This is a genomic window from Pseudodesulfovibrio nedwellii (genome assembly GCF_027923765.1).
Lineage (GTDB): Bacteria > Desulfobacterota > Desulfovibrionia > Desulfovibrionales > Desulfovibrionaceae > Pseudodesulfovibrio > Pseudodesulfovibrio nedwellii.
Window position 1 is genome coordinate 2,439,975 of the sequence record NZ_AP026709.1, and the last position, 57,671, is coordinate 2,497,645.

53 protein-coding genes (2 of these 53 cut by a window edge) are annotated in these 57,671 nt (G+C 50.0%); 25 read left to right on the plus strand and 28 right to left on the minus strand.

Annotated features, from left to right (window positions below):
* Window positions 1-1,023, plus strand: partial view of a class II fumarate hydratase gene (locus tag SYK_RS11460; RefSeq protein WP_281760402.1) — the 3' portion only. Its footprint begins 372 nt before the window's first position; only the last 1,023 of its 1,395 coding nucleotides appear in the window; its start codon lies beyond the left edge, outside the window; the stop codon is at window positions 1,021-1,023.
* On the opposite strand, the gene SYK_RS11465 is transcribed toward SYK_RS11460, so the two are convergent.
* Window positions 1,020-1,622 (minus strand): LysE family translocator, encoded by a 603-nt coding sequence (locus SYK_RS11465; protein ID WP_281760403.1) that lies wholly within the window; start codon window positions 1,620-1,622, stop codon window positions 1,020-1,022. The genes SYK_RS11460 and SYK_RS11465 overlap by 4 nt on opposite strands.
* A gap of 103 nt (window positions 1,623-1,725) precedes the next feature.
* Here SYK_RS11465 and SYK_RS11470 point away from each other — a divergent pair, with 103 nt between their 5' ends.
* Window positions 1,726-3,090: an aminotransferase-like domain-containing protein gene (locus tag SYK_RS11470; protein WP_281760404.1), complete on the plus strand. Its 1,365-nt coding sequence runs from the start codon at window positions 1,726-1,728 to the stop codon at window positions 3,088-3,090.
* Window positions 3,091-3,147: 57 nt separating this feature from the next.
* Here SYK_RS11470 and SYK_RS11475 read toward each other — a convergent pair whose 3' ends face one another.
* Window positions 3,148-3,825 carry a DUF2959 domain-containing protein gene (locus tag SYK_RS11475; protein ID WP_353618227.1) on the minus strand — a complete coding sequence of 226 codons (678 nt, stop codon included), beginning with the start codon at window positions 3,823-3,825 and terminating at the stop codon, window positions 3,148-3,150.
* Window positions 3,826-3,860: 35 nt separating this feature from the next.
* Complete coding sequence (locus tag SYK_RS11480; RefSeq protein WP_281760405.1) at window positions 3,861-4,754, minus strand: LysR family transcriptional regulator ArgP; 894 nt, start codon at window positions 4,752-4,754, stop codon at window positions 3,861-3,863.
* Between the two features lie 175 nt (window positions 4,755-4,929).
* On the opposite strand from SYK_RS11480, the gene SYK_RS11485 reads away from it, so the two are divergent.
* Entirely contained in the window at window positions 4,930-5,541 is a 612-nt protein-coding gene (locus SYK_RS11485; RefSeq protein ID WP_281760406.1) for a LysE/ArgO family amino acid transporter, read from the plus strand.
* Window positions 5,542-5,623: 82 nt separating this feature from the next.
* On the opposite strand, the gene SYK_RS11490 is transcribed toward SYK_RS11485, so the two are convergent.
* On the minus strand, window positions 5,624-5,914 hold the full coding sequence (locus SYK_RS11490) for a hypothetical protein (RefSeq protein ID WP_281760407.1): 291 nt from the start codon (window positions 5,912-5,914) through the stop codon (window positions 5,624-5,626).
* Window positions 5,915-6,005: 91 nt separating this feature from the next.
* Between SYK_RS11490 and SYK_RS11495 the strand changes: the two genes are divergently transcribed.
* Window positions 6,006-6,443, plus strand: a complete 438-nt coding sequence (locus SYK_RS11495) for a cereblon family protein (RefSeq protein WP_281760408.1) — start codon at window positions 6,006-6,008, stop codon at window positions 6,441-6,443.
* A 7-nt stretch (window positions 6,444-6,450) separates the two neighbouring features.
* Here SYK_RS11495 and SYK_RS11500 read toward each other — a convergent pair whose 3' ends face one another.
* Entirely contained in the window at window positions 6,451-7,650 is a 1,200-nt protein-coding gene (locus SYK_RS11500; RefSeq protein WP_281760409.1) for a hypothetical protein, read from the minus strand.
* Window positions 7,651-7,752: 102 nt separating this feature from the next.
* Between SYK_RS11500 and SYK_RS11505 the strand changes: the two genes are divergently transcribed.
* From SYK_RS11505 to SYK_RS11530, 6 genes are all read left to right on the plus strand, one after another.
* The gene (locus tag SYK_RS11505; protein WP_281760410.1) at window positions 7,753-8,556 is read left to right on the plus strand and encodes an HD domain-containing protein; all 804 of its coding nucleotides are present in this window, start codon (window positions 7,753-7,755) and stop codon (window positions 8,554-8,556) included.
* Between the two features lie 32 nt (window positions 8,557-8,588).
* Window positions 8,589-9,200 (plus strand): YigZ family protein, encoded by a 612-nt coding sequence (locus SYK_RS11510; RefSeq protein ID WP_281760411.1) that lies wholly within the window; start codon window positions 8,589-8,591, stop codon window positions 9,198-9,200.
* A 95-nt stretch (window positions 9,201-9,295) separates the two neighbouring features.
* Window positions 9,296-9,742 (plus strand): hypothetical protein, encoded by a 447-nt coding sequence (locus SYK_RS11515; protein ID WP_281760412.1) that lies wholly within the window; start codon window positions 9,296-9,298, stop codon window positions 9,740-9,742.
* An 89-nt stretch (window positions 9,743-9,831) separates the two neighbouring features.
* Window positions 9,832-10,431 carry a LemA family protein gene (locus SYK_RS11520; RefSeq protein ID WP_281760413.1) on the plus strand — a complete coding sequence of 200 codons (600 nt, stop codon included), beginning with the start codon at window positions 9,832-9,834 and terminating at the stop codon, window positions 10,429-10,431.
* Window positions 10,432-10,443: 12 nt separating this feature from the next.
* Window positions 10,444-11,244, plus strand: coding sequence for a TPM domain-containing protein (locus tag SYK_RS11525; RefSeq protein WP_281760414.1), 801 nt, complete (start codon window positions 10,444-10,446; stop codon window positions 11,242-11,244).
* Window positions 11,245-11,263: 19 nt separating this feature from the next.
* Window positions 11,264-11,908 (plus strand): TPM domain-containing protein, encoded by a 645-nt coding sequence (locus tag SYK_RS11530; protein ID WP_281760415.1) that lies wholly within the window; start codon window positions 11,264-11,266, stop codon window positions 11,906-11,908.
* Window positions 11,909-12,197: 289 nt separating this feature from the next.
* Here the strand turns inward: SYK_RS11530 and SYK_RS11535 are convergent, their stop codons facing one another.
* From SYK_RS11535 to ilvN, 5 genes are all read right to left on the minus strand, one after another.
* Window positions 12,198-13,418 (minus strand): HDOD domain-containing protein, encoded by a 1,221-nt coding sequence (locus tag SYK_RS11535; protein ID WP_281760416.1) that lies wholly within the window; start codon window positions 13,416-13,418, stop codon window positions 12,198-12,200.
* A 30-nt stretch (window positions 13,419-13,448) separates the two neighbouring features.
* Window positions 13,449-14,321: a CheR family methyltransferase gene (locus SYK_RS11540; RefSeq protein ID WP_281760417.1), complete on the minus strand. Its 873-nt coding sequence runs from the start codon at window positions 14,319-14,321 to the stop codon at window positions 13,449-13,451.
* A 113-nt stretch (window positions 14,322-14,434) separates the two neighbouring features.
* A complete protein-coding gene (gene buk, locus SYK_RS11545) occupies window positions 14,435-15,529 on the minus strand; it encodes a butyrate kinase (RefSeq protein WP_281760418.1) in 1,095 nt (364 codons plus the stop codon).
* Window positions 15,526-16,470 carry a phosphate acyltransferase gene (locus tag SYK_RS11550; protein WP_281760419.1) on the minus strand — a complete coding sequence of 315 codons (945 nt, stop codon included), beginning with the start codon at window positions 16,468-16,470 and terminating at the stop codon, window positions 15,526-15,528. Before SYK_RS11550 ends, buk begins: the two co-directional genes overlap by 4 nt.
* Window positions 16,471-16,950 (minus strand): acetolactate synthase small subunit, encoded by a 480-nt coding sequence (gene ilvN / locus SYK_RS11555; protein WP_281760420.1) that lies wholly within the window; start codon window positions 16,948-16,950, stop codon window positions 16,471-16,473.
* Between the two features lie 73 nt (window positions 16,951-17,023).
* Here ilvN and SYK_RS11560 point away from each other — a divergent pair, with 73 nt between their 5' ends.
* Both SYK_RS11560 and SYK_RS11565 read left to right on the plus strand, forming a co-directional pair.
* The gene (locus tag SYK_RS11560) at window positions 17,024-18,508 is read left to right on the plus strand and encodes an SLC13 family permease (protein WP_281760421.1); all 1,485 of its coding nucleotides are present in this window, start codon (window positions 17,024-17,026) and stop codon (window positions 18,506-18,508) included.
* Between the two features lie 10 nt (window positions 18,509-18,518).
* Window positions 18,519-19,454 carry a universal stress protein gene (locus tag SYK_RS11565; RefSeq protein ID WP_281760422.1) on the plus strand — a complete coding sequence of 312 codons (936 nt, stop codon included), beginning with the start codon at window positions 18,519-18,521 and terminating at the stop codon, window positions 19,452-19,454.
* Window positions 19,455-19,763: 309 nt separating this feature from the next.
* Here SYK_RS11565 and murI read toward each other — a convergent pair whose 3' ends face one another.
* From murI to hcp, 5 genes are all read right to left on the minus strand, one after another.
* Window positions 19,764-20,603 (minus strand): glutamate racemase, encoded by an 840-nt coding sequence (murI, locus tag SYK_RS11570; protein ID WP_281760423.1) that lies wholly within the window; start codon window positions 20,601-20,603, stop codon window positions 19,764-19,766.
* Between the two features lie 104 nt (window positions 20,604-20,707).
* Window positions 20,708-21,970: an EAL and HDOD domain-containing protein gene (locus SYK_RS11575; RefSeq protein ID WP_281760424.1), complete on the minus strand. Its 1,263-nt coding sequence runs from the start codon at window positions 21,968-21,970 to the stop codon at window positions 20,708-20,710.
* A gap of 73 nt (window positions 21,971-22,043) precedes the next feature.
* Window positions 22,044-22,955 (minus strand): HD domain-containing protein, encoded by a 912-nt coding sequence (locus tag SYK_RS11580; protein WP_281760425.1) that lies wholly within the window; start codon window positions 22,953-22,955, stop codon window positions 22,044-22,046.
* Window positions 22,956-22,958: 3 nt separating this feature from the next.
* Window positions 22,959-24,197, minus strand: a complete 1,239-nt coding sequence (locus SYK_RS11585) for an HD domain-containing phosphohydrolase (protein WP_281760426.1) — start codon at window positions 24,195-24,197, stop codon at window positions 22,959-22,961.
* 193 nt (window positions 24,198-24,390) lie between these two features.
* Window positions 24,391-25,998, minus strand: coding sequence for a hydroxylamine reductase (gene hcp / locus SYK_RS11590; protein WP_281760427.1), 1,608 nt, complete (start codon window positions 25,996-25,998; stop codon window positions 24,391-24,393).
* 197 nt (window positions 25,999-26,195) lie between these two features.
* On the opposite strand from hcp, the gene SYK_RS11595 reads away from it, so the two are divergent.
* From SYK_RS11595 to SYK_RS11610, 4 genes are all read left to right on the plus strand, one after another.
* Complete coding sequence (locus tag SYK_RS11595) at window positions 26,196-26,582, plus strand: hypothetical protein (RefSeq protein ID WP_281760428.1); 387 nt, start codon at window positions 26,196-26,198, stop codon at window positions 26,580-26,582.
* 142 nt (window positions 26,583-26,724) lie between these two features.
* Window positions 26,725-30,240: an ATP-binding protein gene (locus SYK_RS11600; protein WP_281760429.1), complete on the plus strand. Its 3,516-nt coding sequence runs from the start codon at window positions 26,725-26,727 to the stop codon at window positions 30,238-30,240.
* 110 nt (window positions 30,241-30,350) lie between these two features.
* On the plus strand, window positions 30,351-31,520 hold the full coding sequence (ercA, locus tag SYK_RS11605; protein WP_281760430.1) for an alcohol dehydrogenase-like regulatory protein ErcA: 1,170 nt from the start codon (window positions 30,351-30,353) through the stop codon (window positions 31,518-31,520).
* On the plus strand, window positions 31,486-32,793 hold the full coding sequence (locus tag SYK_RS11610) for a PAS domain-containing sensor histidine kinase (protein WP_281760431.1): 1,308 nt from the start codon (window positions 31,486-31,488) through the stop codon (window positions 32,791-32,793). Before ercA ends, SYK_RS11610 begins: the two co-directional genes overlap by 35 nt.
* 44 nt (window positions 32,794-32,837) lie before the next feature.
* On the opposite strand, the gene SYK_RS11615 is transcribed toward SYK_RS11610, so the two are convergent.
* On the minus strand, window positions 32,838-33,605 hold the full coding sequence (locus tag SYK_RS11615; protein WP_281760432.1) for a substrate-binding periplasmic protein: 768 nt from the start codon (window positions 33,603-33,605) through the stop codon (window positions 32,838-32,840).
* Window positions 33,606-33,738: 133 nt separating this feature from the next.
* On the opposite strand from SYK_RS11615, the gene SYK_RS11620 reads away from it, so the two are divergent.
* The 4 genes from SYK_RS11620 to SYK_RS11635 all read left to right on the plus strand — a co-directional run bounded on the left by SYK_RS11620 (window position 33,739) and on the right by SYK_RS11635 (window position 39,901).
* Window positions 33,739-36,987 carry a PAS domain S-box protein gene (locus SYK_RS11620; protein WP_281760433.1) on the plus strand — a complete coding sequence of 1,083 codons (3,249 nt, stop codon included), beginning with the start codon at window positions 33,739-33,741 and terminating at the stop codon, window positions 36,985-36,987.
* Window positions 36,988-37,226: 239 nt separating this feature from the next.
* Window positions 37,227-38,090 (plus strand): HD-GYP domain-containing protein, encoded by an 864-nt coding sequence (locus SYK_RS11625; RefSeq protein WP_281760434.1) that lies wholly within the window; start codon window positions 37,227-37,229, stop codon window positions 38,088-38,090.
* A gap of 118 nt (window positions 38,091-38,208) precedes the next feature.
* The gene (locus SYK_RS11630; RefSeq protein ID WP_281760435.1) at window positions 38,209-39,255 is read left to right on the plus strand and encodes a tRNA dihydrouridine synthase; all 1,047 of its coding nucleotides are present in this window, start codon (window positions 38,209-38,211) and stop codon (window positions 39,253-39,255) included.
* Window positions 39,256-39,265: 10 nt separating this feature from the next.
* Complete coding sequence (locus SYK_RS11635) at window positions 39,266-39,901, plus strand: cyclase family protein (protein WP_281760436.1); 636 nt, start codon at window positions 39,266-39,268, stop codon at window positions 39,899-39,901.
* Window positions 39,902-39,976: 75 nt separating this feature from the next.
* Here the strand turns inward: SYK_RS11635 and mobA are convergent, their stop codons facing one another.
* Window positions 39,977-40,582: a molybdenum cofactor guanylyltransferase gene (mobA, locus tag SYK_RS11640; protein ID WP_281760437.1), complete on the minus strand. Its 606-nt coding sequence runs from the start codon at window positions 40,580-40,582 to the stop codon at window positions 39,977-39,979.
* Between the two features lie 28 nt (window positions 40,583-40,610).
* On the opposite strand from mobA, the gene SYK_RS11645 reads away from it, so the two are divergent.
* The 5 genes from SYK_RS11645 to SYK_RS11665 all read left to right on the plus strand — a co-directional run bounded on the left by SYK_RS11645 (window position 40,611) and on the right by SYK_RS11665 (window position 45,179).
* Complete coding sequence (locus SYK_RS11645) at window positions 40,611-41,498, plus strand: alpha/beta hydrolase (RefSeq protein WP_281760438.1); 888 nt, start codon at window positions 40,611-40,613, stop codon at window positions 41,496-41,498.
* A complete protein-coding gene (locus tag SYK_RS11650) occupies window positions 41,495-41,932 on the plus strand; it encodes a DUF2784 domain-containing protein (protein WP_281760439.1) in 438 nt (145 codons plus the stop codon). Before SYK_RS11645 ends, SYK_RS11650 begins: the two co-directional genes overlap by 4 nt.
* Window positions 41,933-42,007: 75 nt before the next feature.
* Window positions 42,008-42,274: a hypothetical protein gene (locus SYK_RS11655; protein WP_281760440.1), complete on the plus strand. Its 267-nt coding sequence runs from the start codon at window positions 42,008-42,010 to the stop codon at window positions 42,272-42,274.
* Window positions 42,275-42,966: 692 nt separating this feature from the next.
* Window positions 42,967-44,022, plus strand: coding sequence for a GGDEF domain-containing protein (locus tag SYK_RS11660; RefSeq protein WP_281760441.1), 1,056 nt, complete (start codon window positions 42,967-42,969; stop codon window positions 44,020-44,022).
* Between the two features lie 71 nt (window positions 44,023-44,093).
* Complete coding sequence (locus SYK_RS11665; RefSeq protein WP_281760442.1) at window positions 44,094-45,179, plus strand: type 1 periplasmic-binding domain-containing protein; 1,086 nt, start codon at window positions 44,094-44,096, stop codon at window positions 45,177-45,179.
* Here SYK_RS11665 and SYK_RS11670 read toward each other — a convergent pair.
* The 11 genes from SYK_RS11670 to SYK_RS11720 form a co-directional block, all read right to left on the minus strand.
* Window positions 45,167-45,331, minus strand: a complete 165-nt coding sequence (locus SYK_RS11670; protein ID WP_281760443.1) for a hypothetical protein — start codon at window positions 45,329-45,331, stop codon at window positions 45,167-45,169. The genes SYK_RS11665 and SYK_RS11670 overlap by 13 nt on opposite strands.
* Window positions 45,332-45,424: 93 nt before the next feature.
* Window positions 45,425-48,010, minus strand: a complete 2,586-nt coding sequence (locus SYK_RS11675) for a methyl-accepting chemotaxis protein (protein ID WP_281760444.1) — start codon at window positions 48,008-48,010, stop codon at window positions 45,425-45,427.
* A 166-nt stretch (window positions 48,011-48,176) separates the two neighbouring features.
* A complete protein-coding gene (locus SYK_RS11680; protein ID WP_281760445.1) occupies window positions 48,177-48,407 on the minus strand; it encodes a competence protein ComEC in 231 nt (76 codons plus the stop codon).
* Between the two features lie 4 nt (window positions 48,408-48,411).
* Entirely contained in the window at window positions 48,412-49,836 is a 1,425-nt protein-coding gene (locus SYK_RS11685) for a diadenylate cyclase (protein ID WP_281760446.1), read from the minus strand.
* Between the two features lie 113 nt (window positions 49,837-49,949).
* Window positions 49,950-50,741: an HAD hydrolase family protein gene (locus tag SYK_RS11690; RefSeq protein ID WP_281760447.1), complete on the minus strand. Its 792-nt coding sequence runs from the start codon at window positions 50,739-50,741 to the stop codon at window positions 49,950-49,952.
* A 237-nt stretch (window positions 50,742-50,978) separates the two neighbouring features.
* Window positions 50,979-54,194, minus strand: a complete 3,216-nt coding sequence (locus SYK_RS11695) for an efflux RND transporter permease subunit (RefSeq protein ID WP_281760448.1) — start codon at window positions 54,192-54,194, stop codon at window positions 50,979-50,981.
* A gap of 17 nt (window positions 54,195-54,211) precedes the next feature.
* Window positions 54,212-55,309, minus strand: a complete 1,098-nt coding sequence (locus tag SYK_RS11700) for an efflux RND transporter periplasmic adaptor subunit (RefSeq protein ID WP_281760449.1) — start codon at window positions 55,307-55,309, stop codon at window positions 54,212-54,214.
* Window position 55,310: 1 nt separating this feature from the next.
* A complete protein-coding gene (locus SYK_RS11705; protein WP_281760450.1) occupies window positions 55,311-55,928 on the minus strand; it encodes a TetR/AcrR family transcriptional regulator in 618 nt (205 codons plus the stop codon).
* A gap of 99 nt (window positions 55,929-56,027) precedes the next feature.
* Window positions 56,028-56,531 carry a DUF2867 domain-containing protein gene (locus SYK_RS11710; RefSeq protein WP_281760451.1) on the minus strand — a complete coding sequence of 168 codons (504 nt, stop codon included), beginning with the start codon at window positions 56,529-56,531 and terminating at the stop codon, window positions 56,028-56,030.
* Entirely contained in the window at window positions 56,524-57,147 is a 624-nt protein-coding gene (locus SYK_RS11715) for a TetR/AcrR family transcriptional regulator (RefSeq protein WP_281760452.1), read from the minus strand. The genes SYK_RS11710 and SYK_RS11715 overlap by 8 nt, the downstream gene beginning before the upstream one ends.
* 245 nt (window positions 57,148-57,392) lie before the next feature.
* A protein-coding gene (locus SYK_RS11720) for an ABC transporter permease (RefSeq protein ID WP_281760453.1) crosses the window boundary here: on the minus strand, window positions 57,393-57,671 show its 3' portion. The gene runs 942 nt beyond the window's last position; only the last 279 of its 1,221 coding nucleotides appear in the window; the start codon falls outside the window, past its right edge; its stop codon occupies window positions 57,393-57,395.

The window sequence follows — 57,671 nt, forward strand, 5'->3', positions numbered from 1 at the left end:
AAGGGCCCGGTCCATCCCAACGACCACGTCAACAAAAGTCAATCAACTAACGATAACTTTCCGTCAGCCATGTATATGGCTGTTGCTATTCAAACTTTTTTGAAACTGCTTCCATCACTTCGTATTCTGAAAGACACATTTTTCACCAAGTCAAAAGAGTGGAAAGACATCGTCAAAATAGGCCGCACCCACATGCAGGACGCGACTCCTTTGACACTGGGACAGGAGTTTTCAGGATTCGGAACTATCCTCAAGGAAACCCTTTACAGACTCGATAACGCTTTGGGTGAAGTCTACTCCCTGCCACTGGGCGGCACCGCCGTTGGAACGGGTATCAACACCCATTCTGGATTTGATGAAGACGCCATTTACTTCATTTCCAAATTGACCGGACAACCATTTATTCCCGCAAGCAACAAATTCGCCTATCAAGGAAATCACGACGCGCTCGTGCAGTTTTCAGCCACCCTCAAAACCTTGGCCGTCGCCCTGAACAAAATTGCGAACGACATTCGGCTGCTAGCCTGCGGCCCCCGTACAGGTATTGCCGAGTTGATACTCCCGGCCAACGAACCCGGCTCGTCCATCATGCCGGGCAAGGTCAACCCGACACAGTGCGAAGCCCTGACCATGATTGCCATGCAGGTAATCGCCAATGACGCAGCCGTAACCATGGGCGGCACAAGCGGCGCGCTCCAGATGAACGCATACAAACCGCTTATTATCCGCAACGTGCTCCATTCCATCCGGTTGCTGACTGATGGCATGCGCAGCTTTCGTAAGCACCTGCTGGAAGGTTTGGAACCGAACCGAGAACGCATTGAATCCAATCTCGAACAATCCCTGATGCTCGTCACGGCACTGGCCCCGACTCTCGGCTATGAAAAGGCGGCGTCCATCGCGCATCATGCCCATGAAACCGGACAGACACTCAAGGAAGCCGCTCTGGAACTCGGCTTGATCAGCGAGCAGGAATTCGACCTTCTCGTGGTGCCAGACAACATGGTCGGTCCAAAAGACTAGGCGGGACTCAGGAAAAGGGCGTATGCAGTCGCGCCTACCATGACCACCACCAGCAAACAGTTTACTCCGACCAAAATACGCCTGGACTTGAGTGTGCGCATGATAGCGACACCGGCAAGCCCCCATGTGGAATGGAACAGGGCTTGAAATGTCATGAAAGTGGGGACAAAAATAGCCATCTGCATCCAGGGCGGCACAGACGGATCAGCCAACTGACTGAATCCAACAACAGACATGGCCCAACTTTTCGGGTTCAACGGATGCAAAACAACGCCTTCCCAAAAAGTAAACCGCTTATCAACACTGCCCACAGCAAGCTGCATGGTGAGCAACTTCCAGCCCAAATAACAGATATATCCCATGCCGCCGATCTTCATGCCCCACGCAATTTTCGGTGACGCCAGAAACAACCCGCCCAAACCAAGCCCTACAAAGACATTCAGGGCAAACATACCCGCCACGGTTCCAGCCAGAAATGGCAACGCGGAACGAAATCCCGTGGTTTGACCAATACCCATCATGGTCAGGTTGCCCACACCGGGAGTCCCGGTCATCACAATGGCGAAAAAGGCGAAGGCTGTGTATGTTTCCAAATTCATAATAACTCCCTCAAGGTCAGGTGCTGACAATCACCAGCACACGGTTCTCCATGCTGCATGCCTATGTTTGACATTGTATGGTGTCAATGAATATATTGTCTGCATGACAATATATTCACCGGCCATCACGGAAGGAATCGAACCTCTGTACAAGGGGTTGGCAGACGCCATTGAGCAGGACATCGCAACGGGCAGACTTGCCCCCGGTGAACGGCTGCCCACCCACCGCGACCTTGCCGACGAGCTGGGTATGAATGTGTCCACCATTACACGCGGATATCGGGAAGCCGAAAAACGCGGTCTTGTTACTGGCACTGTCGGGCGCGGAACATTCGTGACTTCGGATGCCACCACATCCACGTCACTTGTTTCATTCGAGCCAACCACACCGGGCATGCTGGAAATGGGACTGGTTGCCCCGCTCCACCACATGGACCCGGATATCACCGAAGGATTTCGACGCATTGCCAGACGCAAAGACCCCACGTCCTTCATGCGCTACACCGATCCCCGCGGCCTGCCGTCACACCGCAAGGCCGGGGCTGCATGGGCCACACGATACGGATTGGAAACCGAAGCTGAAAACGTCATTGTCTGTGCTGGCGCTCAACACGCACTGACCTGTTGTCTGAGCGGACTGCTTCGATCAGGTGACCGTATTGCCACAGACGCATTGACTTATCCCGGTATGAAGACATTGGCCTCCATGCTGGGGATTCGGCTTGTTCCCATTGAAATGGACAGCGACGGTATGATCCCGGCCAGTCTGGACGCAGCATGTCGCCGTGATGAGATCAAAGCGGTCTACCTCATGCCCGGTGTACATAATCCTACCACCATGACCATCCCTGAATCCTGCCGTACTGAAATTGCCCATCTCGCACAAAAGCATGACCTGATTATTATCGAAGACGATGCGTATGACCTGACGGACCTGACAGGCAACACGCCTGTGGCCAACCGAGCGCCTGAACGCAGCGTGTATATAGCTGGCATGTCGAAATCCCTTGCAGCCGGATTGCGTATCGCCTTCCTTGTCGCTCCCAGACAAATGCTCAAACCATTGGCCCAAGCGGTTCTCAACACCATTTGGATGGCACCGTCACTCAATGGGGAACTGGCCGCCATGTGGATCAATGACGGCACGGCTGATCAGGTCGTGGAAAATAAACGCATGGCAGCCAGTCGCAGATACATGCTTGCCTGCGACGTGCTTGACGAATTTCGATTCAGGGGAAAACACAGTGGTTTCTATCTCTGGCTGGACCTGCCAGAGCCTTGGACAGGACAGGCTTTTGAAAAAGAGGCTCAACAGCAAGGAATCAACGTCTTCGGTGCAGAAAAATTTGCTGTTGGCGAATACGTGGCCCCACCCGCTGCCCGCATTTCACTCACGGGAACGGATACCCTTGCAGACCTTGAAAAAGGGTTGCTCGGAATACGCGGAATCCTCAACAACAGACCGTAACAAAAAAAGGGCTTGCAAAAATATTTGCAAGCCCTTCAATCTTTATCCACTCTACGCCTATTCCAAAGACTTGATAAAGGAATCCGCCTCGGCAATGGACTTGTCCATTTCCTTGATGAGTGATTCCACATCCGAATTTATGGTGGACAATTCGCCCTCCAGTGCGGCGATGGCCTGAGCATTCAGGTTGTGTTTGAGATAAAGCACCTGATCCTTGAAGGCAGCCAGCACGGGGTACATCTTCTTTTCAGCCTTGCGCATGGCCCGAATTAACCCATTGTACTTGCTCTTGGTGGCAGTCAGTTTCCTCTGGCTGGACGCCCTTAACTTGGAGCTGGAGTACTGCGTAATCTCTTCGGCCCATTCATCGAACAGAGCCTCAGCGACATCTTCGACCTTGTCTATGCGCTTGCGAACATCATAAGCACGATCTTCACTCAACTCATATTCATCATTGAGCTTTTCATAGACGTCCTGCAACTTGCCACCGTCAAAATTAACCACTGACTTGAACTGTTCCAGCGCAGAGGAGAACTGTTCCTTGGCCTCTTCCTGTGACTCACGAGCGTCTTCCACCCGATCAGTCATGATTTCTCGCTTGTCATATCCCATTGATTCCATGGTGGAATAATAGGTTTTCGAACAACCGAAAGCACTGAAAAGAAAGAACAGGGACAAGACAAACACACACCGCTTCATATGAAACTCCTTCATGGGATTATGCATAATTTTCATGGTTGGAATACAACAAACCAGAGAGGTCGGCAATATCACGGACGCTGAACAAGCAGTTTACGGGCACCGTTGACCAACGCATCGGTAAATCCGGCCAGCCGATCTGAGACCAAATTCCAACAATGCCAATGAAGTCGAACGGTAAACGCACACCTCGGCAACAAATCAATCAGCTCGCCTCGTTCAACAAACTCCTCAGCGTGCTGCGCGGGCAACATACCACAGACTCGACCCGAGGCTATAACCGGCGCAAACTTCTCTGAAGATGGTAGATAAAAAGCTTCATACCGGCGAGGACGTTGGCCCAAGGCTTGTGAAAAAAGGTCTCCATGCATGACATCCTTACGATTAAAAATAAGGATAGGAGCCTGCTCAACAGCTTCTAATGAAGCGCCATTATGAAACCATTTCTCTTTGTAAGACGGAGTGGAATACAAATTGTAAACCATATCTCCAAGATATTCCACGCGACATCCCTGCATGGGGGTTGATCGATCGCTGATACAACCAAGTACATCGCCATCCCGCAATAAACCAAGCGTTTCAGCCTGATCATCCACACTCAAATCAAGCAGCACTGGCTCTGTATTGAGATATTGGTCAACTGCCGGAAAGAACCATGTTGCTAACGAATCCGCATTGATACCAACGGGTAACGTGGTAAAGCCATCCACCTCCTGTCCCAATCCTGGACCGAGGTCATCCTCAAGCCGCTTCACCTGCCGATAATGCTTAAGCATTTCCCGACCAGCAGAAGTAGGCTTCGGCGGAGAAGAACGCACCAACAACACACACCCGGCCTGCTCTTCCAGCAATTTCAACCGCTGAGAAACAGCCCCCTGCGTCACATGTAACGCCTTGGACGCCTTCTCAAATCCGCCCTCACTGACCACTACGGCAAAAGCTTCCACCAATTTGTAATCTAACATGCGCTATTATTAGCATTTCTAATGGACCATGAAAACAATTAGTTTCACAAGACAACAAACGACAGATTACATACCTCGCTCAACACAACGACAACTCCCCTCAACCACAATCCGCAAAGCGGCACCAAAAAGTTTCGGAAGGAAGAGGGGATGGGGTCCGGGAAGGCAAAAATATATGACACCGTTTATTCAGGGATTTGGGATGGGAGGCGGACTAATCGTCGCCATTGGCGCACAGAACGCATTCGTCCTGACGCAAAGCGTACGTCGAAATCATCATTTGGCCGTGGCCGCATTATGCATATTATGTGACACGGTACTGCTTACCCTTGGCGTAACAGGCGTCGGCACTGTGGTCGCATCCAACCCGACCTTGACCACATTTGCTCTCTGGGGCGGGGCGGCTTTCCTGACATGGTACGGATTCTCATCCTTGCGATCAGCCATGAAAGGCGGCTCAATGGACACGCAAGAAGAAACCGGCAAAGGGCTCAAGCATACCCTCATGCTCACCATGGCCGTGACCCTGCTCAATCCGCATGTCTACATCGACACCATCATTCTCATGGGCTCGGTCAGCGGGCAGTTCATGGTCCCTGACCGGTATATCTTCGGCTTGGGTGCAGCCACCGCTTCACTGCTCTGGTTTCTCGCTCTCAGCCTCGGAGGCCAAATGCTCGCGCCGCTATTCAAACGCGATTTCACGTGGCGCATACTCGATTCCGTCGTTTGCCTGACCATGTGGACCATCGCCGCCACACTCATCAGAAACGCGCTCACAACATAGCGAGCTATATTTATAGACAAAAGATATTTATAGCGCACTATATAAATAGCTAATACTCCACAATAATGAAGGAATTATTAAACTATCCGTTTCCGCTCTCATCCTGCCCCTTGAGCAGAAAAAGATGTTCCCAATTGAGGGGTCGAAGGCTCTGACGATTCTTCCATTGCAGATAATCCCACCCATCATCGGGAATGGTACTCACCTGCACCTTATTCACAAACTGCTTGCCTTCGTCTCCGCAACATTTGCAGGCCCAACCGCAAATATCGCACGTACAACCTCCGGTCTTGACCATTTCCTTGGCCGTGCCGGATTTGTCGCAACACCCATCACATAAACGAAGATAGCCGGGATCTTTTTTGTGCGTCATATTCGAAAATTACGTTGGTCGAACCGACCGGTCAAGCAACATACTTCATTTTCCCGCCCCGGTGTCGTATAGGGAAAACAGGAGCTATCAAATGACCCCGCACAGCACATGTTTTATGCCGCCGGCCAAGGCGTTACGTGATGATCTGGAGGAAAAACCAGAATCAGATCCTGAACACGCAGAACCAAAACAGGATCCGGCCGCTGAGACATCGGAAGACCGGACGCGCCTCCTGTGCAAGGCCTGCCGTTCCCGCATTACCCGCCAAGACCTTGGCATGGAGGTGGACGGCAGCCACAGACACGTTTTTTTCAATCCGCACGGCGAGGTCTTTGAGTTGGGATGCTTTGCTTCAGCCAAAAACATACTCCCGACAGGACCACGAAGCGACGAATTCACATGGTTTCCCGGATTTGAATGGCAGGTAATCGCCTGTACCGGTTGCCTCACGCAATTAGGATGGCGATACACTGGACAGCACGGTGGATTTTTCGGTCTGATCGTGGCTCTATTGATTGAAGAACGCTGAATTCGCGTTACGGAGAATCATCCCGATGCTGCGGCGGGACATCAAGCTCATCATCAGACCGGAGCCATTGCTGCAACCGCTCGTGGCTTTCCTGAAGCGCCTTGTCGCGCTGTTCACGCGTTCGCACCTCATTCGCCTGTTGCTTTCTGTCATAGGACGACTGAAAAGCGTATTTGTCGACATGCCCGAGGCGCACATTGAAATTTAATCGGATTCCTGGGTCCAACCGCCAATCCCGTGAATCACTCATGACCAGCTGAGGAACCAAACTGGTATAGAACCAATCCTTCCACTGCTTGCGATACTCCACTTCACCGACAACCTTATCCAAATGAAAAAGTCTGTCCTCAGTTGATTTGTACCCATTTTTTATGGAATATTGCAGAGCCGTACGTGTGGTTAAAAAATGGTATAGAGAAAAATCCAAATCATAGTAGCTACTTGGATCATCGTATTTAAATACGGCACTGCCACTTGTCCTGAGCATATATTTGTGAGCCAGAAACCAGTCGCCCTCCAGCTTGGTCTTAAATTCAGCGGGTTCGTCCGTATACACACGAAACCGTTGTATCGCTCGGATGTCCCAATCATCGAATTCCCACAGCTCCACCCACTTCAAAGTGCCGTATAATGCAGAATTTCCAAGACGCCATTTCACACCACCACCGGTACTAATGTTCCGGGTCCGCGTCCGCTTGAAAAAGGTTTCGACACCGAGATACGCATTTGTCGCGTCATCACCGGAATCTTCGCTCTCGACCTCTTCGACAGTCGACGAACCAAACCCCTCATCATCATCCAGACTCGTCCCAAAATTAATCAACCATCGTTCGGTGTTAGGCAGTCGAAGTCGTAAATCAAGCAAAGAGTCAAAGTAAAATCCTTTGTGATTATAAACCGGCGCCACCTTGATACGCAGATAGGTTTTATTAGATGTGGTTCGATACAATTCGTCATCAAAAAACGCATCCATCCAATTCGCCGTAGAGGTGACAACTTCCGACCATTCCTGCTGTTTTTCGTCAGTATATCCTTTTTCCTGCTCCACCATATCGAGTGGATCGACTGGAACTCTTTCTCCGCCAGGTTCCTCGCTCTCCCCTTCCTCCTGCGCACAAGCAATCCCTCCGGCACACATGAGCACCAGAAGCACAACAGATAATACCCACAGGTATCGCGCAGCTTTTCCGAATGGCAGAACGTTCACTCCAACCTCGTTCATTCTCTTATAATTCTACACTATTGTCTCATCACAGATACGAGTACCTGTCAATTCTGGCCCCATGAGGCTAGGCTTCATGCGTCGATCATGATAGCAAATAGCATGAACTCGCTTATCACGGAACACCTTGTATGGTTTGACAAATATGCTCGCCGCCACGAAGAAAAAGCCGACGACATGGTTGTTGAATTGGTTCAAAGAAAACGAAGGCACACACTGCGGGTCCTTGGACATGTCCGTGGTATTCTCAAAACAGCTTCCATTCCAGCACACTTGGTTAAACTGGCTGAAATCAGTGCAATTCTCCACGACGTGGGGCGTTTCCCGCAACTGGTTGGCCGGGCGACCTTTGATGATCAAACCGGATACAATCACGCTGAAGAAGGGGCGGCAATCCTTCGAGACTCCAATAGACTCAACTCGTTGCAATATGTGGAGCGAGAAACCGTTCTTGCCGCCGTGCAGTACCACAACAGGGCTATCATCCCGACCAATCTGTCTCTAGACGCCACGCTGGTCCTGAAAATCCTACGCGATGCGGACAAGCTCGACGCTATCCGTACAAACCTCCGGTACATGGGCCCGGACTCACCACACGGCAAAGCCCTAAAAGACGGGCTTATCTGGCACGAGAACAAACATTCTCCCCATATTGCCGAACTGGTCCTAAACCGACAACTCGTTCCATATCAGGACATCACATGGTCAAATGACTTTGTTCTCTTCGTCTGCTGCTGGATTTATGACCTCCACTTTCATTATGCATACAAACACCTCGACCGTTCGGGGCAATTTGAACGGCTCTTGGCATGGCTCCCGGATGAAACACATTTCCCCGCACTCAAAACACAACTCCGTACAGACCTTTCACGATTCATCGCAAAAGGTTGACCGGCCTTGTCGCACCGGGATATATTCCTGTCATGTCAGATCGATATCTCATCCCTGCCAACTCCCATCGCGTAGAGGACTCTATCAAACGGAGCCGGTTCATCGCTTCCGTTGACCATGCACCTGACACGGAATCAGCCCGAAAATTCATCAATCAAATTAAGGCGGAATTCCCTGATGCTACCCACAATTGTTGGGCCTATGCCGCTGGCCCTCCTGGCGATACGGCATCAGTGGGTTTGAGCGACAACGGCGAACCAAGCGGAACCGCTGGCAAACCCATGCTGAATATGCTCCTGCATGGAGGTATCGGTGAAGTTGCTGTGGTGGTTACCCGATATTTCGGTGGCACCAAGCTCGGGACCGGAGGGCTGGTCAGGGCATACTCCGGCATGGTTAAACTCGGATTGGAATCCTTGCCCACCAAAGAAATGGTCAAGACCGTCACCCGCTCAGTGACTATCCCCTATCCATCAGTCACGCTGTTCAAACGCATGCTCCCAAATTTAGAAATCGAAATTTTAACCGAAGAATTCACTGACACAGCAGGGTTTTCTCTGGAAATGCCGGAAGAACATTTGACCCAATTTATCACCCGACTCACCGATATGACAGACGGCAAAGCAAAAATCACCGAAAAATGATGCGACAAGCAGTTGCGAAGAAATAGAAAAGTGCGCTAGCCTAGACATGGCTAGATGCAATTCCCGGGGTAACAGCAAGGTTGAAAGCAGGTCTCATGTCCAAACAGAAATTACGCGCCATCTACAAGGAACTTTCTGATAAAATTGATACTTCACAAGAAGCAGCTCTGTTCGAGGTCAAAGAGTTAAAAGCTGACCTCAACGAACTCCAACGACACCTTTCCGGTCGGAAAAAAACAACGGATCTCCAACCCGAAGATTTTCTTCGGTCCGCATATGATATCGCACAACATCTCAGAGACATGCAAAAAAGGCGTGAAATACTCGCAGAGATGCAAGATACCGCAGCAGAAACCGAGGCAGAGGCATATCTTATAGCCAGAGGAGCCAAACTCCTGACCCGCCCGGTTGGTTGGCATTTCCAGACATCCAAAGAACGATTCCTGCTCCACGCGGAAGATTCCGTGCAAGCCGCAACCAAACTGCGCAAACTCCTGTCAGAAGGTAAACGCCTAAAACGACCCAAAAAGAAGAAAAAATAACCTGACTATACGGCATGGCCCGCCTTGACTTTTCCGAGGCGGGCCACATCTTTATGAAGATACACAACCCAAACCAATGGAATACAATCATGATCAAACGTTTCGCCTTCGTCCTCGTGGCCATGTTTGCAGCCACGGCTCTGTCCGGCTGCGGATACAATCAGATGCAACAACAGGAAGAGGAAGTCTTCGGCGCATGGGCTAACCTTGAAGCCGTCCTACAACGTCGGGCCGACCTCATCCCCAACCTAGTCGAAACCGTTAAGGCGGCAGCCACCCATGAGAAATCCACGCTCACGGCAGTTGTTGAAGCCCGAGCCAAGGCCACACAGGTCAAACTCTCTCCCAAAATGCTGACCGACAAAAAGGCTCTGGCTAAATTTCAGGCCGCGCAGGGCGAATTATCCTCGGCCCTGTCCCGACTCATGGTCGTGGTCGAACGATACCCTGATTTGAAGGCCAACCAAAATTTCCTGGGGCTGCAACACCAGCTTGAAGGGACTGAGAACCGCATCACTGTTGCCCGTCAGCGGTACAACGACGCGGTCAAGGCTTTCAACTTCTCCATCCGCAGTTTCCCGAATTCCTTGACCAACTCCGTGGCTCTTCATCTGGAACGCAAGGAATTCTTCCAGGCTGATCCCGGTGCCAAGGAAGTTCCCAAAGTCAACTTCGGCACCAAGTCCTAAACGGAGACAAACGTGCGCACACTTTACGCGACACTCCTCGGAGCGATCCTCCTTCTTGCCATGGCAAGCGGGGCTTTCGCTCTGGACGTCCCTCCTTACAAAGGAAGGGTCAACGATCTGGCAAACATGATGAATTCGTCCACAGAGCAAACTCTCGAAGCCCAACTTGCGGAACTGGAAAAAACGGACTCGACCCAGATGGCCATTCTGACCATCCCCTCACTTGAAGGCGATTCCATGGAGGACTTCTCGATCCGCGTGGCCGAGACTTGGAAAGTAGGCCAAAAAGAATCTGACAACGGCGTCATTCTGCTGGTCAGCAAAGCAGACCGCAAATCACGTATCGAAGTCGGCTACGGCCTTGAAGGTGTCCTCACCGACGTACTGGCCGGACAGATTCTCGACAATGTGATTGCTCCACGTTTCAAACAGGGAAACTTTGACGCAGGGTTTAAAGATGGTGTGGTCGCCATCACCAGCGCGGTACGTGGTGAATTTGCAGCATCGAAAAGCCTTAAACGAAAAAGCAAACTTAACATCTTCTCGATCATCGTCGTTCCCATGATTCTCATCGTCATGTTCACCGAGAAATTCGGCAGGCCCAGACGACAGGGACAGATGACCGAGGAACAGGCCATTGAAGATGCACGTCGTCATGGCAGAGGTTCCACCGCTACCAACCTGCTCCTGCTCTCCATGCTTGGTGGCAGTTTTCGTGGTGGCGGCGGTGGCTTCGGCGGAGGCGGCGGTGGTGGATTCGGTGGCTTTGGTGGCGGCGGATTCGGTGGCGGCGGCGCAAGCGGTGGCTGGTAAAAAGGAAAAGACAATTCTCATGAAAAACTTAGCACAAAAATTCCTGACTCAAGAAGAACAGGACGCCCTTGTCCAATGCGTCAAAGACGTAGAAAAACGCACTTCCGGTGAAATCGTGCCGGTCATTGCGTCAACGAGCTACGATTATCGCCGCGCCGGACTGATCGGCGGGTTGGTCTTCGGTGTCGTTGCAGCGGTATGCACTGCCACGCTTTTCGAACAAACAGAAATGTGGGCCTTTCTTGTTCAATTCCTCGGTTTTTTCTTGGTCTTTAGCCGCCTCCTGAACGCATTTCCAGCCATGAAAAAACTCTTCATATCCAAAAGAGAAATGCAGGAAGAGGTCAACGAAGCCGCTTTTACCGCTTTTTACCAGTATGGCCTGCATCATACACGCGACCTGACCGGCATCATCATTTATGTCTCGGTCTTTGAACGCAGCGTGCAGGTCTTGGCCGACAAGGGCATCAACGACAAGGTTGATCCTACCGTGTGGAAAGAAGTAATTGAGACGGTCACAAATGGCATCAGAGCAGGGCGTTCGGGCGAAGCACTGTGTCAGGGCGTGACCCGATGCGGTGAATTGGTCACCAAGAACTTCCCGATCAAGGCAGACGATACCGACGAACTGCCCAACCTGATCATCGAAGGGGACGCACACTAATCGTGATTTCACCCAAGGGTCACAATACCGCCATATGGCCGTAACGCTCGTCTGTTCCTGTCGTGTACAGGAGGACGGAAATGCTCGCCATAGTTGTTGTCACTTCGCTTGTGATCCTTTTCGCGGCGCTTACTTTGGTCCGCGTGATGGGAATATCTCATTCCCCAAACGCCGACATGTTGATTAAGACATATGAAGCATGCCTGTGGTGTAATACTCAGACAAAAAAACCATAAAAAAAGCCTCACCTGATCCTGTCAGGTGAGGCTTTTTCATCTATTGTCCGATTTTAAAAAAACGCACTCATGATCGTATCGATCTGTTCGCCGTACTCGGATACGGATTTTTCCAACAAGGGGACAGGGTCCACGCCAAGCAGAACCCATGCATCCTCGTCCATCCCCGGCATAACATACATGCCGCTCAAAGCGATCTCGACCGCATTGGCCAAATTATCCGCAACATGAATAATCGCCGGCTCCAACGGATTGGGAAATTCCATAGGCTTATGGTGATAATTAATCATGTTGGACAATCCTTCCGGGAACTTCCAGGCTTCGAGCAACGGCGTGCTGACATCCGTATGGATGAATCCCATGACTGACATTTCAGCCTCAGTCAGAGGGATTGAATTCTCGCGAGCGAAAAGCATAGCCTCAGTGGAGGCGTACGGCAGCTTCTTGAACATAATGAGCCGCCCCACATCGTGCAACAGACCACCGATAAAGAACCGTTCGGGCGACAGCCCCGTCTGGGTTCCAGCCAAAATCTTAGCAAAAATCCCACAGGAGATGGAGTGTCTCCAAAAGGTCTCCATATCCATAAGTTCCGGCGGAATATCCTTGAAATAATTAATCGCCGAAATCCCCAGAGCCAACGTGGACAATTCCTTGGCTCCCACCAGGGCAACGGCTCGTGAAATGGAGTCTATGGTTTGCGGAAAACCGTACAAAGGACTGTTGACCAGCTTGAGAAGCTTGGCAGCCAGACTCATATCCGTACTGACAACTCTGGCGATACGGTCTGCGGAAGCTGAATCATCTTCCAGCACTTCCTTGATACGAAAAAAAATATCCGGGAAACTAGTCAATTCGGTTTCGTGCCTGACCAATGTTTCAGGGGTTCCCATCCCCTTGATGAAAATATCTTCCAGATGCTCAACGCTATCGGCCCTGCGTTCGCTGACATCGGGCAATTCCCAGCCTGCAGCGACCTGCTTGGCAGTCAGGTCCAGCGCGATACGGAACATTTCTATGGTTGGTTTGAAATCAGGATTCACATACAGGAAAAAGTCACGGACATAGTCCTCGACCTCCTGCAACTTCTCTTTGCTCAAATCGTTCGGATCAAGTTCAACGTCAGCCTCGTCAACCCCGACGCGCTTCAGCTGTTCGAGGTGGCGGTCCTCCAACTTGGTGCCAGACTTGAAGAGCAGCCTGCCGTCACTGGCAACCAGATCGGTAGCCAGGACCATGCCTGCCTTCAATTCATCTAAGCGTGTGATACCCAAAACAACACCCTCCGACAGGGACCAAGGCCCCTATTGTTCCTTCTTGTACGCAATGGTTCCCGCCTGAAAAAGCGGTTTGAACGTCTGCGAAATCTTATGTAATGACTCGGAGTGACCGACCATGAGGTAACCGCCAGGCAACAGGTTGTCATAAAAGGACTGAACAACCTTTCGCTTCATGGCCTCGTCAAAATAAATAATTACGTTGCGACAAAAAACTATATGAGAACGGGGAATTCCCTGTACCGCCGAAGAATCTCTCAGGTTCATTTGACGGAATTTAACCAGTCGCTGAACCTCGGGCCGAATCTTCCAGCCCCCCGGCACCTTGGTGAAATATCGTTTGCGAATCGAATCTGGTGTGGTTTTGAAAGAATATTCCCCATACACCCCAGCCTTGGCCCGCTTGACCATCTCGTCAGAAAGGTCGACTGCCGTGATTGTAATTTTCCACTTGGCCGTTTCCAACCGCAACGTTTCAAGAAGCAGAATTGCAAGAGTGTACGGTTCTTCGCCAGAGGAACATCCCGCCGACCAGATATTCAATTCCAATCGACCGGCTTTCCGATGCTCATCAAGTTTTTCCCGAAGCACGTTGTCACGAAACGCTTCAAGCTGCTTCATGTCACGACAAAAACTCGTCTCATTGGTGGTCACCAATTCGAAGAGATGCTTGAGTTCCTCACCCCGATCAAACTTCAGATATTTGATGTAATCGGCAAAACTGGTCAATCCCAACTCGCCCAGACGCTTAGAAAATCGACTTTCAAAAAGATACTTGCGTTTGACATCCACAAAAATGCCACTTTTTTCATATATGAAATCACGCAGTTGCACGAACTCATCGTCCGAGATCCTGACGTTTTTCCGCAAGGTCGTCGATTTGGAGAACAAAGAACCCATTCAATCCGATCCTTTAAGAACCAATGCTTCTTCTATTGAAGAAACTTTTTTATAAATTTTAGAGTAAAACAGTATATGTTCTTGTTTAAATTAACAACGTATTTTCTCTCTTGTCATGCAACGGCATCACGAACATACGACTGTACACGCTCTTCCCCTTCGAGAGCTTTCTCTGCGCCAAGAGCCAACGAAACCATCTCAATTTCACCAGGCTCTACATACACCGGTGCAAGATGTGAAATCTGTCGCCCAATCTCCGCAGTTAACGGTTCGCTTCGGGCCAATCCTCCAGTCAAAATCACCGCCGCCAAATCAGGCCCATCATCACCGTGGACCAAGGCAGGAACCATGGAGCACACAGAACGAGCCACAGCATAGGCAAAAGCCTTGAAAACCAGCTGGGCCGATTCATCGCCCTCTTCAATACGAGCCACAATCTCACGCGGATCGTTCGTCCCCAAATGAGCAAACAACCCACCTCGTCGAAGAACAGCCTGTTCCATCTTATCGAAACTCACTTCACCGTCGCGCACCATGTGCAACACAGGAATCAAAGGGAGAGAACCGGTCCGTTCCGGTGTGAAAGGTCCTTCACCGTCCAACCCGTTCAGCACATCAACGACCTTTCCCTGCCGATGCGCTCCAATGGAAATACCGCCTCCCATATGACACACAATAAAATTGCCATTCTCATAGGCAATACCCAATTTGTCCGCGACAATCCGGGCCATACCACGCTGATTCAAGGCATGAAACAAAGACCGTCGCCTAATGGCAGGCAGTCCGGTCAACCGGGCCTTATCCATCATCTCATCGGTCACAACCGGATCAACCACGTAGGCAGGCACATCATATTCTCGCCCGAAAGCTCTGGCCATAAGCCCACCGAGGTTACAGGGATGCTCTCCATATCGGGCATTCCGCAAATCGTCTGCCATGTCGTCACACACTTCGTAAACACCGCCTTTTACGGGGTGCAACAACCCGCCACGACCAGCAACCGCACGCAGTTGAATTTCATCTCCACCAGCGGTTTTCAAAAAATCTCTTGTGGCCTGCACACGAAAATCAAACTGATCCGTTACTCGTGCAAAATCAGCAAGCTCACTCTTACGGTGCTGGATCTCCTGCGCAGCCACAGATTGCCCGTTTTCGAACAGGGCTAACTTGGTTGATGTAGACCCTGGGTTAATCACAAGTATACTCATGCGGAACTCCTGTGGGCCAACAAACTGGCAAGTGCAATGGAATGAAATTTACTCGCATCCGAATCCCCTCGCGACGGGACCACCACCGGCACACGACTGCCCACCACAACGGCGGCCATAGTGCAACCAGACAGGGTGGTCAGCGATTTATACAAGATATTCCCCGCCTCAATATTGGGAGTGAGCAAAATATCGGCATTTCCGGCAACAGGGTCATCGAATTGTTTAGTGGCTGCGGCATCCTTGGACACGGCAATATCAAGCGACAACGGGCCGAGCACTCTGGCGTCACCGAACTCTCCCTGCCGAGCCATCTTGGTCAAAATATCCCCATCCAAAGTAGCGGGCATGGCCGGATAATTGATCTTTTCCGTGGCAGCCAAAATTGCAGCTCTGGGTTTATGTATGCCCAATTTTCTGGCTACATCCAGCGCGTTCTTCAGGATATCCACCTTACGTTGCAACGAAGGCGTAATATTCACACCGGGATCGGTCATGATCATGAGCCGCCCATCTATCGGGGACTCAAACACACCCACATGACTCAAAATACGGGAAGGATGCGGAACACCGGTCTTCTTGTTCAGAACGGCCTTGAGCAAAGTTGCGGTCGGCACCAATCCTTTCATGATCAGTTGAGCCTCACCCTCGCGGAACAACCGCACGGCTTCGGCCACGGCCTGCTCGTCATCGGTAATGTGAATTGCTTGAAACCGGGAAATATCAAGACCGCGCTCATCGGCGATACGTTGTGTCTCCTCCACGTCACCAATAAGTATTGGTTCGGCCACGCCACGTTCATATGCCTCCACCCCGGCGCGAAGGACAAACCCTTCCGCGGATCGGGCAATGGCAACCTTGGGCATGACACCATTTCCCACAAGATTTAGGGCAGCCTGCACCAGTCCTTCGAGGCTGGTTACGGGGGTAAACGCCGACACCTATTCGTCCCCTCGCTTAAGTACGATCATGCCGGAACGACACATAGACTTGATGCCATAGGGAATGAGCATCTGAATAAGACCGTCCACCCGCTCCTGATCACCGGATAATTCCACGGTAATAGTCTTCTGCCCCATGCCAACCACATTGGCACGAAAGACCTCGAAGATTTGCATAAGCTGTCCGGTCTGTTCTCGATCCATGGCCACTTTAACCATGACCAATTCTCGATCCACAAAATCCTTACGGGAAAGATCGTCGATCTGAATGATCTCGTCCAAACTGTCCAGATATCGCTCGACCTTATCAATAGCGGCATCATCGCCATCTATACGAAGAACAATACGCGAAACTTCCGGATTCTCTGTCTCGCCAGCAGCCAAGGACAAAATATTAGCATCATATTTCCCGCACTCCTGAGCCATCTGGGCCAAGACACCGGGTTCATTTTTGCACAGTGCAGACAAGGTGCGTCGCAAGGGAATCTCCTTGATTTCGGTTCACGATATATCGGTTTCAAACCGCACTATCACATACCTCATCCCACGGCTGATGAAAAGACCACGCTTTCAACTGGCAACAGGATGCAAGGATGTGTATACTTCCTGCATTGTGATCCATTACTTACGAGAAAAACGGTGGTTTTTCATCACCTTGGCCATTCAGGCTGCCATGCTGCTTTCACCAGCCCCGGACGGAGTCTCTCCCGAGGGTTGGCGAGTCCTTGTCATGACCGTTGGCGCGACCATGCTTTTCATCACCGAGCCTATCCCCCTGCCTGCGGTAGCCCTACTCATCATACTCGGACAGATCTTCCTGCTTGGCATCGACTCCTCACTCGTCGCCAAATCCCTTATGAAAGACTCAGTCCTGTTCATCATGGGATCACTCATGCTGGCCGTGGCTCTGGTCAAACAGAAACTCGACAAACGGCTCGCTCTGCTTATTGTTAGTATTACAGGATCGAATACATACCGTATTGCTTTTGGCATCTCCATATTTTCCGGTATATTGGCATCGTTCATCGGTGAACATACTGTGGCAGCCATGATGCTTCCAGTGGCTTTGTCCCTGTTGCAATTGGCTACTGATGATCCGGCCAAACGACGCGCTTTAGGTCTGCTCTTCCTCTTTTCCATATCATACGCCTGTGCCATGGCCGGTATTGGCACACCGTCTGGTGGAGCGCGTAACGCCATTATGATCGATTATCTGCGTGATTTTTTCTACGCCACGGATGATCCAGCGACCTTCAGCTATTCTGTCACCTATCTCGACTGGATGATCTATGCCTATCCCGTCTTTCTAGTACAATTACCGCTCATGCATCTCATCTTGCGGCACACCTTCAAAACGGACATCACGGACCTCGGCCCTGCAGTGGAGAAACTCAAGGAACAGGTTGGAGACGAAGGATCGTTAAACGGTCGACACTATATGGCCATCCTCCTGTTTTTGATCACACTTATCGGATGGGTCGGATTCTCTTCCGAAGTTGGCATGGGAACCATCGCTATCCTCGGTGCGGTCCTCTTCCTTGTCACCGGCCTCGTGCGTTGGCAGGATCTCAATTCCGGCGTTAACTGGGGCGTGGTTTTGCTGTATGCCGCCGCAATTTCCCTTGGCGTCCAAATGCGCGATACAGGAGCTGCGGCATGGGTAGCCGGTGTGTTCATGGACATACTAGCACCGTTCGGCATGGATCACGGCATTGGGTTGATGGCAGCGGTCATGGTACTCACCACTTTTATCACCAACACCATGAGTAATGGCGCGGCCGTGGCGGTCCTCGGCCCCATCGTCCTGTCCATTGCCGTGGGAACGGAAACAAACCCGCTAGCCGTAGGCATGATCACCGCCGTATCCAGTGCATTCGCCTATTTCACAGTCATCGGCACCCCGGCATCCACCATCGTATATTCATCCGGTCTCTTGCGGCCCAAGGATTTCATGGTTGTCGGCTGGCGCATGGCGCTCATGTCGTTTACCGTTCTGCTTCTCGCATCGAAACTGTATTGGCCCTTGATCGGGTTGTAAGGAGTTGTCCATGACACAGGGCGACAACAGAATACGTATACTTATCTGTATCGGCGGCGGCCCGGATTCACTATCCAGCCTCAAGTATGCAACACGACTCAGCAATCAAGGATGTGCAGACATTGATTTGCTCTATGTGCGCCCTCTGGACAGCGGCCTCAAATCCGGTGGAATGGAGATACGCGTCGCCCGTGAAAACATGCTCGACTGGGGGTTGGAACTGCCCGGCATGACTCACTTGAAAGCAGCTCGTGATCTGCTCATTGAACTTGGTGAAATCGCACCGGATTCCACCCGCGACTGGCATCACCGAGAGCTTTCCGGAGATGTAGCAGGCGAATATGTCCGCGAATACGAAAACCCATGTGGCGGATCCATATCCCTCCGGCTCCGCACCGCCCCGGATGTGACTACTGCCGCCATTGACGAAGCACAGCAAAATAAGGCTGACATTATCATAGTGGGAGCATCTCCCGAACCAGTTGAAGGGTTACGAAAACTCCTCTCACCCAAGCCGCTCGCTCTCAAGATAGCGGCCCATTCACCCATCCCGGTCATAGTTGCCCGGCAGCTTGAACCCGGCCGCGGGCATCTCGTCTGTGTGCAGGACACGGACCGATCCCGATCAATGCTCCCAGAAGCCATTCGGTGCGCTCACGCCTGCCAATGCCCAGTTTCCATCATGTCCGTTGCCCCGGACGAGTCAGGTATCAAATCTGCACAAAAAGCCGTTAACGAAGCCGCCGCACTTTTCAAGAAAAACGGCATCGCGCCACATGAAACACTTGTCGAAGTGGGTGATCCGGTAGAGACCATCATCACCATCGGCTATGATTTCTCGCTCATCCTGCTCTCAGAATCGGAAAAGCCCTGGTTTGCCAAAGGATTCAGTGTCTCCCACGAAGTCGCTGCCAGAGCACGCAACTCAGTGATGATTTTGAAGTAGGGTGTGCCTCCGGCGGCTGGGGGAAGGGGAAAGAGGGCACCCTTTGAAAAGGGCTTCCCTCTTTCCCCTTCCCCCAGACCCCCAACCCCTTTCTCCCTCCTAAACTTTTTGTTGCCGCTTCGCGGGAAGAAATTTGATGTTAAAACAAAGAAATACCCATGAGTATACACACTCATGGGCACTATATAAAAATTCTTACCTATACCGTACGCGCTTCACCGAAGACGACATAAAAGAGTCCAGAGAACACTTTTCAAAAGATTCTTTGGCAAGTCCAGGACAGCGTCCTGGTCTCGCTGAAGGCGACGCTTACAAATCCACGAGTTCGACTTCGTTTTCCGTAATCGGTGTCCCCAGAAAACGTGTGCCGGTTCGAGCGAATCGAGGAGCGTCGTCAGTGGTAAGATACGCGGTAGTGCCACACCCTGAACCGGGACGAATCAATTCGAGAAGGGTCAATTCTTCAAAAACCGTCTCTGCAGTGGTCGCTGCGGAATCGACAATAACAGTCTCAGGAGGCGTAACCTTCCTGATAGCCGGTGCCAGCAAAGGGAAATGGGTACAACCAAGAACTAATGTATCCGGAATGACAGGATCAACTGCGCCGGAAGCCGGATTAAAGACAGGATCGAGATAGCGTGCTGCCACGGCTTCAGGCACATCGCCATCAATCCACCCCTCTTCAGCCAAAGCAACAAAAAGTGAACAAGGGTGTCCGACAATACGGGCTGCAGGAGAAATGGAATGGATAGCCCGCTGATAAGCCCCACCGGCAATGGTGGATTCCGTCGCAACGACAGCTATGGAGCCATTTTTCGTAACGGAACACGCAGCACGGGCTCCCGGTTCCACAACGCCGATGACGGGGACATCTGGGTACGCTTCCCGCAAGGCGGACAAAGCCATGGCAGAAGCCGTGTTGCAGGCAACCACAAGAAGTTTGATCCCTCGACTCACCAGCTCCGCACCACATTGAACACCATACCGGGTCACGGTCTGGGGTGATTTGGTACCATACGGCAACCGCGCAGTGTCACCAAGATAGATAACATCCTCACACGGCATACGCTGCCTGAGTGCTTTGAGTACTGTGAGGCCACCTACGCCCGAATCAAACATGCCAATGGGAAGTTCTGCTACGTTTTTCATGAATTACGACTCCTTGTACCGACAAGTATCTCGGCACCCGTCGAAACCAACACATTTCCATGAAAAAGTCTAAACGAATTGAAGCCCCTTTTTCAACGATCCGGCTATACCGCCGCACTGCCGACCGTACAATATCCAAGCATTTTCTGTGTCCAGCTTCTGGCCTGTACATACATGAGTTCAGCCTGAAGCGTTTCCAGGTCAAGTCGCTTGAGGCGAGACGAAATCCCACTCCATTCCCCACGTTCATAACTTGTGGCCAGCCGCAACAGTTCATACACTTCGCCTTCACCCCTCAGGGCCTTAACCACAGATTCCTCCAAAGGGAGCATTCCAATGATTTCATCCATTGAAATACTGAGCATGGAGTCCAACAGAGAAAACAAGCCGGTCATGAAGAAATTGTCCGGCTCGTATGCAGTACTATTGGAATGACGGCAAATCGACTCAAGAAACTTGGCCCTATGCACTGCGAGATATGCCAGTTCACTCGCTTTGGGAGTAGGATTGAGATCGGCCAGCAAGACACTCCTGAGCCACTGTTTGGCCTGAATCATACCCATCATGTCGAGTGCTCGTTTGGGAGACGAGACTTTTTGACTCAAACCCATTCCTGCGGAATTGATATACCTAAACAACCGATAGGATAAGCTAGGGTCAGACTGGAGAATCTCCGCCAACCGAGCCGGTTCCAAGTCCATTTTGCACAATTCTGCCAAAAGTTGGAGCTTGGTCATTTCATTTGTCGTCAACTTCTTGCCGGGAATAATTTCTGGTTTACTAAAAAAAAATCCCTGAAACAGAGAAAATCCCATTCCTTGAAGCTCATGAAAATTCTCATTATCCTCAACCTTCTCCGCAAGAAGGGTGACGCTTGAAGGGATATTCCGAATAACAACCGCAAGCTTTGCAGGTTCGGCTCCAAACTCAAGCATATCCACCTTGACGATATCAGCCATATCAATAAACGACTCAAGCTCCGGCTGACCGCAATAGTCATCCACGGCGATCTGATACCCGGCACTCTTGAGTTGTTTTACGGCTTGCAGCGTTTCTTTGTTCGGTTTGACGTGCTCAAGTATCTCAATAACACATCGATCCTTGGGCAAGGCAAATCCACCGCCCTCAATCAGAAGCTGTTCTGAAAAATTAATTAAAATCCGGGCGTCTGGAGGTATGCCTTCGGAAGCCAGGGCCAACCCGTCTACAATGACTGATGAAGTTGCCTGCTCCTCGTTGGTAATACAGGCAACATTGTCCTCGCACGACCGAAAGAGGAGTTCATACCCCCAAACAGTTTCATCAGCGCGAAATACCGGTTGTCGGGCAACAAAAACAGTCTCAAAATTAGGAATAGTTACTGACATGTAATCACCATACGTGATTTCATATCAATTTCAATGATAGAATCAAAGAAGGAAGCCTTGGGAAGTGTCCCCCTTAAATGGTGTACGTGGAGATATTGCCCCGTCTGAAACTTGCTAAGAATCCTTCAAGGTCATCCGCATTTTGTGACAACATGCTCTCCAGATAATTCAGGTTTCGATCAATGGCTTCGCTGTACAGATCTTTGTCAACTTTTCGACGATCACGAAAATACAATTTCATATAGCGATCTACCCGCATGAACTCCTTGTCCAGTCGGGTTCTGACCACTCCTTCATAAAACGTGTTTGTTTTTGACAGTAAATCCATGGCGGAGTCATAGCCGGGAATTTTGGCTTCCTGAAATTCCTCGAAAAGCAAAAAAAGCTTTTCAAGGTAATAGCGGTCTGCGATTTGCGCCAACAAATCTGCACTTCCCAAAAAATATCCCATGATACGCATATGTTCCGAGGCGAAAGCCACCTTAGACGGAGACATGGCAAGTATGGTGCACCGGATACAATCCGCGATATCATCCATATCATCCTGCGACATGACGCCATCAAGATTGCTCCGCATAAACATGATGGACCGTTCTTCATGCCCAACCGTATATTTTGCCCCGGTCCCCAGCGTGTCGTCAGCAACCTGTATTAATCCCACATCGTGATACAAGGCAGACAACAGTCCCTTGAGACATTCCTTCTCGGAAAAGACTTCACCATCGGCCAATGCGCCGTAAATAAGTCGGACTGTTGCCAAAACCACGGCGCACGTATGTTCAAAATTATGATACTTCGTGTTGCTGGCCCTATACCCGGGATACAAACCAAAAAATAATTTTTCTACGTCTTCAAAGGCTTTCTGAAAAACACTCGCATCATACTTCGAGAAAAATTCACGCAGAATCTCCTCAGCCTCACGGCGGACGCATTCTCCGTCAGCAGGGTCTACAAAATCATACAACTTCGGTGTTGGTTCAACCATAGGTTACACCTTCCAATCTTCTGTCCATTTGTCGCGAATGGCTTTGATAACGTCAAAAATTTCAATAAAAATCTCAACCATTTCAGGATCAAAATGAGTGCCCGCATCACTTTCCAAAATCCCCAAACATTTTTCATCAGGGAAGGGGTCTTTGTAGGATCGGGGCGATGCCAGAGCATCGTACACGTCCGCCACAGCACAGATACGCGCAGCCAAAGGAATGTCCTCACCGTTCCTCACCTCATCCCCCAAAGACAGGCTGTCACTCCACACTGCTGAATACGGGATGCTCGGATACCCTCGCCCTTCATATTTTTCATGGTGACACAGGGCAATTTCCATGGACATCCGATCTAGTTCAGACGTTTGATTCTTGAAAAGACGTGCTCCATAAACAGTATGCCATTTCATGGTATCGAATTCTTCATCCGTGAGTTTCGCCGGCTTTTTCAAAATATTATCTGAAATACCGACCTTACCAACATCATGAAGCATGGCAGCTAGGCGCAAATTATCACGAGCACGTTTGATATCCTTTGCGCTATGATTACGCCGGGCAGCCCATGTGCCATAAATTTCTGCAGAGTATGCCCCCACACGCTGAACATGTGCGCCAGTTTCCGAGGGGTCACGTAACTCGGCCATCTGCATCATCCGCAGAATGAGTTCTCGGTTCATGATACCACGCTCAATGGCCACCGACGCATTATTGCAGAACAGAGGGATGTACGTCTGGGCCTCCGGCGAAAAAGCACCAACCTTACCCATATCATTCTTGGCGTTAATAAGTTGCATCACACCCACTAACCGACTTTCCTGAGCGATAAGCGGGATGGTCAGCATGGACGTAGTTCTATACCCGGATTTTTCATCAAAAGATTTGTTGAAATTGAATGGGAGAATGGGGTCCAACTCGTAGGCATCATCAATGGAAAGGCTCTGCCGTGTCTTGGCAACGTATCCAACGATGGAATGTTCACTGATGGGAATACTAAAATTATGGTATAAAGCTGCGTTAGCAGTTTCCTTCTTGAACAAAGTATCATTCTGAACATAACTGAAAATCAGACTGTCATCTTCAACCAAAAATATGGACCCTGCATCTGCCCCGGAAAGCTGTCGGGATTCATACAGAATCTTATCCAAAATAGTGTCAACATCTTTAAGCTGGTTGACCTCTTCTGTGGTCTTGAGAATTGCCATCACCGCATCATCGCGGCTGGTAAGTCGTTCGGCAGACATACGCACTCCCTTGTAATGATATACCACTATATTGCCTAATCCCTATGGAAAATCAAGGATGCCAGCGAACAAAGAGTGCAACGAAAATTCGAGATAAAATCATCCTGCAAGGATGTCCCGCCATCAGAAAACAAAAAAAGCCCCGCCAGCGTCAGCTGGCAGGGCGGAGAGTCATTGAAGCGTATCGCCTCGACTAGCCAAGAAGTTCGGCAAGGTCTTCATCGGGAGTAGCGATGGGAGCGATGTTGTAGTTTTCGACCAGGTAGTTCAACACGTTGGGAGTGATGAATGCTGGGAGAGTCGGTCCAAGCTTGATGTTCTTGATGCCAAGGGCCAGCAAGGAGAGCAGGATGGCAACGGCCTTCTGCTCATACCAGGACAGAACCAGAGACAGCGGAAGTTCGTTGATGTCACACTCGAAGGCCTCGGCCAGAGCCATGGCAATCTTGACAGCAGAATATGCGTCATTGCACTGACCAACGTCGAGCAGACGGGGGATACCACCGATGTCGCCGAGCTGTTTGTCGAAGAAGCGGAACTTGCCGCAAGCCAGAGTCAGGATAATGGTATCCTTCGGGGCTTTTTCAACAAACTCAGTGTAGTAGTTACGACCAGGCTTGGCACCATCGCAACCGCCGACGAGGAAGAAGTGACGGATGTCGCCAGCCTTGACGGCGTCGATGACAGTTCCGGCAACAGACATGACAGCGTTACGGGCAAAACCAACCATGACGGTACCCTTGTCGGTATCTTCGGGGAAACCAGGCATTGCCAGGGCTTTCTCGATAACCGGGGTAAAATCGTCATTGGAAACATGGACTGCACCGGGCCAACCGACGAGGCCGGTGGTAAAAATGGCGTCAATATAATTCTTGGGGTCCTGAATACAGTTGGTGGTCATCAGGATAGAACCGGGGAACTCAGCAAATTCCTTTTTCTGATTCTGCCATGCGGTTCCATAGTGACCAGCAAAATGAGGGTATTTCTTCAGTTCCGGGTAACCATGACAGGGCAGCATCTCACCATGGGTATAAATATTAATGCCCTTGCCTTCAGTCTGCTTGAGCAAAACGTCTAGGTCTTTCAGGTCATGACCGGAAACGAGAATAGCCTTGCCTGCGGTTGCACCGAGCTTGACCTCAGTGGGTTCCGGGTGGCCGTAAGTGGAAGTATTAGCTTCATCAAGCAATTCCATGGCGCGAATGTTCACGCGTCCACATTCCAGACCGGCTTCAACACACTGTTCTAAAGTCAAATCCGTAGACAAGGTTGCAGCGAGCAAACCTTGGAAATTGGCATACAGTTCGTTGTCTTCATAGCCCAAAATGGCGGCATGATCGATGTAAGCAGCCACACCCTTGAGACCGTAGGTCAAAGTCTGCTTGAGAGACTTAAGATCTTCGTTGGTTTCGGGATCGTTCTCGACGCCATGCTCCTTACCCTGGGCAACCATGCCCGGAATATCGAGAGCAGGGGTATAAACGGCAGGACCGTCGAATTCAACACCGGGAGCCTTGGTCTTCAAAGCTTCGCGCATGCTGACACATTCATTAATGAGTTTGACGAAACGAGCGTCGTCAAAGTTGACATTGGTCAAGGTAGAAAACACGGCTTCAGCGGTGAAGCGATCGACGGCGGCATCTTCAGTTCCTGCCTCACGGGCAGCAATCGCCACCTGAGAAAGTCCTTTGGTCAGATAAAGAAGAAGGTCCTGCAAGGATGCAGTATTGTCGGTCTTTCCACAAACGCCGATTTTGGTGCAGCCGCCTTTGGCAGCCTGTTCACACTGATAACAAAACATGGTTTCACTCCTTGATGTTTCGGTAATTTGTTCGTTCTGTGATTCGAGGTTTAAGCGAAACCGGATTGCGAAAGTATGACTTGAGTCAAAAAACGGATAAAAAGTCATAAACTTTGTCATCGAGTGTGCGAAGTCATGTTTCCATGATGAACGAGGAGTGTTAGGAGAAAGCATCGCTAACCATCACGGAGCATGCCATGAAAAAAAGTTTTTTGAGTATTATTTTTGTTCTTTTGCTGGTTCTTCCCGCACAGGCGCAAGACGCCAACCGGCAAAAATGTTTGGAGTCGACCGTACAATTCTATAACTGCCTGAAAGGTGGAACCGAATTACAGCGCAACCTTGCCACTACATATCTGCTCGGAGCCATACAAACCCTTGGAGCACTCGATCTGATTGAGATCCCAAAAAACAAGAATATGGCTCACTTCCGCTTTGAATACCTCGACTTCGTTGAGCTGAACGCACGTATTCACGACGAACGTCCAGGACATGGAATGGTCATGTATCTCCTCCAAACCTATGGCAAAGAAACAAATTCTGAAGGTATGAAATACGTTAAATCACTTGATCTAATCCGATAACCGAGACGGACTCACAACGGCCCTACAGACAAGAAAAGTCCTCTGCGCAAGCGATCAAGCAAACCGCCTGACCGCGTTTCACTTTATTATTCCGCACCCTTTTGCTAATAGAAATCAAACAGAAACCAACCCCGGGAATACCATGCCACGCCGCCCTCGCCCCCATCTGTCACGCCTTGTGCTGATTGCAGCAATCCTCATGGCCTGTTCGATACTCTCCGCGCCAGCCTGGGCAGGGGGCAAAAAGCAGATCCTGCTCCTCAACTCCTATCATCACAATTTCAGCTGGAATGAAGAGATATTTCGAGGGCTGACCGACGTACTCAGACCCCGCGAGACCGGCATTGTCCTGCATATGGAAAACATGGACACCAAGCGGGTGGAATTCAATAAACAATATGCACGGCAACTCCGAGACGTTTTCAAACACAAGTATCACGGCATTAAGCTGGATCTGATCTTTGCAACGGACAACAACGCATTTGATTTTTTAAAACAATATCATTCGACCTTGTTTCCAAATATCCCGGTCGTCTTCTGCGGGGTCAATTCCTTCCGTCCAGAACTCATCGCCGGCCATCCCCTCTTTACCGGCGTGTCAGAATCAATAGACGCCAAAGATACCCTCTGGTGGGCTCTCAAACTTCATCCGAACACCCAGTCCATCTATATAATCAACGACCACACTCCCTCCGGACAGGCCGTCACCCAATCAATTAAAAACCAACTCACAAATTTTTCACCCCATATTACAGTTCGTTATTCAGATAACCAGAACTTTTCCGGAATTCTCGCGGAGGTAGAAGCCCTGCCCCGTGACGGGCTCATTCTGCAAGGCCTTTACAACAGAGACAAAGAAGGACAATTTTTCGATGTAACCGAAGCCACTGAGGCAATCTCCAAACGAACCAATGTCCCTCTCTACGGCCTGTTCGATTTCGATCTCGGACACGGTATCATAGGTGGCCTGCTTTCCAGCGGATACTTTCAGGGACAGACCATGGCCCAAATGGGGCTGCACGTTTTGGCAGGACGCAAACCCAGCGATATCCCGATTATCCATGACGATACATTCAACCCCATGTTCGATTATGAACAAATGAAACGCTTCGGCATTGACCTCGAGGAACTGCCCGACGGAAGCGATGTCATCAACCGTCCGTCATCCTTTTATTCAGCGCACGCCGGATTCATCTGGCTGGGCGCCGGGTTTGCCGTATTGCAAAGTTTCATTATCCTCATGCTTATCGTCAATATTACCAGACGCCGTCAGGCAGAAAAAGACCTGCGAAGCGCACACCGCACACTTGAAGAACGGGTTCGGACACGAACCAGCAACATGAAGGACTCGGAAAAGGCACTGCGTACAGTTTTTGATTCTGCTCAAGATGCCATTTTCATTCACGATAAAAATGGATGTATTCTGGAGACGAACCAACGCATGCTCGACATGTACGGGTTCAAGAATGAACACCCGGACGATGTTTCCATAGCCAAAGATCTTTCCAGCCGGAAAGATCCAGTCTATCGCCTGTCCGCTATCTGGCATGACACTCTCAACGGCAAACCGCAAAATTTTGAATGGCGGGCCAAACGGGTTAACGACGACCACGAATTCGATGTGGAAGTATACCTCAATCACATCGTATTTCGCGGACAGGATGCCATCCTGGCAAACGTCAGGGACATTTCGATACGAAAGGAATCCGAAAACAGCATCCGTCAATCCCTGTTCAAATTCGAAGCGATTTTCGAAAACTCGCTTATGGGCATTGCCATGTCCAATGGCCCCAAACTTGCCACCATCAACCGGCGAGGCGCAGAAATATTCGGACACACTCAAGAAACAATGCTCACGATGGATCATTCTTCTCTGTTTGAAAAAGAGGAAATGAAAGAGCAATTCATACAGCAAGCACGGGAAGCCCTCAAAACCAGCGGGGTCTTCAATACCGAACGCGCATTCATGAACAAAACCGGGACTCCTGTCTGGTGCCGCATGTATGCCAAGGCTGTTGACCCGGAGAATCTGAACAAGGGTGTTATCTGGGCCTGGGATGACATTACCCAGACTCGAAATGCTCAGGAAGACCTGATGCGTGCCAGAGAAGATGCCGAAGCCGCAAACAGGGCAAAATCAGAATTTCTTGCTGCCATGAGTCACGAGATCAGAACCCCCATGAACGCTATTGTGGGTATGACCGACATCACCCTCCAAACCGATCTGAACGAGGAACAACGCGATTACCTCAAAACGGTGCAAGACTCGGCACAACATCTTCTTTCCATCATCAACGATATCTTGGACCTGTCAAAAATCGAAGCCCAAAAACTGGAACTCGATCATGTGGATTTCGACCTCATTTTCCACGTCCAAACCACTATCAAAGGTCTGGAAATGCAGGCCAGACAAAAAGGACTGGATCTGATCCTTCACGTGGATGACGCTGTCCGCCACTGCGTCAAAGGCGATCCTCTGTCACTGCGCCAAGTCTTGGTCAATCTGGTCGGCAACGCCATCAAATTCACCCATAGAGGCTCCGTCACGATCCGAGTGCTCCAGACAAAATCCCCAACACAGCCAGACTCTCCACAGACAGTGGGCATCGCATTTGAAGTAGAAGACACAGGCATCGGCATTCCACCGGAATTCATGGATACGGTTTTCCAAAGCTTTTCCCAGACCACTCGGGCCTTTGGCGGCACAGGCCTCGGACTGGCCATCTGCAATCAACTCATCACTCTCATGGGCGGTGAGATTCACGTAGAATCAACGGTGGGTCAGGGAAGTATCTTCTCCTTCACGGTCTGGTTCGAACCGGGGGTATCCTGTCCTACACCGGTCGATACCAAGCGCACATTGCCAGAGGCTCCATCCCGTCCCATCAGAGTGCTGATCGCAGAAGACAATGACGTCAACGTCATGGTCACCACGCTTAAACTGGAAGATCTGGGATACTCCTATGCCGTTGCCGGAACCGGCTTGGAGGTCCTCGACCGCCTTAAACGAGAGTCTTTCGATCTTATCCTCATGGACATCGAAATGCCTGTGCTCGACGGCATCTCCACAACCAAAACCATCCGTGCAGCCATTCCCGGCGGCCCGATACCTGACCCGGCCATTCCTATCATCGGTGTCACAGCCCATGCCCTCAAGGAATTCAGAGATAAAAGTCTGGATGCCGGTATGGACGACTATGTTTCCAAGCCAGTGGATTTCCATGAACTGGCCGTCATTATCAACCGACTGATAGGCACCTCTGTCACGGTCCCATTACAAAAGGAGACGGACTCAGAGGTAACTCCGCCTCATACCAGACCGGAATCGGCAAACAAGACATGGACCCCGGATGCTGCAATGGAATATCTAGGGGTGGACACTGCAACTTTCACGGACTTTCTGTCTGCCGCACGGGTCGAGCTGATCACCAGAACCGAAGAACTCAAACAGGTTCTTGATGGACAAAATCCAAACAACGCACACACCGTGGTGCACACCATCAAATCCATTTGCACCTCTATCGGTGCCAGTAAGGCAACCAATGCCGCCGCCCAATTGGAAAGAGCGTGTCGGGATCAGAAAAAAATAACTGAGCATCTGGACGTATTTTTGAAAGAAATTGCCCATCTCATAAAAATTATGGACGATCACACATAGTGTGGCATATGCTTTTAAATAGTATACTTTTTATTCCCATGATCAAATAAAGAAAGAACAATTGAATGACATCAGCGCCTGATTAAAATTCTTCCCAAGGGAGAAATTTCATGGTCGAAAACATTTTTTCCGAATTAAGAAAATTCGTTGCTCCCGAATTCATTTTCGGGGCCGGAGCAGCCTCTCTGGCTGGGCAATACGCAGCCAACCTTTCCATCAAGAAACCTCTCGTTGTCACCGGACCACATCTCGACGCTCTTGGCATTTCCGGTCAGATAATCGACTCTCTCACAAAAGAAGGCGTCTCCAGCGTCCTGTTTTCAGGTGTCACCCCCAATCCCAGGGACGGAGAAGTCATGGCCGGGGCCGAAATATTCCTGATGAACGGATGCGATGCCATCGTGGCCGTAGGAGGGGGGTCGCCCATGGACTGTGCCAAAGCCATCGGCATTGTCTGTACCAATGACCGCCACGTTCTTGACTTTGAAGGCGTGGACAACGTGGAACGGCCCGGGCCTCCGCTTATCTGCATACCTACAACTGCCGGAACTGCGGCTGACATATCTCAATTCTGCATCATAAATGCCATTGAACGAAAAGTGAAGATAGCCATTGTTTCCAAAACAATGGTGCCTGATGTTGCGCTCATCGATCCGTTGTTGACCATAACCATGGATGAAAAACTGACCGCTTACACCGGACTGGATGCTCTGACACATGCCACCGAAGCCTATGCCTCAAATGCCGCCTCGGCCATCACCGATCTTAACGCTCTAGAAGCGGTCCGACTGATTAACACCCATCTCTTGACAGCCGTCAGAGAGCCAGACAATCTGGAAGCGCGAACAGGAATGATGCTTGCTTCGACTTATGCAGGTCTGGCCTTTTCAAATGCGATACTGGGCGCGGTTCACGCCATGGCTCACAGCCTCGGAGGCTTACTGGATCTCCCTCACGGCTTGTGTAACGCAATTTTGCTGGATCATGTGATAGAATACAATTTCGATGCAGCGTCACAAAAATATCTGAAACTCGGAGAGGCTCTGGGAACTCAAAACCCAACGAACGCCACACATGACGATATAAAAAGAAACACACTGGAAGCATTCAGAAGCCTCAAACAGGCCGTCGGTGTATCCGATAACCTGTGTGAACTGGGGATGTCGATTGAAGACCTACCGCTTCTGGCAGAGAATGCCCTTGCTGATGCCTGCATGCTAACCAACCCGAAACAACCCTCTGCCAATGAAATCATGGAAATCCTCAAAAAAGCCTGCTGACAAAAGACCTGACCCGGCTAATGAGCGTGAAAAACTTATAGGGCTTGGCAAACGGTCCATCAGCAAAAGCTATTACCCGGAACTCAAGACCCGACTTGAGGAGTTGGAACAATTTCGCGCCCTGCTCGACAGAGTCAACGACGCTATTTTCGTTGTGGACGCGGATACCGGTGTCACACTCGATATTTCAGGTTCGACCACCACCATGTTGGGCTGCGAAGCGGATATACTCGTAGGCAACAGTTTCAAGACCATCTTGCCGGAGCATATTCAACGGCACGCTAACAACCTTTTCCACAACAAAACCCAAAAGATCTCTCTGGAAACACAATTCAACCACCCAGACTGCCCGGACACTCCGTCAGTACCTGTTGAATTGACCCTTCAACTCGTCGAACTCCAAGGCAAACGGCGGGCCATCATCATGGCCAGAGACATCAGCGAACGCAAATTTAATGAAGAAAAACTCAGAGAGAGCCATGCTCAACTGGAAATACGAATCCAAGAGCGGACACGCGAGTTGAACCGGGCCAATCAGGCAAAATCAGAATTTCTGGCCATTGTCTCCCACGAATTACGAACACCGCTGACTTCAATTCTCGGATTCGCCAATATCATCCGCAAAAAATTGGTAAAGACAGTTTTCCCATCTGTAACCCCCGATGCCCCCGCCTCTGTCCACAAGGAAATCAAACGAGTAAAAAGGAATATTGACATCATAACCTCTGAGGGGAACCGGCTGACAGCCCTCATCAATGATGTCCTCGATCTGTCCAAGCTGGAAGCAAACAAGGTGGAGTTCAACTTCGCCCCCGTCAATCCGCAAGAGTTCATCCATCGATCCGTAGAAGCCACGGCAGGATTATTCAAAGACACCAATCTGGTTCTCCTTCTTGAACTGGAGCCGGATCTTCCCTTAATCAACGGAGACCTCAACCGATTGATTCAGGTAATGGTCAATCTCATCTCCAATGGAGTAAAATTCACCCCCGAGGGTAGCCTCACCTGCCGCGCACGACATTGTGACGACACTATACGCATCAGTGTCGCCGACACAGGCATAGGCATGCCTCAGTCCACGCTGGACACCATTTTCGACAAATTCACCCAAGGACACGACGGACTGACCGAAAGACCCAGAGGGACAGGACTTGGCCTGTCCATATGTCGACATATCATTAACGATCACGGAGGACACATCTGGGTTGAAAGCAGCTCGGACAAAGGGAGTAAATTCATTTTTACCCTGCCCGTTTTCGATACGAAGCAATAAAAAAGGCCCGGACATGCCGGGCCTTCGTCGATCAATTCATCAATCTAAAATCGGAAGAGATACCGTTTGGCGATTTTATTGTAGGTTCCATCTTCGCGTATTTGAGTCATAACATGCTCGAACTTACGTATGAGCATATCTTTTCCCTCGATGTCAGTTGCTCGGGAAAGAACGGCATAGGAAGGCTTATCGTCAATAATTTTCTTGGGAAGATACACAATGGAGCTCGTCATCCCCATGGGCTTCAAGGTATAATAAGTCACATCCATATTTCCTACAAACCCGTCAATTTCACCTTCCAAAAGTCCTCTCACCGCATCGGAAATATCCGTGTATTCCTTGGTGTCCATAATACCGCCCGACCGGGCCGCATTAAACTCATCCCCCAGAGAAACACCTGCGACCTTGCCTATAATCTTGCCACGCAGGTCCTCATATGTACGGAAGGAGAACTTACTGCCGACCTTGGTAAAGATCACGTAATCGCTCACATGAATCGGCACGGCATCCATAAACATGGCATACTGTTCGCGGTCTGGAGTCTTAAAAAAAGAAGTAGCTCCGTCGCACTCGCCACTTTTCACCATTGAAACAAGCGTTTCCCACGATTTAAACTCTATCTTGAGATTGACACCCGCCCGTCGAGCCACCTCGGTCAGAACATCAACATCGATACCGGCAGGTTCCCCTTCGACCAGCATCGAATAGGGAGCAAAATCTTTATCGGCTACAAACAACAGTGCATCCGCAGCCCGAGCCGGAGCAGCGAACATGACCAGGGTGCAAAAGACGGAAAGAAAAATGAGTTTCATCAAATATCTCCTGATAATTTTGGATCATGTAACTGTAACGTGTTCCCGGCTCCGGCACAAGGCGCCATGGACAGAGTAACAAAAGGCATGGTAATCAATCATCCCTTTTCAGATTCAGCCAAAGGACCTCCGCGTGAGTTTACCAAGCATATTGATTATTGCCGCAGCCCCTAACTTCAAATCCATGGCGGCTAAGCATTTTCGTGCATCCGGTTATACTCTCATTGAGGCGGCGGACCTATTCTCCGGCATGGCCCTATTCCATTCGGAACAACCCGATGTCATTCTGCTTGATCCAGATCTCCCGGATACTCAGGATCTTGACGCACTGGTCCAACTGACTCGCTACCCTAAAAGCGTCCCAATCATCATCTTGTCCTCAAGTGGCAAAACACAGGATGTAGTCAAAGCACTCAAAAATGGGGCATGGGAATATGTGATCAAAGATGACACCGCTCTGGACGAATTGGACCGCATCCTGAACGATCTTCCACTCCAGCCAGAAACAACGCCTTACACCCACGAAACTTTTCTTTCCGATTGGCAACAGCCATCCTTGCAGGCCGTCATTGATGCCATCCCCAGCCAAATTTTCTACAAAGATCTTGATGGCAAATACATTGGCTGCAACCAAGCCTTTATCGACTATATAGGGCAGCCCAGGGAATCCATTATTGGCAAACGTATTGAAGAAATCAGACCAAAAGAAGAATCGTCCGTTTTTATTGACAAAGACAAACAACTCTTCGCGCACGGGGGATGCCAGGAATACGAAATGTCCTTCCCTCTCAACGGGGAAAAATGTCATATTCTCATTCGAAAAACCCTGCTCTTCGGCCCGAACAAAAATATCAGTGGTATTGTCGGTATGGCCACGGACATCACTCGACTCGTAGAAGCAAAAAAAGCCAAGAAAAAAAGTGATCAACGGTATCGACAAGTTTTCGAAGCCACTGGTTCTGCCACAATTATCGTCGATGAAGATACAATTATCTCCAAAGCCAATAAACAATTTGCCGAACTGTACGGACGAGAGCTGAAAGACATCGAAGGGGTTATGTCCCTGACAGAATTTGTCGCGCCGGAAGATCGGGCCCGCGTCTTGAAACACCACAACAATCGCCGAAAATCAAACAATAACGCCCCCGCGTCCTACGAACTTCACTTCATCAAGTCCTCCGGTGAAGTCCGCCACATACATATACAGGTAACCATGCTGGACGATGGTCCTCAGTCCATCGCATCCATAATTGACATCACCGAACTCAAACAATCGGAAAACATGCTCAGAATGGCACTGGGCGAAATGCAGGTTATCCAGCAGAACTCACTTGTAGGCATGGGAATGTTCCGCAACGGCACAATCCAACGCATCAACGAACGCGCGGAAGAAATTTTTGGAGTTCAAAGGAATGACCTCCTTCATACTGACGGATCACATCTGTTCAAATCACACAGGCAGTATCAAAGTTTCCGCAGGCGGATTCAGGCCGCCCTGCTTGCCGAAGGTGAATACCTTGCGGAACACCAGTTCATCCGCTCGGATGGCATCATGTTACGCATCACCCTGTTCATTCGGGCTGTAGACAAAGACAACCTCGATCAGGGTATCAGCTGGACCGTCGTGGACATCACCAAACGTCGATACACGGAAGCGGTCACACATCTTCTCTACCGCATATCCAACACGGTCAGCACCACCTCTGATCTCGATGAACTCTATCGACGTATTCATGCCATCCTCAATGAGCACATAGCCGCGAAAAACTTTTTTATAGGCCTGCTGGATTCAAGTCGATGTCACCTAAAATTCACATATTTCAAAGATGAAAAAGATGACTTCATGGGCAAAGTTTTCGACATCAGCGACACCAATATCACCAGCCTGAGCGTGGAAGTCATTAAAACCGGTAAGCCCTTGTTGGTCAGCAAAAAAGGGCCATCAGGCAGGAATACGGCCAAACGCGATGCAATATATATGGACCGCAAGGATTTTCTGCGTATGAAAGCTGTTGACGAAAAAAAAATGATAGGCAGTTCTGCGCAGGCCTGGCTTGGCGCACCCCTGAAAATCAAAGGGGAAGTCGTCGGCGTCATGGCTGTTCAGTCATACACAAACCCCCACCAATTTTCCGGATGGGACGTGGATATGCTGACCTCGGTGTCCGAACAAATAGCTTTGGCCATTGAACGAAAAGAATTCGAGCAGGATCTCAGGCTGGCAAAAGAACAGGCTGAAGCCGCCAACCAGTCCAAAAGCGAATTTTTGGCAAACATGAGCCACGAAATACGAACGCCCTTAAATGGGGTGTTGGGTATGCTGCAACTAGCCCAACGAACCGACATGACCATAGAACAAGCAGATTATGTAGACACGGCCATCTCGTCAGGAAGAAGTCTGCTCTCGATCATCAACGACATTCTCGACTTCTCCAAAATCGAAGCCGGCAAAATGGAAGTACTAACGGAACCCTTCTCTGTTGAAGGCCTGGTTCAGGACGTGTTGTCTCCATTCATACCTCAAGCTTCAAGCAAGGGGTTGAACCTGACGGCTCATATCGATCAGGATGTCCCTCCCATGGTCATTGGCGGAAAAAGTCGTCTGAAGCAAATTCTTTTCAATCTGATCGGAAACGGCATCAAATTCACGACCGAAGGAAAAGTCGAGGTACGCGTTAAAAGTCTCAGTCGAGATGAAAAAGCTGGGACAACAAGCCTCCTCTTTTCGGTCGAGGATACCGGCATCGGCATCCCAAATCACATGCTCGATACTATATTTGAACCATTCACCCAAGTTGATGGTTCATTCGTCCGTCGACATCAGGGAACCGGGCTAGGGCTCGGCATCGTCAAACGGCTGGTTTCCCTTCTGGGAGGTCAGTTGACTGTGGACAGCACACACGGGAGGGGGACCTCTATTCATCTGATACTCAACTTCCTGATCGAACCGGGCGACCTCATGCCCGACCAAACGCTTCGACCGGCAGCGAAATCCCTAAAGGACGGCCTCACGTTGCTTGTCGTGGAAGACAACCGAATCAACAGGCTTATGGCAACACGAATGTTCGGCAAGATGGGCCACATGTCGGAAACAGCATGCAACGGTCAAGAAGCCATCGACAGGCTGAAAGAACGAAGCTTTGACGCCGTGTTCATGGATATCCAAATGCCCGATATGGACGGTGTTCAGGCAACCGAGATCATACGCAACTCCAAACCGGGGTCTGCCCTGAACCCATATGTACCGATCATCGCGATGACAGCCCACGCCATGGTTGGTGACAGAGAAATGTTCCTCAGCAGCGGGATGACTGACTATATTGCCAAACCCGTCAACCTGGACGAAGTCGAACAAGTTTTGAGTCGTCTCTTCCAAGCATGATAACGCGCCAAACAAAAATTACGCTTCGCGTAAGTCCTAACATCATTCTATACGTCTATTGTATAGACATTTTCTCGATTTTCCCTAGCATTTGATCAACTCTTATTATATGAAACGGGGAAATGGGTACAAACATCAGTGCCGCTCGGCCGGTATCCTACTTTCCCGTCCCTCCAGTTATGATCTTTCCGGAGGTGCTAGGGGAATTCTCCGTCTACCTCTGGCAGGGTGGGGACTTTGTGCTTTACACTGCCTCAGGCCAAAAATTTACCACTCGTCATCGTCAGGTTCTGCACAAGAACGGCATCAAGGAAATTTACATCCAAGGTGCCGAAAAACCACAGTACGAAAAATACATTGAGCGAAATCTGGGGAAAATCCTTCAGGATGAGAACCTGCCCATTGAGGCCCGCACCAAGATTTTTTATGAAGCCGCCAATGTGGTCATGCAAAACGTCTTTGACCGCAAACTTCCAAGCGCTCTCCGGGCCAGACATTTTGATCGCATCGCAGATGTGGTTAAAAATTCCATAAAATTCCTGGCTGCGGACAACTCTCTGTCCTCAGTGGCACCGTTCATTTCCCACGACTACAAGACCTACACGCACTGCATGCAGGTCTTTATCTATTCCGTGGCCCTGTTTCAGACCTACGAAATGAATGACCACGAAGTCTTTGAGTTTGGTCTGGGCGCACTCCTGCACGATGTGGGCAAAGCTAAAATTCCCAAACGAATTCTCAACAAACGTGGCCCGCTGACTCAGGCTGAACGTGAAATCATCAAGGAACACCCGGTTCACGGCGTCTCTATGTGCGCGCATTTACCCATGACGCAGAATACCATCAACTGCATTCTCTTCCATCATGAAACCATGGATGGCAAAGGCTACCCTTCCGGCATCAAGGGAGATAATGTCCCTATGCCCGTCCGTATCATTACACTGGCAGACATCTACGACGCCCTGACGACCAACCGCCCTTATGCCGAAGCCATGCAGCCCTATGAAGCCCTTTCGCTCATCAGAAATGAAATGCGGGAGAATGTGGATATGAAAGTCTTCAAACGTTTCGTGGCAATTCTCAGCGGCGCAGACATGATTTAACCTCTGATTCAATTCCGCCAGCCCTCCTATCTCCAGCGACATGAAGCCGTAACCGTTATATTCGGATACGCTTGGTGTTCAGATTGACAATTTCTCAAAACAGGGTGAATCCGGTGGCATGAAAGCGATGGACAAAACCATTAAACCCACACTGGCCGACCTGCTGAACCGTCCTCTCTCCATTGGAGGCAAGAAGATAGCCAACCGGCTCTGGCTCGCTCCGCTGGCCGGACTGGGGCATGTGGCCTATCGTAAGGTGCTGGAAAGTTACGGTGGATGCGGCCTGACATTCACGGAAATGTGCAGCGCCAAGGGGGTTCCGACTGAAAAGCCCTCGGTTTCCACCATGTTCAGTTGGCGCGAAGAAGAACTCGACCATCTTGTCTGCCAAATATTCGGGGCGACCCCGGAAGAAATGGCTCCTGCGGCCCGACGAATTGAAAACGAAGGTTTTTTCGGGGTGGACATCAACATGGGTTGCTCGGTGTCAGGTATCGTCAAACGCAATGCTGGAGCCGCCCTTCTAAAAGATCCTGACGCGGCATTGGCTGCCGTGAAAAGTGTGCGTCAGGCCGTCTCCATCCCTGTTTTCGTCAAATTTCGTACGGGCTGGACCCCTGATATCGGCCCTGCCGTAGAATTGGCACAACAATTCGAAGCAGAAGGCGTTGACTGTCTGGTTTTTCACCCCCGCGTAGCGCCAGACAAACGCACCAAGCCACCGATACTAGACCATATTAAAGCCATCACAGAAGCCGTATCCATTCCGGTCTTTGGCAACGGCGATGTGGTCACCCCTGAGAATTGCCTGAAAATGCTTGAAACAACTGGTTGTGCGGGTGTCTCTGTTGGACGCATGGCCATAGCTCGACCGTGGCTTTTTGCTGAATGGACTGCGGGATACACCCCGACAGAAACCTGTTTTCGCGACTATGCCTTTCAATTGGCCGATGCTCTGGACCAACATTTTAACGAAGTACATGCCCTCAAACGATACAAATTATTTACTATCTATTTCGCAGCCAACTTCACCTTCGGGCACAGCTTGCAATCCAAATTTTTGGGCGCAAAGTCCATGGACGACGTACGAGACGTCATACAAAAGTATGTCAAAACAGACATGAGACTGACCAAACGGCCTAACATGAACATCTATAGCATCTGACGAGGATTCCATGAATGTCATTGATCTGAGCCACATTATTCATACCGGCATGCCGGTTTTCCCCGGCGACGAGTCTGCCAATCTGCGGCGCACCCATTTCGTCAACAAGGACGGATTCGCCCAGACAATCCTGACAATGAGTTCACACACTGGAACGCATCTCGACACTGCGGCCCACCTTTTTGCTGACGCACCCGGTCTGGATTGGTTGGGGCCAAACAATTTTGCAGGATGGGGAGCAGTGGTGAATCTGACTAATTTGCGCACACCATTTATCGAACCGGCAGACCTCAGCATTCTCTCGGATATGGAAGGGCTGGATTTCGTCATTCTGCGAACAGGTTGGGACGTTCATTGGAAGACAGACCGTTACTACGCTGACTTCCCTGCTCTTTCAGAGACATCCGCTCGTTTCATCGGAGGGCTGGGACTCAAGGGAATTGGCATGGATACACCATCGCCTGACCTGGTGGACTCAAGGACGTTACCGGCGCACATCGCCTTGCTGGATCACGGGCTTGTTATTGTCGAAAATCTGACCAATGTCGGTGAATTGCCGGATGAAGGATTCATCTTCTGCTGTTTGCCGTTGCGGCTCAAGGATGGTGAAGGGTCACCCGTCCGTGCTGTAGGTATTACTTTTTAAAAAGTACAGGAGGCCCCGCCAGCCTCTCCTTTTCCTAAAGTTTTTATAGCTCGCTTCGCTTGATTATTCAGTTAATTAAAGAGCGAGTTCTTTGGCGAGGGCTTCGGCTTGGCGGAGGTCATCGGGGCTATTGACGTTAAAAAATGAAATTTGATCGGGATCGCCTTCTCTGAGTTGAGCAATAGGGACTTCTTTGACTTTCACTTGATCAAAAAAGCCAATAATTCGATAATTTTCAGTTTTAAGCTGGGCTTCAATGTACGGAAGACAGCGTTTGGAATATACGGCACACAATGGTTCCCGGTAGCCGTCTTCCTTGAGAGGAATAACGACATCAGCATCAGCAGTAACTTCCGCAAGCAGCCGCTTGACTAGCCCTGCCTGAACGAAAGGCGCATCACAGGCTGCAAAAAAGCCGTAATCCGCCTGTATATCGTGCAATCCGGCATGAATGCCTGTCAAAGAACTACGGGCTTCAAACCGATCCTCGGCTACAGGGAGGCCGTATTGAAGAAAATCCTCCCGATCACGCGCCGAAATCACTATTTCATGGAACAATGGACAGTAGACCGAAAGCAATCGATCAAGAATGGTTTTGCCGCCAATTTCCAAAAATGCCTTTTTCACATGCCCCATGCGGGTGCCAAGCCCGCCGGCCAGTATTATACCTGCGATATTCATGGCCGCAGGATAAATCAAGCCGGAACAAATGGAAAGAGTCCACAAAGCCGCCCTGCCTGTGTATACTGCCTCCATGTGGACAGCTTTTAAAATTTTTGCCTTTCTCTGCCTGTGTTATGCAGCAATCATCGTCTGGATGTATTTCTCCCAGCGCAAAATGCTCTATTATCCCAAACAGGAAATGACAGCCTTTCCCAATGACATTGGTCTGATGCATGAAAATGTCTGGCTGATTAACCGGCTGGGTACACGCATTCACGGATGGTGGCTGCCTCATGCCGCACCTCGCTTCACCCTGCTCTTTTCTCATGGTAATGGCGGCAACCTCTCTCACAGATTAGATACCCTGCGCATCTTCCACGATCTTGGGCTCAACGTCTTCGCCTATGACTATTCAGGCTACGGTCAGAGTCTGGGCGACCCCAGCGAAGAAGCCACGGCAGCCGATGCCCATGCCGCCTGGGACTGGCTTGTTCAGGAACAAGACGTTTCACCGGAATCCATTATTCTTGTTGGACGAAGTCTGGGTGGTGCTGTCACCGCATCACTGACCGCAAAGTTGGCAAACGACTCCCAGACTCCCGCAGGGCTTATCATGGAATCAACCTTCACTTCGGTGCCGGATATGGGAGCATACATGTATCCATGGCTACCGGTGCGTCTTCTTGCACGTTATCAATATGATAGTGCAACCAATCTCACAGGCCTCAATTTACCCGTTTTATTCCTGCACAGCCCCAACGACGATATCGTCCCATATGCGCTGGGCCGAAGACTCTACAATGACTATCAAGGCCCAAAATCATTTATAGAACTGGCAGGAGATCATAATTCCGGATTTCTCACCTCTGGCGCAAGTTACCCTGAAGGATTAACCCACTTCCTATCATCCCTTGAAAAGGATTCCGACCAATGACGAACGGCCAGATACTGATTCTGGCCGACACCATTCTGGTGACTCATTTCATTATTGCGGCCTACCTAACCTTGGGGTTGCCAATTATCTGGCTGGGAAAAGTATTTGGCCGACAATTCATTCACAACCCATGGTTTCGATATTCTCATGCAGGACTCATGGGATTTGTACTCACGGAATCTCTGATCGGTATGTTCTGCCCGCTCACGATTTGGGAAGGGAATTTGCGAAGAACCGCAGGACAACCCGCTGCTGGTCACAACGAATCCTTCATCAGTTACTGGCTCGGAGAATTATTATTCCATGACTTCAGCGAGACCGCCTATAGCGTGGCATATGGACTTTTCTTCTTACTCATTGCACTCACCTTCCTCTACATTCCGGTTCGTAAAACCGGAAAAAAATGCCGGAACAACAACTACAAAAAAACTTAACTTATTATAATATTGTACTTTTTCGATTGGTGCACGGGTTTTGCTTTATATGTTCTACCCTGCAAGGAGGAACACATGCCCGCTATCGAACAAACACAATTTCACGCAACCCACACAGATATCGTCCGTGACCGCATTCAGGAGCTCAAGGCCCGTGCCGCCGAAGGACTGGATGACGCCATGAATATCGTCGCCAAAAACCTTGGCCGTGAAGAAGCTAAAAGCGCTGAAAACCAATTGGCCGGACTGGATCAAGAATTATCCGTTCAGGATACTGCTATTCACGCTCTGGACCCACTCAAGGTTCTCGATCTCATCAGCGACCCGTTTGAAGACGACTAAGTCATTCGCCTTCCTCAGTCATGCGAAGGACGTCTTTTTTAAAGGGTGTCCGTCTTTATGCTTGCCTTTTGATAATAGTGATAATACATTGTCATAATTAGACCTTCGTCTTTTTATGTGTCTCCGAATGGTGACGAGGACTCCCCTAAAAAAAATATTCATTTTTATCTCCAACGCTGTCCGTCAGTTGCACGACTCCGACCAGTTTTATTGACTCACCCCCTTGCCTCGTTTTTCGCGACAGCGTATAAAGGAAACAAAGGCAAAGTCCCCGTGAAAGGGGTTTCGAACAACCGTTACGGAGGGTGGGAGGAAATAGAAATCGATTTCTTCTTAAACACATATGGCGAATTGAGTCGCCCTACTCACAGAAAGAGCACCGTGCGCCAAAAACAAACGCACTAGGCCGTCATAAAGTGTATATTTAGAAATGTCTGGTCCTGGTACAAAGCCGGAGAATCCGGCCAGGCGCACTTCTTTTGTGCTTTTTTGTAATCTCCCCCCTCAAGTGATCCAAAAATATCCCACGATTTTCTCTTGACAGGTTTTTCACCAATAGTGTTATCAGAACAATAATTCATTATGAAATGAGTATTTTGACTGTGGCGTGCAATGCTCAATCGCTCCTAGAAAATGAACGATTATGAACAGCTCCACAGCCCACGTAGCACTCGACATATGGCGGTTATACCATGACGAAAAACCCACTCTGTTCAGCCGACACAGGCAAAATTATCGACATCCTAAAGACCGCGGGGATTGGAGATGATCCCAATTGGATGGCTGTCATTCTGTTCGTCCGCAATCTGCTCACAAAACTCAGTGTATTTACAGATGAAAAAAAGGCTGAAATTCAACGAGAAATTTGTGCAGAAATCTTAAAAAAAGACTTCTCCGATGAGCGCTACGACATCATAGTTGCCATGCTCGACATGTATATCATGCAAAACATCGGCACTCAGGAACTTGAAGAAGCACTGACCAAGGAAAAACAATCTGCAGCACTGCTTCTTCAAGAAATGAACGACATCATCAATTCCATGCAAGGAGTAAACAAACTCCATAGTGATCGCCTGGATTCCTTTCAGGCAAGTGCAACCAACGCCATTCAAGGCGGCACCAATAAAACCGCCATTCTCAGTAGGGTACGAGGCATGTTTCAAGAACTCATCACCGAATTCAAAGACGAGGCCCGAGAACTCAATGCCAAGGCTGACCATTTCGAAAGAACGGCTAATTTTGATCCGTTATTGACCGGACTCTACAATCGTCGCGCTATGGAAACCTTCATGAACAGCGCGGTCAAGGAATGTTGTGATACATGTACGCCCTTGAGTCTGATGTTGATCGACGTGGATCATTTCAAACGGGTTAACGACACGTATGGACACCAGGCCGGTGACGATGTCCTCCGCGCTCTGGCCCGTATCCTCACAGCGCACGCCTTGCAGTATGACGGCTTCGCTGCCAGATACGGCGGAGAAGAACTGGTCATCATCATGAAAGATATGGACCTGAACAGAGCAGCCATCAAATCTGAAGCAGTCAGAGCCGATGTGGAAAACTACGATTTCCGTATCCGTACAAATGGCCAATTGTCGGAAGCCCCCCTGCAATTTACCGTCTCTGTCGGGGTAGCGGAACTACAAAAAGGGTGGAACGCCAGCTCTCTGGTCAGTGCTGCTGACTCAGCCATGTACAAAGCCAAGAACTCTGGCCGGAACAAAGTTTGCGCAGCGTCAGCATAGCCCCCCCCCACTCATCACACGGCTATCGATAGCTGACGACCACTATTCATTGTACTTACAGGTGATTACAATTGCTAAAACTAGCGACAGCTTTTGGGATTCTTTTGCTCATCCCCACGCTCGCCATCAGCGGCGAGCCCCTCGAAGTCATCCTTCTGCACTCCGAATCAAGCCCCACCGAATGGACCAAAAGTTTTGCATCAGGGCTGGAAGAAGGGCTTGAATCCATTGCTGAGGTTCACCAGGAATTTCTCGGACAGGAAGACATGGACGAAGATGATTTCGACACGGTCTTTCACCAACTGCTTCAAGCCCACCGCACACCGCTCGCAGTAGTGACAGACGGACGCATTGCGTTCGCCTTTGCTCGAAAATATGGTCAGGAATTGTTCCCTGACGCCCCCGTGATTTTCTGTTCCATCCCTCGTCCTGCACCATATATTTTGTCGTCATGTAAAAATTGCACAGGGCTGCCCGTGGAATATTCCATACAGGCAGTCGTGGACCTTATTTTCAACCTGCGCCCTGAAACACAAACAGTTGTAGGCATCGCGGACGGAACAACGCAGGGCAAGGCGCGTATGGAAGCGGTAACAAAAGCCATGTGTCCTTACATGGACAGAGCACAACTCATTTTTCCAGGTCATGAAACCGGTGATGAAGCAGGGCTGGACCTCGACGGTCTGAGCACTGTTCTATCCAGCATTCCGAGTAGGGGAGTCACGCTCTTTCTAGGATTTTCTGAAGATAGGGAAGGAGAACCTGTTCTTGATGAATCCATGGCTGCCACACTCAAAACCAGAATATCATCGCCAACATTTGTTCTGGATGACGCATTCATGGGGACGGGTATCGTCGGTGGTCTTATGATTTCAGGCAAAACTGTAGGACTCGATGCCGCCCGTCTGGTTGACCGTATCCTGCACGGTGCAAACGTTCAGGAAATGCTGCCGCAACCAGTCCATAGCGAATTAATTCTGGACGGTAAGGCACTGGCTCGATTCGGCATTTCCGCACCCGATAAAGCCACAATCGTCAACCCACCGGAAGTGGTTGCCGAAGCTGAAAACGCCATCCCGGCCAACGCGGCAGGGTGGGGCGTGGGAATAATCCTCTGCGTAGGACTTTTCTTCCTCTTCAGACGCTACAAGCCATAAATACAGGACATCTGCACCATGACCATAACCGAAACAGCCCCCCCAGCAATATAGGCCATACAACGGGTAGAGCACCTGACGTGCCTGAATATCTCTGCCATCTTGAAAGCAGAATATTCATGGGTATGTTTTTCGTGTTGAAGCCAAATCATGAAAGCGCCATCCTTTTTTATCCAATCTTACTCCGCCGGACAAACGTCTTCATGACCAACCCGTGTCGTTCAAAAAACAATCTGTAAAGATTCTCACACAGTATCAGTCACACCCCGCTTTGATGCGTCATGCCTTACGTCCACGGCCAGCACGCCAAGAACCTCCCCCTCTCCATTCCTCAAAGGCGTGGACACTGTCAGGCAATAGTCATCAATGACTTTTGAGTGATATATATTCGACACATATGCCTCACCTGTACGCAAGGGTTCATGAAACCAGTCACGGTGAGACCAGTCTGTTCCGACGCCACCCTTGAGTGTTCCAATTGGAGAATCGTGTGCCAAGGCACAATCCGTCACCTGAATACCATTCGTATCTGTGATCCAGGCTATCTCCAGGCTCGGATTCTCCCGCACAGCCCGGTGAAGAATATCCTGTTGTTGTAAGCAATCAAAACTGGCCAGCAACGGCTCCCGAGCCAACTCAGCAACTTCTTCCTGCACTGCGCCTTCACCCAAAAGCATGAACAGTCCATAGAGTTTGGACAGCGTCTCAATCTGGTCGGTCAATTCGGCGATGGCTCCTCCTGTTTCACCCACCGCCTGAGCGGTTTTGCTGGAAACAGCATCAACTTCCGAAACAGCTCTATTAATTTCTTCTCCTGCGGCTGATTGCTGACTGCTTGCGGCAGCGATAGCCTCCACCTGTTGTGTTGTGGCCTCGAAAAACTCCATGATTTCATTCAACGCATCGCCGGACTCTCCTGCCAACCCATTGGCCGAATCCACTTTTTCAGCGGCCATGTCCATGCCTCGAATGTTCTCTTGAACATCGGCCTGAATGTCGGCAATGGACCCGCCGACTTCACGGGTGGCGTCCATGGTTTTCTCGGCCAATTTGCGTACCTCATCCGCGACCACGGCAAACCCCCGTCCAGCCTCACCGGCCCGTGCCGCCTCAATGGCCGCATTCAATGCCAACAGGTTGGTTTGATCAGCAATGTCGGAAATAACCGTCATCACCTTATCAATGGAACTGGCCTTGGCTCCAAGGTTTGCGACTTTGACCTTAAGCTGCTCGGTAATGGTATGCACATCGCCAATGGAATGAACAGTCTTGCGAACCACTTCAGCCCCTTCACGGGCACGATTATGCGCCAATTCGGCGGCCTTGGACGCGTCCTCGGCATTTCCCGCCACTTCACGGATGGAACCTGCCAGTTGTTCCATGGATGTCGCGGTCTGTTCCACGCGATGACTCAGGCTGTTGGCTCCTTCCAAAATCCTGTCGGATTCACTATTCACCACCCCCGAAGCCTCTTTCATACCGGTAACAACTACTTCGAGCATACCGGCGGCCTGAAGCATACCTTCACGCTGTGCTTTGGCCGCATCGGTCCGGGCTTGCCGTTCGCTTTCGGCCTGCACCACGGCGGCTTCTGACTCTACAGCACGAGACTGGGCCAACTCGGAAGCGACTTCAGCTTCCTGCATCTTATCACCCAAAGTATGCACCATGCATTCAATCGCTTCCTGAACCTGCTTCAATTCACCCTTAAATTCCCCTGATGCCACGGCATCCAGCTCTCCCTCAGCCACCTTACCCGCGTATTCACGAAGCCCATTGAGAGGACGGAGCAGGGCGCAACGGAGAAAAATCAATGTCACAATGAGGATGCCTACCGCAGATGAACCAGCCACAATAATGGCCGCATTTTCAAGATTGCTGATTGAGGCCAAGGCTTCGGAAGCATCTATTTTTACGACCAATCCCCAAACAGTGTCACCCACCGGGACGGGCGCATAGCCTGCCAGAACTTCATGACCGCGATAATCTATCGCATCCATACTGCCTTTTTCGCCTGCCAACCCCTTACGCGCAGGTAACGTATCCATGGCACCACGCCGAGGAGACGCAAAGGAGGCCTCAACGCTGTATTGTTCAACATCAGAATAGAGATCGGACCGCATGAGCCTGTCCTGACCAACCAGATAGGCTTCACCGGTCTTTCCCATGCCAGCCCGAGGACTCATGACCGCATTCACGCTTTCTACAGGAATACGGAGCATGGCCACCCCTTCAATCTCTTTTCCATACCGCCTGATCGGAGCAGCGATAAACGCACAAGGCTGACGTTCCAAAGGAGAATAGGGGTGGAAGTCGACAAAGACCGTTTCTCCAGCGAGAGCACGTTTCCAAGCCTTCTGGAGCCGACTTCTGGAAAGGTGACCTTTGGCAATATCTTCGCCAAGCTCACTGCCACGGGTAACAGAAAAAACAATGTGTCCTGTATCATCCACTATCAGGGCATCGGCATATCCACGAACTTTAATCCAAGGAAGAAACTCGGCAGACACCCGTTTTAAAGCATGGGCATAATCCTCGTTGCTGATATCCATCTTCCGCCCAGGCTTGGCTTCATAAAAAACGATGTCCCGCAACCGGACCAATGCGCTGTAAACGTATCGGGCCTCGGAATACATGGTGATGTCCTTGCTCCAAGTCTCTGTCAATACATACAAATCATGAAGCTTGGCCTCCTTAACCGAAGCAAGCTTGCTTCTGGCCTGATCCTTCAGACTCCCGGACGCGGTATACAGACTGTATCCAACCATGCCTCCTAAGGGCAGAATGCCTATAAGCAAGCAGAAAACGAGCATTTTCACACTGAGTTTCATTATCTCTCCTTCCGTAACTGTCCGAAGACTTCGGACAGGGAGAGCAAAACCTACTCTTCAATCACGTTAAATCGACACGATTTGTGACAAACACACGACCGCAGTGTGAAAAATATCCGACCTTTGTGTGACAAGATGAATGGTAATCATTTCAGTTTGAAATGATTCAGGACGAAAAGAATATGGCATAGAAAACAGCCATGCCCCAGACAAGACAACAGAGACAACTTGTGGCGGGAATCATCCACCATTTCAATTGCACAGCCTTGCCGCGGAATTTGAAGGAACCACAACAGCGAAACAACGATAAGATCATCTGCATAAGCAGGCCGGAGACGGCCAATGCAGGCAAGGCAAGGACCCAGAAAATTGGGTCGGATATCCACATACCGGTCATCAGGTCAGCTCATCACCCATTCTGCCAACAGGGGAGGGCGGGCAAAACCACGAATCTGCTGAAAATGACATAAAGCAGTCAGTTCCACACCATTTTTAATAATGGAAACAGGCCGGTCGGACGAAACCACAACCACCACGATATCCTCATGTTCAGCCGTGAACCTCAATGCCGAGTTAAACCGCGCACCACGCGCCCTGTTCTCACCGGGAACGGATTGGCCATCCATAAGACAACCAAAGCCGTAGAGTTTCAGATCTCGTCCAATATGCAGTGCGCCGTCCAATTTTGCCAGTGAACAGGCGAGCTTGAGCTGACTGCTTTCCTGAAGGTCCAACGGCTTTTCAAAGTGCTGACCCGCTGTCTTCAAAAAGTTTGTACCCGCGTCTACGATCAACGTGCACCCATGCTTGCGGTCACGCACCCGGTTAACCATATGCGAAATGATATGGAGCAGGCCGTGTTGCTCCTCCATGTTCAAATCGGTCTCCAACAATTGTTCTTCAAGCTGAACCAGATTCGCCTTGAGATTGGAAGAATGGAAACGACCATCAGAAAAACTGCACACCAGATCATCCTTGATCCACAAAAATCCATGGGTGCCGCTGAATTGTGCTGCCAGATACGCTCCCGGCATGGGACCAATAGCTATGCCAAGCACGGTGGAACCGTCCGAGACCAAAACGCGCCCGGAAAATTCAACGGCCTGTAGCAGCTTACGCACATGTTTGGTGTCGGAAAGACTTGGCTGTTCATGCAAAGGGAATCGGCAGATCATGCGTACCTGATCGAGCTGACTCGGCTCAACTACCACGATACGACCTCTGGGCCATGCACCTTCTTCCTTGGTGCCGGACACGCCCATAATAGCGTCCAAAAACGGGTAAACACGTATCTGCGTATCCAACCACCCCAAACGACTGCGTTCATCCACAATAAAATTCCGAATGGCATGATTGGCACAATGCTGCAACATGAACCCGGCTATATCCAAACCCATGACATTGCACGTTTCAAAATTCTGAGAAACCAGCTCTGCGGCATACTCCAACCAATTTGCGGTCGGTCCCAACGAACACATATCCGGATGTTCCTCGGTAAACCACATTTGATAATGCATAGGACGAGAACGTGCTCCCAGAGTGATGATACCTGACAGGTCCAGTCCGGCCTTGTCAGAATCAATAATCTCCAATTCCTGACCTTCCGGCGGTTCTCCCCGCCATTTATTGGAATACAGATAGTAATCCCGAAGCTTAGGTTCGTGACCTTCCAGCAGATTTTGCGGATCACATATACGAGGAGGAGCGTCACCGCTCTGGGCGTACACAACTGCGGCTCGACTTGGGGGTGAAAAATGCGACAACCCTTCGCGAAGTCCGTCCAAAATATGGAATATACAGATATTCTCGAATGATGCTTCAGGCATTACCGACTCCAACTGTCTCAGTGGCTCCCCAAATGGGATTCATGGAAAACGGTAGGCCAAAAGTCTCAAAAATGTCCAGAACGAACCCGGAAAACTCTCTGTTTGGGTAAAAATTACCCTTTTACAGCGATAAGAACATCAGCAAGTTCGCGGATCACGCCTTCGCCGCCACGAGCTGTTGTAATATAGTCCGCTAGGGCGAGAATGGAGGGATGCGCATCGGATGGTGCAACTTTGAACCCTGCCAAAGCCATACCAGCGGCATCATTGACATCATTCCCGACAAATAAAACTTCAGCCACGGATATGGACCGCTTGTCCGCCAACTCAAGCAGGGCGGATGCCTTGTCACGGATGCCATGAATGGCTTCCAGCTTAATTTTGTCGGCTCTGGCTTTCACCACCGGATTGACTTCCGTGCTCAAAATAACCTGTTCAAGACCGAGCTTACGGATCATGCCAACTCCCATGCCATCGCCACGATTTGCCCGGATATATTCCCGGCCATCCTGATCTACGGACACCGTGTTGTCTGTCATGACTCCATCAAAATCATACACCACGAGCTTGACTTTATCGGCACCGGGCAAACCGCGCTGGGTCAAGGCGATCATCTCGCCATCCAAACCAAGATAAAGCGGCTTGTCGCCCATAAGTTTCTCGGCACGCCCTCCGCCGTTGTCCAGAATGGCAGCCACAGCTTGTGTCACATCCGGCACCTCAATGGTCACAATGACACACCCGCCGGCCGTGGTATCTTTGGCCTCCACAAGACGCAGGCATTGCCCAAACGCCCCCATAAGCAAGGCGTCCCAAGCGAGATTGAAGCCAAGGGCCTTCTTATAGAATGCGGAAGATTTTTCGATATTCCTGACCAACAGGGTGACGGGAGGATAGGCTGTCATCGTGGCTCCTTTGGATTCGTTGTTTGCGCAACAGACTACCTTGCTCGCCCCGATGGTGCAACCGCATGCTGAATAGGACCATCCCGCATACTGTTTAAAAAAATCGACCCCTCGCACACTGTGTTTACACACTTGGCAAGGGGCCGATCACCTACACACAACATATTCTTCTCATGATTTCATGGTGTTTCCGCTGTTTCTAGAATTTAACTCATGTTTATCCAGAAAACACAATCATTATATTTCACCCACATTTTGCACCAATCCCGCCTTTTCAACGCGCTTCTTTTCCTTGCGTTCCTTGCGGCGCATAAGCAGATCCCACTCAAGAGGCATAACGATCAATGTCAAAGTGGTCGCCACACATAATCCAGTCACAAAGGTCGTAGCCATGGTACCCCAGACCATTGAATAGTAGGGAATACCGAGAGCCATGGGTAGCAGGCCCAACGTCGTGGTCAACGTAGTCATGAGAATCGGCCTGAGCCTGATACGAACTCCTTCACGAATTGCTTCGGCGCGACTATAGCCCGCGGCATACAGCCGGTTGATAAAATCGAGCAGAACCAACGAATCATTGACCACCACGCCGGTCACACCCACGGTCGCGATAAAACTATTTACCGTGAACAACGAACGGGTGAAAAAAGTACCAAAAACCACGCCGGTCAAGGCAAACGCAACAGCCGACAAAATGATAGCTGGCTGAACATAGGACTGAAACTGACAGGCCAAAATGGTGTACATAAGCATAATCGCAATGAAAAACGCATACATAAGGGAAGTAAATGAACGCCCTGTAGACTCAAATTCACCGGCAAAGCTCAGAGTCGCCCCCGGATACCGATTCTGAATTGTCTCATAGTACGCCTTCACATCATGCACTACGCTGGTTGCACTGACCGACGCGCCAGCCCGGATGTTGGCCGTCAGGGTGATGGCCCGTTGCCCTTGGAAACGATTCAACTGCCCCGGCTCACGGTAGCTCTCAACATCAACCAAATCCCCCACACGAACCGGCCCTTGATCATCTTCAAGAATGGGAATATCCAAGGCATCTTCCGGCTGTTTCAGAAACCGCTTGTCAATTTTCATGCGTAGGTCGATATCCTCATCCGCCGCACGAAATTTGCCGACAAATCGGCCATCGAGAATTCCACCAGCCAAAGCGATAACCTGCGCCGGAGTCAGACCATATTCAGAAACAAGACTGGGTATGGGACTGAATCGAAACACACGATTATCGGTACCGGTGTCAGCGGTAAAATCAATAAGATTTTGTGATAATGCGCTATTATTCTTGATCCAACCATTGATATCATTTGCCAAAGCCAGAACGGCATCCTGATCCGGACCGAGCACGCGAATATTCACGTCCTTACCCGCAGGCGGCCCACCTTGTTCCGGCCAGACACGAAACCTCCATCCGTCTGTAGCCAATGGTTCAAGTTTTCTGCGCACGACTTCGAGCAACAACTCCGGGTCGTTATCCGGATTTTCAATATATTCCTGCTCTCCCTGAACGGGCAATTCCACGGTCACAATGGCCCGATTGGACCCGAAAATATTTTCATAATCTTCATTGATGTCCATGCCACCAAGTCCTGAACACGCCTTGGTCGTACCGGGACCAAAAGCCAACACTGCCCGCGACACTTCCTTGGCCTTTGCCGAGGCAGTATAGACATCTGTCCCTACAGGGCCTTCCATTGAAACATAGTAGAGCGTATATTCATCTGGAAAAAATTTGATGCGCAACAGGGGCATAACGCCGGACACTGACACCCCAAGCATAATGACAGCCATCAGAAAAGCCCCAAAGACCACACTCATGGATTTCCATTTATGCCGCATGGTCAATTGCAAGACTCCGTCCACCATTCGCTTCAAGGCAATAAGAAACTTCGGATCCTTGCCGTGAAATGATTCCTTTTTTGCCTGCACTTCCAACTTTTTCGCACCCGGCCAATCAAGAAAATGCGAAGGCAAAATGAAGAGGCATTCCACAATGGAAGCGGCAATGGCAAAGCTGACCGCCTTGGGCACCTGTGCAAAAAATTCGCCCGTTGACCCTGACATGATCAGCATAGGCAAAAAGGCAGCAACCGTCGTCGATGTTGCGGCGAGGACCGGCAAAAACACTTCACCTGTGCCGACGATGACAGCTTCTTTAAGCCGCAAACCTTCCTGAACGTGCCGATAGATATTCTCCACCACCACGATGGCATCATCCACGATAATACCACTCACCAACACAAAGGAAAATAACGTGATTTCATTAATGGAGTTATTGGTCAGCCACATGATAATCATGGTCACCAAAAAGGAAAAGGGCACGCCCACCGTGGTCAGCATGGCGTTACGGAAGCCCATGACAAGCCAGATGCACACACAAACCAAAACGATACCGACCAACAGGTTTGATCCCAACGTACTGATATTCTCATTCACGTTGATCCGCTGATCCTGCGTCATGACCGTTTCGACGCCTTCTTTGTCCAGCACGGACTTGAAAGCCGCCACGACCCTTTCCACCTCAGCACCAATATCAAGCGAATTCCCTTGGGGTGTCTTAATAATCTTGATGGAAATGGAATCCTTGCCATTGACCGAAGAAACAACGAACGGATCCCGATAATCCATGCCCGCATGACTCAGCACGTCCCCGACGGTCACAAACGATCCGTCAAGATCGCGACGAACCACCGTGGCCGCAATTTCATCACGGGATCGAAATTTTTCATCCACCACAATAACATATTCACCGGAGTCACTGACAAAATCACCAGCAGGGACCGACACGTTGGCCCCCTCAAGAGCCTGCCCAACCTCGTCAAAGGTCACTCCCAACTGCATCATTTTCTGCGGATCAAGCGACACATGAAATTCACGCTCGTATTCGCCATCAATCTGGACTTCCTTAACTCCGGGAATGCGTTGCAGTGGCAACTTCATTTCCTCGGCCATCAGGGTCAATGCCCGGTTTGATCTATCACCCACCAGATTAACAGATATGACAGGAAGCCACTCGGAAACCCTGATAACCATGAAGCTCGGAGGGTCCATCTCATCAGGCAGGTCGTTCTGCACAGACAACACTTTGAAACGTAATTCGTCATACAAAGTGTCGTAATCAGTATCATCCAGAAACTTGACCATAATGGATGCACGCTGGCGGAATGACCGGGACCGGATGAATTCCACGTTCTCCAGATCCTGCAAGGCATCCTCTATCTTGCGCGTGACCAATGTTTCTACTTCTTCGGGGCTGGCACCGGGCAGGAACCCACTAATGATAACCTTGCCCATGCGCACGTCAGGATATCGTTCAACCGGCAGATCAAAGACGCAAAAAACACCCACCACCATAAGCAGCACGAACAAGAGGTTCACGAAGACTTTCTGACCAAGCGTCAGACGTATCAAATTCTGGACCGGAGAATATTTTTTCATCGTTCGATCCTAGACAGCTATGGATGGAGCAAAAAGATGTCGCCGGGCTGTACATCGGGGCTTGAAACACGTCGCTTATCGCCATCTGCAGAACCGAGCAGGACAACTCGCACCCGTTTACCGTCCGGGGTCATGAGAAAGTGCTCTTCATACGCTTTGATAAGCGCAGAAGAGGGCACTTCGACAGCGCCGCCGGGGTCTGGCAATTCTATGACCAACTCGCACCGGATACCGCCACGAAATTCAAAATCACCCTTGGATATTTCCAGATCCACATTGATTTTACGCGACTGAGGATCAAAGCCGGGGGAAACTCGTTCGACCTGTGCCTGAATCGTACTGTTCAAATCTGTGAGCCGAAGCGAAACCGTCTCGCCCATATCTTTCAGCGCTCGATATTCTTCACTGGTCAAGGCAAAGGGGATAAGCAGGACATCGTAACGCCCCAACTCTGCGACCTTTTCGCCTTTGGTAATCCATTCGCCGGGTTCCACGTACCGGGTAATGACCTTCCAACCCGACGGGCCGGTCAGCGAAAACCGTTTCATGCGCTCAATGAGCACCCGCTCTTCCACTTGTTTGGCACGAAGTTGTTGCAGGGCGGCCTGATGGGCCCGCACGTTAGAATCCAGAGTGGACTGAGCCGCATTCTGATTCTTGACCAGAGCCTCGTACCGCTCTTTTTCCTTTTTGTTGTAAACGAGATCACTTTTCAAACGTTGCTGATCAGTCCGATTGGTATCCAGATCCAAACGAATAAATGTCGTATCCAACTGCGCGAAAAGACCATTTGCGCCCAACGTGTCACCCACGTCAGCCGTAACGCTCTGCACTCGGCCGGATTCCTCAGTTACAAGGGTCATGGAATTTCTGGCACGTGTAAAACCAGTCAACGCAGATCGACGGGCGGCAGACTGTGCCACGAATGTCTCCGTAGACCTCGGAGGAGGAGTCTGGCTCTGAGCTTCTGCTTCCGCGGCCTGAACAAGCCCGCTCCCGGGTACTGCGGCCTCTGTCGTGGCCTCGCTGCCACAACCGCCAAGCAAAAATATTCCCGCCAACAACAAGGGGAGTCCTACGAGAAAAATTCTTGAGCATGATTTATATATGTGCATGTCATCCATCCTTTTTTCCAGGACGCATCCAAAAATCAAGAATGCTATCCACCAACATATCCATATCTACACCATCATGGAGCACATCGACTTGACCTGTACTGACAAGATGCGCCAATCCGTGAACACCGGACCACAAAGCAAAAACAAGGGTATCGACATCCACGGTGCCAAAATACCCGGTATCGATACATTCTTGTGCCGTATTGCGAAAATGCGTGTATGAATGCATGGAACTGGCTGCCCATTCGCCATCAAGATCAACCTGATCACAATTTGTGCTGAACATGAGATGATAATATTCAGGCTCACTCAATGCGAACTGAATATAACTTTTACCCCCGCTACGCATACGATCCATGGGGTCCGGGTAACGCTTCATCCCTTCATGCTGTCGCTCGACATATCGTGCAAAACCTTCTTCGCGAAGCACCGATAAAATTTCACGTTTATTCTTAAAATATCGATAAATAGCACCGGGGCTATACTCAATCACACCAGCAATCCGACGCATGGATACATTTTCGAATCCTTCCTTTACAAAAAGATCCTTGGCCGCATCCAGGATGCGACGACGCATCTTATCCCTTTCTCGCTCACGCCTATTTTTCGTACTCATAATTGCCTGCTAGCAAACTGCGTTCACTTTGTAAACAGCGTTCACAAAACTTCACAAAGTCTTAACTCAATACCACATCACTCTCATCTATCGCGCTCACTACGATACGGATTTCATAGCGCACCGAACTACAATATGATGAAATGGACGTATTATATTGAAATAAATCGGTCCTGCTGAATTATTATATTTGACCACTGTCGCGACATGAAATCGACGGGTATCCGTTCCACCGTCCAAATCTTCCGCAACAACTCCGATGATTGCATCCAAATGCTTTTCTTTACCTTCCGCGACCCAAAATGTTTCTTGATCAGATTCCACGACAGTAAAAAAGTCTACCTTTTCTCCGGGGGTGGAGGGAATCGACTGTTCAGTAAACCGCTTCTTGTCCGGTATTTCCTGTTTGCCCTGCCCAAGAGACTTCAAAAGCCAGACACGCACTCTCCACAACGCCCGCATCCAACCAGGTTGATAGGACAAAACTCCGGCCACAAATTCAAGCAGGGAAGCCTTGCTCTCACCGGATTTTACGTCGATATGATCAGCATTTTTCATAAACTCGGCCAGAGACTCAACATGTGACAACCGTTCATCATTCATAGCTTCTCCTGACAAGAACTCCATCGAAGACAACGTCCAAGAGCGGTTCAATGCCCGCCATTTGAATTTCAGGATCAAATATTTCGGAGGTCAACCCTTGAATCAAGCCAGTAAGATAGAGACTCCAACACACAGAACCGAGAGCCAGTGCATCAACATCACGTCGAATTTCACCACGTTCCTTGGCTGCATCCACAAGAGTTATGACCCGGATCATCATTTCTCCGACCTGGCCATCAAACTTCTCTTTCCATTCACCTGTTGCAAAGACCGCTTCTTTAACTACGGTTTGAAGAAAAATAATATTTGCTCCGTAATACCGATACAGCGACCCGGCCATTGAAAGGAATTGCTCCTTCAGAGAACCATCGACCGGAACGGATTCGACAGCCTCAAACGAGACATCAGTAATTTCGTCATAAAAAACTGAAAGGAGCAGGGTGTTCTTATCTTTGAAGTGCAGAGAAATCGTTCCAAGTCCGACCCCGGCAACTTCTGCAAGGCCACGCATGGTCGTTTTCTCAAATCCATATTCAACAAATTGAGCCCGTGCGGCCTGCAATATTTTTTTTCTGAGTTCGAGCTTTCGTTGATCGCGCAAAGTTTTTTTTGCCATTGGGTTATCCTCGTTTTATGAATACGTTCAGTCAATGAACGTGTTCATAAAACGACTTTCCCTTTGTGGTCAACCCCTAAATGCGGAGGAGATTAAAGAGTGATCTTGGTCAATATGACCGTATCCCTCCAAAGCATATTTCAAAGCATTATTTGTACTCTTTTCTCAGTATGACATAGAATAGCTAGCTATATACAAAGATATAGCTAGCTATTCTAAATCAATTAAACCCCAGATTATTCTGACTATGACTTCAAAACGTCGAGAATTTCGACATTAGCGGCCTGCCATGCAGGGTAGGCTCCCGCGATAACACCAAGCAAGCAGGAACCAACCAGTGTGATCAATAAACTGGCGGGTTCAATGACCACGGGCAGTCCAGCAAGAGAACAGCCGACAACGACCAATACAATTGTTGCGAGTACACCGAATCCACCACCGACTGCTGCCATGAGTCCTGACTCAAAAAGAAACTGACGGATGATATCGCGTCGTCGTCCACCCACTGCTCTGCGCACACCGAT

Excerpts from the sequence above, each read along its gene's own strand:
- SYK_RS11465 (WP_281760403.1), bottom strand. The coding sequence starts at position 1,622 with ATGAATTTGGAAACATACACAGCCTTCGCCTTTTTCGCCATTGTGATG.
- SYK_RS11470 (WP_281760404.1), top strand. The coding sequence starts at position 1,726 with ATGACAATATATTCACCGGCCATCACGGAAGGAATCGAACCTCTGTAC.
- SYK_RS11475 (WP_353618227.1), bottom strand. The coding sequence starts at position 3,825 with ATGAAAATTATGCATAATCCCATGAAGGAGTTTCATATGAAGCGGTGT.
- SYK_RS11480 (WP_281760405.1), bottom strand. The coding sequence starts at position 4,754 with ATGTTAGATTACAAATTGGTGGAAGCTTTTGCCGTAGTGGTCAGTGAG.
- SYK_RS11485 (WP_281760406.1), top strand. The coding sequence starts at position 4,930 with ATGACACCGTTTATTCAGGGATTTGGGATGGGAGGCGGACTAATCGTC.
- SYK_RS11490 (WP_281760407.1), bottom strand. The coding sequence starts at position 5,914 with ATGACGCACAAAAAAGATCCCGGCTATCTTCGTTTATGTGATGGGTGT.
- SYK_RS11495 (WP_281760408.1), top strand. The coding sequence starts at position 6,006 with ATGACCCCGCACAGCACATGTTTTATGCCGCCGGCCAAGGCGTTACGT.
- SYK_RS11505 (WP_281760410.1), top strand. The coding sequence starts at position 7,753 with ATGATAGCAAATAGCATGAACTCGCTTATCACGGAACACCTTGTATGG.
- SYK_RS11510 (WP_281760411.1), top strand. The coding sequence starts at position 8,589 with ATGTCAGATCGATATCTCATCCCTGCCAACTCCCATCGCGTAGAGGAC.
- SYK_RS11515 (WP_281760412.1), top strand. The coding sequence starts at position 9,296 with ATGTCCAAACAGAAATTACGCGCCATCTACAAGGAACTTTCTGATAAA.
- SYK_RS11520 (WP_281760413.1), top strand. The coding sequence starts at position 9,832 with ATGATCAAACGTTTCGCCTTCGTCCTCGTGGCCATGTTTGCAGCCACG.
- SYK_RS11530 (WP_281760415.1), top strand. The coding sequence starts at position 11,264 with ATGAAAAACTTAGCACAAAAATTCCTGACTCAAGAAGAACAGGACGCC.
- SYK_RS11540 (WP_281760417.1), bottom strand. The coding sequence starts at position 14,321 with ATGGGTTCTTTGTTCTCCAAATCGACGACCTTGCGGAAAAACGTCAGG.
- buk (WP_281760418.1), bottom strand. The coding sequence starts at position 15,529 with ATGAGTATACTTGTGATTAACCCAGGGTCTACATCAACCAAGTTAGCC.
- SYK_RS11560 (WP_281760421.1), top strand. The coding sequence starts at position 17,024 with ATGAAAAGACCACGCTTTCAACTGGCAACAGGATGCAAGGATGTGTAT.
- SYK_RS11565 (WP_281760422.1), top strand. The coding sequence starts at position 18,519 with ATGACACAGGGCGACAACAGAATACGTATACTTATCTGTATCGGCGGC.
- murI (WP_281760423.1), bottom strand. The coding sequence starts at position 20,603 with ATGAAAAACGTAGCAGAACTTCCCATTGGCATGTTTGATTCGGGCGTA.
- SYK_RS11575 (WP_281760424.1), bottom strand. The coding sequence starts at position 21,970 with ATGTCAGTAACTATTCCTAATTTTGAGACTGTTTTTGTTGCCCGACAA.
- SYK_RS11580 (WP_281760425.1), bottom strand. The coding sequence starts at position 22,955 with ATGGTTGAACCAACACCGAAGTTGTATGATTTTGTAGACCCTGCTGAC.
- SYK_RS11585 (WP_281760426.1), bottom strand. The coding sequence starts at position 24,197 with ATGTCTGCCGAACGACTTACCAGCCGCGATGATGCGGTGATGGCAATT.
- hcp (WP_281760427.1), bottom strand. The coding sequence starts at position 25,998 with ATGTTTTGTTATCAGTGTGAACAGGCTGCCAAAGGCGGCTGCACCAAA.
- SYK_RS11595 (WP_281760428.1), top strand. The coding sequence starts at position 26,196 with ATGAAAAAAAGTTTTTTGAGTATTATTTTTGTTCTTTTGCTGGTTCTT.
- SYK_RS11600 (WP_281760429.1), top strand. The coding sequence starts at position 26,725 with ATGCCACGCCGCCCTCGCCCCCATCTGTCACGCCTTGTGCTGATTGCA.
- ercA (WP_281760430.1), top strand. The coding sequence starts at position 30,351 with ATGGTCGAAAACATTTTTTCCGAATTAAGAAAATTCGTTGCTCCCGAA.
- SYK_RS11610 (WP_281760431.1), top strand. The coding sequence starts at position 31,486 with ATGAAATCATGGAAATCCTCAAAAAAGCCTGCTGACAAAAGACCTGAC.
- SYK_RS11615 (WP_281760432.1), bottom strand. The coding sequence starts at position 33,605 with ATGAAACTCATTTTTCTTTCCGTCTTTTGCACCCTGGTCATGTTCGCT.
- SYK_RS11630 (WP_281760435.1), top strand. The coding sequence starts at position 38,209 with ATGAAAGCGATGGACAAAACCATTAAACCCACACTGGCCGACCTGCTG.
- SYK_RS11635 (WP_281760436.1), top strand. The coding sequence starts at position 39,266 with ATGAATGTCATTGATCTGAGCCACATTATTCATACCGGCATGCCGGTT.
- mobA (WP_281760437.1), bottom strand. The coding sequence starts at position 40,582 with ATGAATATCGCAGGTATAATACTGGCCGGCGGGCTTGGCACCCGCATG.
- SYK_RS11645 (WP_281760438.1), top strand. The coding sequence starts at position 40,611 with ATGGAAAGAGTCCACAAAGCCGCCCTGCCTGTGTATACTGCCTCCATG.
- SYK_RS11650 (WP_281760439.1), top strand. The coding sequence starts at position 41,495 with ATGACGAACGGCCAGATACTGATTCTGGCCGACACCATTCTGGTGACT.
- SYK_RS11655 (WP_281760440.1), top strand. The coding sequence starts at position 42,008 with ATGCCCGCTATCGAACAAACACAATTTCACGCAACCCACACAGATATC.
- SYK_RS11660 (WP_281760441.1), top strand. The coding sequence starts at position 42,967 with ATGACGAAAAACCCACTCTGTTCAGCCGACACAGGCAAAATTATCGAC.
- SYK_RS11670 (WP_281760443.1), bottom strand. The coding sequence starts at position 45,331 with ATGATTTGGCTTCAACACGAAAAACATACCCATGAATATTCTGCTTTC.
- SYK_RS11675 (WP_281760444.1), bottom strand. The coding sequence starts at position 48,010 with ATGAAACTCAGTGTGAAAATGCTCGTTTTCTGCTTGCTTATAGGCATT.
- SYK_RS11680 (WP_281760445.1), bottom strand. The coding sequence starts at position 48,407 with ATGACCGGTATGTGGATATCCGACCCAATTTTCTGGGTCCTTGCCTTG.
- SYK_RS11685 (WP_281760446.1), bottom strand. The coding sequence starts at position 49,836 with ATGCCTGAAGCATCATTCGAGAATATCTGTATATTCCATATTTTGGAC.
- SYK_RS11690 (WP_281760447.1), bottom strand. The coding sequence starts at position 50,741 with ATGACAGCCTATCCTCCCGTCACCCTGTTGGTCAGGAATATCGAAAAA.
- SYK_RS11695 (WP_281760448.1), bottom strand. The coding sequence starts at position 54,194 with ATGAAAAAATATTCTCCGGTCCAGAATTTGATACGTCTGACGCTTGGT.
- SYK_RS11700 (WP_281760449.1), bottom strand. The coding sequence starts at position 55,309 with ATGCACATATATAAATCATGCTCAAGAATTTTTCTCGTAGGACTCCCC.
- SYK_RS11705 (WP_281760450.1), bottom strand. The coding sequence starts at position 55,928 with ATGAGTACGAAAAATAGGCGTGAGCGAGAAAGGGATAAGATGCGTCGT.
- SYK_RS11710 (WP_281760451.1), bottom strand. The coding sequence starts at position 56,531 with ATGAATGATGAACGGTTGTCACATGTTGAGTCTCTGGCCGAGTTTATG.
- SYK_RS11715 (WP_281760452.1), bottom strand. The coding sequence starts at position 57,147 with ATGGCAAAAAAAACTTTGCGCGATCAACGAAAGCTCGAACTCAGAAAA.